The sequence below is a fragment of the Streptomyces uncialis genome (assembly GCF_036250755.1).
Classification (GTDB): Bacteria; Actinomycetota; Actinomycetes; order Streptomycetales; family Streptomycetaceae; genus Streptomyces; species Streptomyces uncialis.
Genome location: NZ_CP109583.1, coordinates 2,180,791 through 2,238,204 on the forward strand (window position 1 = coordinate 2,180,791; position 57,414 = coordinate 2,238,204).

Consider the following 57,414-nt stretch of genomic DNA (forward strand, 5'->3'; position numbering starts at 1 on the left):
GCAGATCGCGGACACCGCCGGGGCGGTGCTGCTGTTCCTCGGGGCGGCGGTGAGTCTGCTGGGCGCCATCGGGATGGTGCGGATGCCCGATGTCCTCTCCCGCAGCCACGCGGCCACCAACCCCCAGGCGCTGGGCATGCTGCTGGTGCTCGCGGGGGTCGCGCTGCGGCTGCGCAGCGGCATCGACCTGGGGACGCTCGGACTGGTCGGCTTCTTCCAGCTGCTGACCGGCCCGGTCTCGGCGCATCTGGTGGCCCGGGTCGCCTACCGCACCGGGTACGCGGGCCGCGAGGGCCTCGTCTTCGACGATCTGGACGCGCAGCTGAGCGCGGTGCCGCAGGACGGGGAGGGGGGCACGGGGCCGGGTGGGGGACGGTGATCCGCCGGGACGGTGGGGCGGCCGGGGTGGGCGGTTCGCCGAGGCCGCCGGTCCCCCGGTGGCACTGCGGCCACAGTGGTGACATGTTCAAGCTATGTTTGGCCGGGTGATTGCGGAAGCTACGGCACAGTCGATCGTGGACGACATCGCCGGCCGCCTCGGGGTCAGCGTGAACATCATGGACGAGCGCGGGGTGATCATCGCCAGCAGCGACCGTTCCCGGGTGGGCGGCGCGCACGGCGGGGCACTGCACGTGCTGTCCACCGGGATGCCGCTGTCGGTGACCGCCAAGGAGGCCCGTTCGCTGGACGGGACCCGGGCGGGCGTCAATCTCCCGCTGTGGCTGAACGGGAACGTCGTCGGGGTCGTCGGGGTGCGGGGCGAACCGCGCGAGGTCGGGGAGATCGCGCGCGCGGTCGCGCGGCTGGCCGAACTGATGGTGATGCAGGAGGCGTTCCTCGGTGAGGCCGGCTGGCGCCACCGGGTGCGTCAGCAGATCATGGAGGACCTGCTCGCGGCCCGGCTGACCGAGGAGGGCTTCCGCCAGCGCCAGCAGCTCGCGGGGTGCCGGGTCGAGGCGCCGTACTCGCTGTTCGCGCTCCGGCACGCGCCCGCCGCCGCGTACACCGAGCCCCGGGACCTGTACCGGCTGCTGGAGGTGGACGAACGCTCCGCGCTGGTCGTGGCGGACGCCGCCGGGGTGGTGTGGACGGTGACCGGCGGCTCCACCTCCGTCGCGCTGCGGTACCGGCTGTCGGGACTGTGCGCGGCGCACCCCGACACGGGCGTCCTGGACGCGGGCCGGGTGGACGACTTCGGGGCGCTGACGGAACTGACCGGGCAGGCCCGCTTCGCGCTGCGCCGCCGACTGGTCGGCGAGGTGCGGCTGGCGGACCTGGAGCTACCGGTGCTGCTGGCGCGGCTCGATCCGGGGGTACGGGTCGAGACCGCGGAACGTGTCCTCGGGGCGCTGTCCGCGGAGCTGCGCAACACCCTGCGGGCGTACTTCGCGCACGACTGCGGTGTGGTGGAGGCCGCCCAGGCCCTGAACGTGCACCGCAACACCCTCGCGTACCGGCTGGGCCGGGTCGCCGAGCTGACCGGCCGCGATCCGCGGGCGTTCCAGGACGCGGTGGTGCTCCAGGTCGCGCTGCACCTCGCCGAGATCGACCAGGACCAGCCGCCCCGCTGAGACGGTGTCCGGCGCCTTGGGCCGGGTCGGATCCGCCGCTTCGTCGAGGGGCCGGGTCCGCCGCCCCGCCGCGCGACCCGCCCCGCCGCGCGACCAGGTTCCGCCGCGCGACCAGGTTCCGCCGCGCGACCAGGTTCCGCCGCCCCGCTGAGACGGCGTCCGGCGCCTTGCCGGGCAGGGCCGCGCGAAGGGCCGCGGGGCGTCCAGCGGAACGGCCGTCACGCTGTGTCGTGCGCTGTTCTCGTGCGCGGTGCACAAATCCAGGGGTGCCCGGGGGCGGAAAATCCGGTCGCCCCGCCGATGCCGCCCCTGCCTTCCCGTACCTAAAGTGCCGACACAGCTCAAGCAGAGCCGCCCCTCCCCGGAGTTCCCCTCCGCCCGGGTGTTCTCCCACGAAAGGCCGTGGACGTGCGTGTCGTCATCGCTCCGGACTCCTTCAAGGGCAGTCTGACCGCCGCCGAGGTCTGTGCGGCCATCGAGAACGGGGTGCTGCGTGCCCTCCCCCACGCGGAAGTGGCCCGGGTGCCGATGGCCGACGGGGGTGAGGGCACCCTCGACTGCGTCGGCGCGGCGACCGGCGGCCGGGAGATCACCCTGACCGTCGGCGGTCCGATGGGCCGTCCCGTCGATGCCCGGTACCTGCTGTCCGCCGACGGGACCTCCGCCGTCGTCGAACTCGCCGCCGCCTCGGGGCTGCCGCTGGTGGAGCCCGGCGAGGTCGACGCGCTGCGCGCCGACACCACCGGCACCGGTGAGCTGATCGCGGACGCCGTGCGCCGGGGCGCCCGTGAGGTGCTGGTGTGCATCGGCGGCAGTGCCAGCACCGACGGCGGCACCGGGCTGATGCGGGCCCTCGGCGCCAGCTTCCTGGACGCCGACGGCGCCGAACTCCCGCCGGGCGGCGGCGCCCTCACCGAACTGGCCCGTATCGACCTGGACGGGCTGGGCGACGAGGTCCGGGGCACCCGGTTCCGGATCGCCTGCGATGTGACCAATCCGCTGGTCGGGCCGGAGGGCGCCGCCGCGGTGTTCGGCCCGCAGAAGGGCGCCACCGCCGACCAGGTCCGGCGGCTGGACGAGGGGCTGACCCGCTTCGCGGACGTCCTCGACCGGCAGTTCGGCGTCCGGGTCCATGATCTGCCGGGCGCGGGCGCGGCGGGCGGCACCTGCGGCGGGATGCTCGCGGTACTGGACGCCGAGGCCGTCAGCGGCTGCGAACTGGTCGCCGACACGGTGGGCCTCGCCCGTCAACTGGACGGCGCGGAGCTGGTGTTCACCGGCGAGGGCCGGGTGGACCGGCAGAGCGCGGGCGGCAAGGTCGTCTCGCTGGTCGCCCGGCTCGCCGCGGAGCGCGGCATCCCCGTCGTCGCGCTCGCCGGTCAGCTCGTCCCCCCGCTCGACGATCTGCACGCGCTGGGTCTCACGGCCGCGTTCAGCATCGCGGACGGTCCGCGCCCCCTCGCGGACATGACCGTCTCGGCCGCGGAGCTGCTGTCCGGCGCGGCCGAACAGATCGTCCGGCTGCGGGTCGGCTGACCCGGCCGGGCAGGCACCCGTACGACCGGTTCCGCCGGGCCCCGACGCCCCCGGGACGCTGCACGGCCCGTACCCCGCCCTGCCCCCGCTCCCCCACACCCGTCACCTCCCCCACATCCACGGCGTCCCCCCGCACCCGGACCGCCCAGGACTTCCCCGGTTCCCCACCCTGGGCGGTCCGGTCCTCCGCGCCAAGGCCCCACCCGCCCCCCACAGCCCAAGGTCCCCACCGCCCCCACAGTCCCTTCCTCTCCGGTCCCTACGAGGAGTTCCATGAGCACCGCCGGCCCCGCCCTGCTCGCAGCTCTGGCGGCGAGCATCGCCCTGATCATCTTTTTGTGCGGCCGCTTCAAGCTGCATCCGTTCCTCGCCATCGTCCTGTCCACCTACGCGTTCGGCATGATGGCGATGGGCATCGGTGCCGCGACGGGCGCCGACGAGCGCTTCGTCGACAATCTCGGCACCACCATCGCCGAGGGCTTCGGGACGATCCTCGCCAGCATCGGTCTGGTGATCCTCTTCGGCACGATCATCGGCAAGGTGCTGGAGCGCACCGGCGCGGCCGTCACCCTGGCCGAGGCCGTGCTGAAGGTGGTCGGCAAGCGGCATCCCGCGCTCGCCATGTCGCTGATCGGCTGGGTCGTCTCGATCCCCGTGTTCTGCGACTCGGGCTATGTGGTGCTGTCCCCGCTCCAGCGCTCGATCGCCCGTAAGACGGGCAAGAACCCGGTGGTGCTCGGTACGGCGCTGGCCACCGGTCTGTACGCGTCGCACACCTTCGTCCCGCCGACGCCCGGCCCGATCGCCGCCGCGGGGAACGTGGGCATCGGCTCCGACGGTCTCATCTGGGTGATCCTCTTCAGCATCCCGGTCTCGCTTGTCGCCGCGCTCGCCGGTCTCGCCTGGGCGCTGCGCCGTACGGGCAACCTGGAGAGCAAGCTGCCCGACGCGCACCAGACGTTCGAGGAGTACAAGGCCCAGTTCGACCGCCTGCCGAGCCTGAGCCGGGCGCTGACCCCGATCCTGCTGCCGATCGTGCTGATGGCCGTCGGTTCGGTCGCGGCGTTCCCCTCGGGTGACGGCACCCTGGTCGACGGGGCGTTCGGCAGTCTGCTCAAGGACCTGGGCAACCCGGTCAACGCGCTGCTGATCGGTGTGCTGCTGGCGCTGGTGCTGCTGCCCAGCAAGCTGGACGCGAAGGCGCTGACCACCTGGGTCGCCGAGGGTCTGGTGGACGCGGCCCCGATCCTGGTGATCACCGGTGCGGGCGGCGCGTTCGGCGCGGTGATCAAGGGCACCCCGATCGCGGACTACATCGCCACGCTGATCGGCGACGGTTCGGCGGTCAGCGGTGTCACCGCGCTGCTGGTGCTGTTCGCGCTCGCCGCGCTGCTGAAGACGGCCCAGGGCAGCAGTACGGCGGCCCTGATCATCACCTCCACCCTGGCGCAGCCGCTGCTGCCCGCGCTGGGGCTGGACGGGAACCTCGGCTCCATACCCATCGGCCAGGTGATGGCCGTGATGGCGATCGGCGCCGGCGCGATGGTCGTCAGCCATGTCAACGACTCGTACTTCTGGGTGGTGTCGCAGTTCTCCGGGATGGACGTGAAGACCGCGTACCGGGCCCAGACGGCGGCCACTCTCGTGCAGGGACTCTCCGCTCTGGTCGTGGTGCTTGTCATGGGTGCCTTGCTGCTGTAGCCATCGGCCGGGGGGTGGCAGGCCCGCCGCCCCCCGGGCCCAGGGAAGTGGAGGAGTCGGTCGTACGGCGGCGGGGCAGGGCGAGCCCCGCCGTTCGCTGTCCCCGGATGATCCGAGATTTCGTCGGTGCGTCACGCACCTGAGGAGGACGACGTGCACGAACTGCTGCCGGTTCTGAGCACCCCGCGCCACGCGGGCGGCCGGTCCGCGCTCACCTGCCGCTACCGCTGCGGTGACGCGTGTTTCCAGGAGGTCCCCAACACCAGCGCCAACGCGTACGCCGGTGACATCATCGCCGGGGCGCTCTCCCGGCGTTCGATGATGCGGGCCGCCGCCGTGGTGACGGTCGCCGCCGCGGCCGGGGCCACCGCCGTCGGTCCGGGCGCGGGGCGGGCCGAGGCCGCTGCCGCCGCCCGGCCGACGAGTTCCCGGCACGGCCGGACGGACGGGGCCCGGGGCCTGCGCTTCACCCCGGTCGCCCCCAACGAGCACGACACGGTGACCGTACCGGCGGGCCATGCGCAGAGCGTGGTGATCCGCTGGGGCGAACCGATCCTGCGCGGTGCGCCGGACTTCGACCCCGAACGCCAGAGCGCACGGGCGCAGTCCGGTCAATTCGGCTACAACAACGACTTCCTGTCCCTGCTGCCGCTGCGGGGCGAGCACGGGCGCCAGGTGATGGTGGCGAACCACGAATACACCACCGAGACGCTGATGTTCCGCAACTACGACCCGGAGAACCCGACGCGCGAGCAGGTGGAGATCTCCTGGGCCGCGCACGGTCTGTCGGTGGTCGTGGTGGAGGAGCGGCGGCGGTCGGGCGCGCTGGCGCCGGTGCCCCGGCACCGGCTCAACCGGCGGATCACCGCGACCACCCCGTTCCGGATCACCGGCCCGGCGGCGGGCGCGCCCCTGCTGCGCACGGGCGCCGATCCGTCGGGGACCCGCGCGCTCGGTACGTTCAACAACTGCGCGGGCGGTACGACGCCGTGGGGCACCACGCTGCACGGCGAGGAGAACATCAACATCTACTTCGCCAACGGCTCCCGCCCCACGGACCAGCGGTACGGCATCGCGCCGGGTGCCACCGAGCGGAAATGGGAGCGGTTCGACCAGCGGTTCGACGTGGCCCGGGAGCCGAACGAGGCGCATCGTTTCGGCTGGGTGGTCGAGCTGGACCCGTTCGACCCGGACTCGGTGCCGCGCAAGCGGACCGCGCTGGGCCGCTTCAAGCACGAGGGGGCGCAGCCCCGGCTGACCGACGACGGCCGTCCGGTGGTGTACATGGGCGACGACGAGCGGTTCGAGTACTTCTACAAGTTCGTGTCGTCGCGGCGGATGATGCGGGGCACCTCGCGGGCGGCGCGGGAGCACAACCTCACGCTGCTGGACGAGGGCACCCTGTACGTGGCGAAGCTGACGGGCGACAGTCCCGGCGAGATCGACGGCAGCGGGCGGCATCCCGCCGACGGCGAGTTCGACGGCGCCGGTGAGTGGATCCCGCTGGCGACGGGTGAGGTCTCGCACGTACCGGGGATGACGGCGGAGGAGGTGTACGTGTTCACCCGGCTGGCGGCCGACCGGGCCGGGGCGACGAAGATGGACCGTCCCGAGGACGTGGAGCCGTCCCCGCGCACCGGGCGGGTGTACGTGGCGCTGACGAACAACACCGAGCGCGGCAAGCCGGGCAAGCCCGGCGCGGACGAGGCCAATCCGCGCGTCCTCAACAAGCACGGGCAGATCCTGGAGCTGGCGGAGGAGCGCGACGACCCGGCGCGGGAACGTTTCGCGTGGCGGCTGTTCCTGGTGGCGGGCGATCCGGCGGACCCGGCGACGTACTTCGCGGGGTTCCCCAAGGAGCGGGTCTCCCCGATCTCGTGCCCGGACAATGTCGCGTTCGACCCGCACGGCAATATGTGGATCTCCACCGACGGCAACAAGCTCGGTTCGAACGACGGGCTGTTCGGGGTGGCGACCCGGGGCGAGCGGCGCGGTGAGCTGAAGCAGTTCCTGACGGTGCCGGTGGGTGCGGAGACCTGCGGTCCCGTCATCCAGGACCGCAGGGTGCTGGTCGCCGTGCAGCACCCCGGGGAGCTGGACGGCGCGTCGGTCGAGAACCCGGCGAGCACCTGGCCCGACGGTCCGGGCCGGATCGTCCGCCCGGCCGTGGTCGCGGTGTGGCGCACCGACGGGCGTGACATCGGCGTCTGAGCCACGCCACGCCCGGTGCCCCGGCTCCCGCCGCCCCGCTGTCCGGGGTGGCGGGAGCCTTCGTGGTCCCCGGACCCTTCGCCGGCGGACCGGCGGGACCCGCGCACCCGGGCCGGTCCGGCCCCGTCCGGACGGCGCGGGGGCGGGCCGGGGCTGGGGTAACGTACCGGGCGCGGGTGCCGGACCCGGGTCATGAGCGGTGGAGGTGGTCGCGTGACGCGTACGAAGCAACTGCCGCCGGACAGTCCCTGGCAGGCACTCCAGGGCATCGGCGCGGCCGGGCAGGACGGGGTCGCGCAGGAGATCGCCGCGCAGGTCCAGCAGCTGATCCTGTCCCGTGAGCTGAGCGACGGCTCGCGTATTCCGTCGGAGCGGGATCTCGCGGTGCTGCTGTCGACCAGCCGCCCCACGGTGAGCCAGGCCATCCGCATCCTGGTCGTCAAGGGTCTGGTGGAGTCGCGGCGCGGATCGGGCGCGTACGTACGGCTGCGGCCCGAGGTCAACCTGGCCGCCTCGATGAGCCTGATGCTGGAGGTGGACCCGGAGTCGGTGGGTTCGCTGGCCGAGCTGCGGCTGTCGCTGGAGTCGACCGGGGTCGTCCGGGCGATCGAGCGGGCGACACCGGAGGAGCTCGCGGAGGCGGAGCGGGCGCTGCGGCGGCTGGCGGGCAGCGCGGGCGACATCGCGAGCTGGATGAGCGCGGACACCTACTTCCACGCGACACTGATCGGCGCCTCGCACAACACGTACCTCGCGGCGATGTTCGACAGCGCGCACACCGCGCTGATCGACTACGAGTACCGCGCGTGGGTCGACAGCGGCACGGTCCCCCGGTGGCTGGAGCCCGACCGGATCGGGGACCTGACGGCGATCCACGAGCCGATCCTGCGGGCGGTGCAGCGCCGGGACGTGGACGCGGCGCTGTACGCGGTGCGCCATCACCATGAGGTGATGAGCCGCCATCTGCGGCTGAGCGCGTGAGCCCCCTGAGACGTGTGAGCCCGAGGCGCGTAGGCCGCTGAGCGCGTGGGCCCCGCGCCCGCCCCGGCCTGTGAGGGCGAGGGTCGGGGGCGGGGCCCATGGTCGCGCCGCACCGCGACGGAAAGGCGCGCCCCGGCCGGGCCGGGGCGCGCGGGAACCGGGCGCGCGGGAACCGGGCGCGCGGGTCCTGGGTGCGCGGGTCAGTCGAAGTTGTTGGGACGGCCCTCACGCACATACGCGACGGTGTCCGCGATGTGCTTCTTGCTGTGGATGGACTTCTGCTTGGCCAGATGACCGAACATCTGGATGCCGAAACCGCCGTCGAGGTCGTCGGTGATCCGGCGGCGCCAGGGCCTGCGGACGATCTGGGTGGTCAGCCGCCGGGTGACCCGGGGCTTGGACATGATGTGGGCGGCGATCGTGCGGGCGCGCTCCAGCAGCTCCGCGCGCGGCAGCAGCTCGTTGACCATGCCCCACTCCAGCGCCTGCTGGGCGCTGATGGCCTCGCCGGTGAGCAGCGCGTACGCGGCGCGCTTGACGCCGAGGAGTTCCTGGAAGCAGCTGTGGATACCGTCACCGGGTACCGAGCTGATGTCGTAGTGCAGATCGAAGACGGTGGCGTCCTCGGCGCACAGGGTGATGTCGCACATCAGGACGATCTCGGAGTGGAACCCCGAGCCGTTGAAGATCCCGATGGTGGGGATCTCCAGGTCGTTGATCAGCGAGCTGACATTGATCCGGCCGTCCTTGTAGGCGTACTCGTACGCCCAGTGCGGCAGGTCCTCCTCCTCCAGCGCGAACCCTTCCGGGTCGGCGTCCATCATGAACTCCTCACCGCTGCCGGTGAGGATCAGGACCTCGTTCTCGGGGTCGGCGCCGATCGTCTTGAGCATCTGGCCGAGGGCCCGGTGGTTCTGGACGCTGAGCTGGATCGGGCCGCCGAGGGTGTGCGCGCGGGCGACGATGACACCGTCGGTCCGTTCGAGGTGGAAGAAGTCCTTGAACGTCTCGCGGTACTCCTCGAAATCCGGGGTGGGAATGAACTCCTGGAGCGACATCGGGTGCCCCCTCCTTGGCTGGCGTGCGGGTGGGTGGTGCTGCTGGGTGGCGCTTCGGGTGCTGCTGGTGGTGCCGGTGACACGCGTGGTGCCCGTGCTTCCGGTGGTGCTCGTGCTTCTGGTGGTGCTGTGGTGCGGCCGACAGCTGGCCGTACGGCAACTTAATTGGCTTAACCACTTACGACCGTAGATCGACAGCAAACCCCCGGTCAAGGCCCTCTTCGCTCACCACTTGCCCTGAAAGGCCCTCGCAGGGCGATTGACGACCCCCGCCACCCTCCCTACATTGGCTAGGCCACTCAGTGCTCCATGTCTTCTGGAGGGATCACCACCGATGCTGATGCCCACCGTGCGGCGCTTCTCCGACCCGGGAAGCCGCTGGACAGTCACCGATCCCGTGGAGCTGGCGCTGCGCGTCCGGCTCAACGCGGTCCGCATGGTCGCCCCGCAGGGCTTCGGCTATCTCGGACAGGCCCTTTCCTCCGCCGAGCAGGTCGCCGCGCTGTTCAGCGCCGCGCGGCCCGGCCGGGACCGGCTGGTCTGCTCACCCGGCCACTACGTCATCGGCCCGTTCGCCGCCGCCGTCGCGCTCGGGCTGCTGGACGAGAGCGCGCTCAGGGACTACGGGAAGAACGGCTCCGGGGTCGAGGCCATCGGCAGCGAGCGCTCCCCGGTCGTCGACCACACCTGCGGCTCGCTCGGGCAGGGGCTGTCCGCCGCCGCCGGCTTCGCCCTGTCGGACCGGATGCGCGGACGGGACGTCCGCACCTTCGCGATGGTCAGCGACGGCGAGCTGGAGGAAGGCCAGGTATGGGAGGCCGCCATGTTCGCCGCGCACCACGGGCTCGCCTCGCTCACGGTGCTGGTGGACGCCAACAACTCGCAGGTCGACGGGCCCGTCGACACCGTCACCACCCTGGAGCCGATCGCCGCGAAGTGGGAGTCCTTCGGCTGGCACACGGCCGATGTCGACGGTCATGACCCGGTGGCCCTGGCCGCCGCGCTGGCGGACGCGGACGCGGAGCCGGACCGCCCGAGCGTGGTCGTGTGCCGGACCTCCACCAGCCATGGACTGGACTGTCTGCCGCCGGACGCCGACGGCCACTTCATCAAACTGTCCCCGGAGCTGGCCTGGCGGGCGATCGACGAGCTGACCCGCGAGCTGGAGGCACTCCATGCGTAGGCCCCCTTACCCCGTACGCACCAAGCCGTACGGCACCGCGTTCCTCGAACTGGCCCGGGAGCGGCCCGAGATCGTGTGCCTCAGCGGGGATCTGACCCGGCAGTGCGAGATCGATCTGTTCCAGGCGGAGTTCCCCGAACGGTTCGTGCACGCGGCGATGGCCGAGGCGAACATGATGGGTGTCGCCGGGGCCCTGGCGCGCTCCGGTCATCTGCCGTTCGTCCACACCTTCGGCGTCTTCGCGACCCGCCGCGCCTACGACCAGATCGCCAACGCCATCGCCTACCCGGCGCTGCCGGTGCGGATCATCGGCTTCATGCCCGGGGTGTCCACCCCCGGCGGACCGAGCCACCAGGCCATCGACGATGTGGCGCTGATGCGGGCCCTGCCCAACATGACGGTCGTCGATGTGGCGGACGCGGTGGAGACGGCGCAGGTGGCACGCGCCGTGGCCGACCTCCCCGGACCGGTGTACGTCCGGCTCAAGCGCGGGGAGATCCCCGTGGTGTTCGACGACGGACACCGGCTGTCGCTCCAGCACGCGGAGGTGCTGGCGCGCGGCATCGACGTCGCGCTGTTCTCCAGCGGGATGATGCTCGCGACCACGCTGGCCGCGGCGCGCACGCTGGAGGAGGCCGGGGTCTCGGTCTCCGTGGTCCACGTCCCCACCCTCAAACCCCTGGACGGCGCGACCGTACGGGAGGTGGCGGGCGGGGTCCGGGCCCTGGTCACGGCGGAGAACCACTCGGTCGTCGGCGGCCTCGGATCGGCGGTCGCGGAGACCCTCGCCGAGGCGGGCATCGGACGGCCGCTGCGCCGGATCGGCATCCAGGACACCTTCGCCGAGGGCTCCTTGACCGCGCCGTACCTCTTCGAACGCTACGGACTGTCGGTACGGCACGTGGTGGACGCCGCGTGGTCCGCCCTCGACCGCCCCGGCCCCGCACCCGAGACACCCGACACCCCGGAGACGACCACGGGGAGCGGGGCGTACTCCCCTGTCTGAGCGGTGTCCGCCGGAGGTTCTCCGGCTTCAGTCCGACGCCACCAGCTGCTTGTGGCCGCCCCGGACGCCCCGGACGAGCAATGTGCCCGTGGTGCGCCGGGAACCCGGGGGCGCGGCGATCACGGAGGCGGACACGTCCACGTACCCGTGCTCCTTGAGGATCAGCGCCCAGACATCCGGTTCGTGGTCCCACCGCTTGACGACGGCGGGGTCCTCGTCGGCCCCGCGAGGGATGTACGACGCCTGGCACCCGTAGCACCCCTCGATCGGAGGGCGCTGGGACATCGCGAACACGCCGCCGGGCCTGAGGTTCGCATGCACGACCGGCAGCAGCAGGCCCGGGGCGGAGAACCAACCCGCGCCGAAGACGCTGTAGATCGCGTCGAAGACCGTGCGGCTCTCTCGCAGGTAGGCGAGCGCGTCGCCCTGGTGCAGCTCCATCCCGTCCACATCGGCCCACCGCTCCCGTGCCTTCGCGAGCTGCTCGGGGGAAAGGTCGATGCCCACAGCCCGCACACCGAGACCAGCGAGGTGGGCGGCGTTCCCGCCCGCACCACAGCCGAGGTCGAGCGCGGTCCCACCCGGTTCCAACGCCAGCACCTCGGCCCCGGGTCCGTGGTCGGCGTACTGGGTCCAGTTGAACCACGTGGTCTCACCACGTGCGTTCGTCGTACGCCGCTGGGGCTTGGTCCGCGCGTACTCGTCCCAGGCAGCACTACGGGTGTCGGTCACTGCGGTTCCGTTCCGTTCTCGTTCATGGGCACAGCCGCCCGGTACGGGTTCCGTCCGAGGCACGAGGCGGGACGGTCGGGTCACCCGCGCCGGGCCGCGCCGTCCGGCCAGATCCGGTCGACGGGGACGCCCGCCGTCCGCGCTTCGAGCACGGTGTCCGCGGTGCCGCCGCCCTTTCCGGTGGGCGGCTCACCGTTCCATACGGCGACCAGGCGATCGGCACGTTCCAGGAGCACGGAGTTCGCCGCCTCGTACGCCTGCCGGTTCGCGGTCTCGTGCGGAAGGACGACGACCTCGTCGGCCGCCTTGACGAGACGGTCGAAGGTCTCGGCGTGATCGGGGCGGACCTTCCGCTCCCGGTAGTCCCGCGACGGGATCACCACGACGAGACGGCCCCCGGCCTCCAGCACGGCCTCGGCGAAGAGGGAGTCCGAGCCCTTGGCGATACAGGACACCCCGACCAGGCCGCCGGTGTGCGGTGCCAGCGTCTCCGCCAGAGCGGCCCGTACGAGCGGCACGCTGGCATCGGTCAGGTCCATGTGTCCCGTGACCGCGATGGTCGTCATGTCTCTCCTTGAGCTCGTCGGTAATTCGTGGGCTGAGGCCCGCACTTCGGAGACCGTACGCGATGCGGAACGAGCCACCATGTACACGCGGCGGAAGGCGAGTTGACGATGAAGCCGTACCGGGGCGCCGACCGCCGGGCCTCCGTCATCAGGCAGGGCCCGATGACGGAGGCCGGGTACCGTTCTGATGTCGACTCGGAATGGAGCTCCCCGTATGACCGAGGCCACGGACCAGCACATCGGTACTCGTGTGCGTATCGCCCGAACAGCTTCAGGACTCACCCAAGTCGAGATGGCAGGGTTCCTGGGCCGCTCCGAGCATTGGGTGCAGGACATCGAGCGCGGGCGGCTGGCCCTCGACCGGTACTCGGTGATCTCGTCGATCGCGGACCTGACCGATGTTGACGTGGTGTGGCTGCTGGGTCAGCCGTACCGGCTGCGGGGCGACGGCGGGTCCCTCGCACACGCTCACATCCCCGCACTCCGCACCGGACTGCGCCGGGCCGGACTCGTCCTGTCCGGCCACCCGGGGCTCACCCCGCAGGGCACCCCCTTGGCCACAAGGGACCTGCACGCACGTGCCGCCGCGGCGAATCGGGCGAGGCAGGCGGCGGACCTTCCCGCCGTCGCGGTCGAACTGCCGCTCCTGATCGAGGACCTGACCACGGCGATCATGACCGAGGGCGGACGGCCGCGCGGCGAGGCGCTGCGACTGATGGCCGACGCGGCACGCACGGCCCGCATGTGTCTCAACAAGCTCGGCTACCCCGATCTCGCGTGGGTGGCCGCCGAGGTCGCGGCGGGCGCCGCCACCGTTCTGGACGATCCGCTGGTGCGGGCCGCTGTCGCGTGGGACCGCTGTGGCGCACTCCTGCACCAGGGCTCCTTGCCGGAGGCCGCGGCAGTGGCCGAGGCGGCTTTGCGGGACCTGGAGCCGCTGGCCGCCGCCCGCACGCCCGAGCCCCAGGCTCTCTCGATGCGCGGAGCCCTGCATCTGCGCGCGGCGGTCGCGTTCGCCCGGGGCGCGGGCACCAGTGGTGACGCGTGGGCACGCATCAACGAGGCGTTGACGGACGCCGACTGGCTCGGCCCCGACTGGCACGACGTGGACCAGCAGACCGTGTTCGGACGCGGCACCGTCGCCGTCCACGCCGCCGAGGTCGGGGTCGAGGTCGAGGAACCGGACACCGGGCTGACCAAAGTGCCCGACGCCGATATCACCAGCGTGCCCAGCAAGGAACGCCGCACCCACTACGAGATCGACCGGGCGCGCGCGTTCGAACGGATGGGGCGACTGTCGGCGGCGGTCGCCACCCTGAAGGGAGCGGCGAGTTCCGCCCCCTATTACGTCTATGCCGACCCCATGTCACGAGCTCTGGTGTCGACGCTCGCGTCGAAGGGCGTTCCCTCACAGGCATCGGCTCTGTCATCGCTGGTCAGGGGGATGGAGCTCGTGCGCTGAGGCGGAGCGGCCCGCCCATTGCGACGCGGAGACGGTCCCGAGCTCCAGGTACCGTTCTGGTGTCGAGTCGGAACGGAGCCCACCATGCCTGCACTTCCGTATGACCACACAGCCGCGCGTATCAAGCGCCTCCGCCTGGAACGCCACCTCACGCAAAAGGCCCTCGCCGATCTGTCCGGGGTCGCCTACTCCACGCTCACCAAGACGGAGCAGGGGGTCATCCCCGCCACTCCCTACGTCCTCGGGTGCCTGGCCCGCGCCCTCCGGATCGATGTCAGCACGCTCAACGGCCAGCCCTACGCGGCGGAACTGCGCGCCGACGAGCTGGACATACTGATCCTGCCGATCCGTGAGGCGCTGGACGTGTACGACCTCGGCGCCGACCCCGACATCACACCCCGCCCGCGTGACCGGATCGCGGCCGACGCCGAGGCACTGTGTGCGGCCGTCCGCCACGGAGACCTCAAGCTCGCCGCCGCATGTGTGTCCGCCCTGATCCCCGAGGCCACCACGGCGGCGCACCTGGACGGCGCCACCGAGGACTGGCTGACGCTCGCCAGCACCTACCGCACCGCCTACGACGTCACCACGAAGCTGGGGTACACCGACCTGGCCACGCTCGCCCTCGCCCGGATGGACTGGGCGGCACAGCGCGGCTCCAGCGCCGTGGTCGGCGGCATCCACCGGTACATGCGGGCCCTGACCTATCTGCGGTCCGGCCACTACAGGACCGGACGGCGCCTGGTGGACCTCGGCCTGGAAGCCCTCGGACAGGCCGACCCGGGGAGGGAACGGGACGTCGCCACCGGCCAGTTGCACCTGGGCGCGGCGGTCGTCGCCGGACGGTCCCAGAACCGTGGCCAGGCGGAGGAACATCTGACGGCGGCCGAACACATCGCACAACGGACGGGCGAGGCAGTCCAGGTGTGGTGGCTCGCGTTCGGACCCACCAACGTCGCCGTGCACCGGGTGAGCGTCCTCGCGGAGATCAACGAGTACGAAGCCGCCGTCACGGCCGGACGCGGCCTGACCCTTCCGGAGGACTGGCCCGCCTCCCGGAAGAGCCACCACCACGCGGAACTGGCCCGCTCCCGCATGTGGACCGGCGACACCGACGGGTCGTACCGCAGCCTCGTCCGCGCCCGGAAGTCCGCCCCGCAGCAAGCTCGTTACTCCCCGACGGTCCGCCAGACCTACCAGGGCCTGGAGACCGCGAAGCGCCGCCTCCCGGGCGACTTCCTGTCCTACGGGACATGGCTGGGCGTCTGACCCGCCAACCCCTCGCGCACGGCCACCCTTTGGCCCCAACTATCAAAAACCACTGATAGTTGGGGCCTTGCGCTGCCCTCATCCTGGTGCATGCGAAGAGCCCCGGCGACCGCGTGAACGGTCCCGGGGCGTGGCCGACCCAAGGAGTCGACATGCAGCACCGTACAACCGTGCCCACCCCAACCGGAACGGCACCCCCATTCGCACCTCCGTCCCTCGGGGAACTCCTCACCGAGTGGGCGCGGTACCGGGCCCCACGCGAGCGGGCCGCCGTCGCCGCACTCGTCGCGGACGAGGAGCTCCTCCACCGCGACGAGATCCGCACCGCCCTGATCACCAAACAGGACGGCCACATGGCCTGCGACTGGGCCCGCCTCACCCGGCGTCACGTACTCGTCCCCGATCTGTCGGCCTCCGACCGGGCCTTCCTCGTCCTGGTCCTCGCCATCGCCCAACGCACCGCCGCACCCCTCGGCCAACTCGACACCCTCGGCGAACACCGGCTCACCCTCGTCCTACGCGCCCTCGCCCACCTCGGCGGATCCGACACCCCCGCCGCAGGAGAACGCGCATGACGACTGAGACACCCCCGGCGGAACACCCGCAACTTCTCACCGACCGCCTCCTCATCTGGGCAGGCGGCCGAACCCCGGGCGAACAAGCCGCCGTCATCGCCCTCATCGACGAAGGCGACCTCCTCACCCGCCGAGAAGTCCAGCAACTCCTCATCAGCGACAACGGCACCACCCTCCACTGCGACTGGCCCCGCTTCGAAACCCGCTACCGCACCGCCCTCACCCTCGACGACGAGGAAGACGCCTTCCTCACCCTCGTCATCGCCACCGCCTTCCCCCGCCTCGTCGCCCTCTGGAAAGTCGAAGCACTCGGCAGACGCCGACTCACCATCATCCTGCGCGCCATCGAACACCTCGCCACAACCAGCACCACCGTCCAGGAGCCGACATGATCTGCTCCCACTGCGACCAACCCATCCAGGACCACGAGGCATACGAGAGACAGTCGTCGCCCTCCGCGTCCGGGCCGGGGACAACGCTCCACCGGCACGCCCTGCCATGCGACGAACGACGCCCCGCACCCCGGCGGGCCATCGCCGTGTGCGCCGCGTGCCTCACGGCCCGGATCTCGGGGCGCGCCGAGGACTCTCACGCATGCCACGGGGTCACCTGGCTGCGGGTGGAGGGGCGGCTCCTCACGATGGGCGCCGTAGCGGACCGGTGTCCCTGCCCCTGCCCCTCGGGCACCGGGCGCCACCGCGTCACCCCGGACAACTCCCCTACACCCAGGGGTTGATGTCCGGGCCACGGGATACCGCCAGGGGACGACGGTTCCCGCCGACGCGGAGGATTCGCCGGATGCCGGGGATCGGGCAGGGTCGGACGTGTTCGTGCGGCGACCCGGAAGGAACCCCTTCGTGCAGGTAAGACGACTCGTGCCCGTGCTCGCGGTGAGTGTGCTGGCGACCCTGATCCCTACGGCGGCCGGCGCGGCCACGGAACGGGCGCGGGCGCCCGTCACCGACCCGCTGCTGCCGTTCACCCAGCAGCGCCCCGACTTCGCCCGCTGCGGGCCCGGCACCCCGGCCGACTTCGAGTGCGCCACCGTCCGGGTGCCGCTGGACTATCGGGCGCCGGGCGGGGACACCCTCGGGATCGCGGTGTCCCGGATCAAGGCGGCCGACCCCGCGGCCCGACGTGGTGTGCTGCTCACCAATCCCGGCGGCCCCGGCGGACCCGGTCTTGAGATACCGCTGGACCTGTCCGAGATGCTTCCCGGGTCCGTGAAGGACCGTTACGACCTCATCGGGTTCGACCCCCGGGGCGTGGGCCGCAGCGCTCCCGTCAGCTGCGGTCTCACCGACGAGGAGAAGCCCTGGCCCCGGCACTCGGACCGGACCACGTTCGATGCGTCGGAGCGCTGGGCGCGGACGGTCGCCGACAAGTGCCGTACCGCCGAGCGGAAGACGCTGCGGCACATCACCACCCGCAACACCGCCCGGGACATGGACATCGTCCGGGCGGCGCTCGGGGAGAAGCGGATCAGCTATCTCGGCTACTCGTACGGCACCTACCTCGGGGCCGTGTACACCCAGATGTTCCCGCGCCGGGCCGACCGGTTCGTCCTGGACAGCGCCGTCGATCCGGCGCAGGTCTGGCGCCAGTTCTTCCGCGGCTGGGCGCCCGAGTCCGAGAAGGCGTTCCACCGGTGGGCGCGCTGGACGGCGCGGCATCACGACCGGTACGCGCTCGGCGGGACGGCCGCCGAGGTCAGCCGTACCTTCCATGATCTGATGCGCCGCGCCGACCGCGAGCCGGTGACCATCGGCGGTGTCCGCTACGACGGTGTCGCGCTCAGGGAGATTCTGCGGGCCCCGTTCTTCACCCCGGTCGTGGCCGCCGACGCGGTGGCGACCGTGCGGGACGCCTCGGCGGGACGCGCGACGAGTTCCGCTCTCCTCGCCCCGGAGTATCCGTCGGACAACGAACTGTCCTCCGTGTGGGCGATCCTGTGCGGCGATGTCGCCTGGGAACGCGACCCCGCCCGCTACCGCGCCGACTCCCTGCGGGACGCCGTCCGCTACCCCGTGTACGGGGACTTCGCCGCCGGGATCACCCCGTGCGCCCACTGGGACCGGCCCGTCGAGCCGGTCACCCGGGTCTCCAACCACGTCAAGGCGCTGATCGTCCAGAACGAGTGGGACTCGCAGACCCCGCTCGCCCTGGGCCAGGGCATGCGCCGGGCCCTGAAGGGTGCCCGGATGGTCACGGTCGACGAGGGCGAGGGGCACGGTGTCTACGGCTACGGCACCAGTGAGTGCGCCGAGCGCGCGGGGACCGCGTACCTCACCACGGGGCGGCTGCCCGCGAAGGATCTGCACTGCGACGTGAACCCGGCCCCCGCCGGGTCGGACCCGGGTGGGCGGTCCGGCCCCAAGAAGGTTCCGGGACCGCTGGGCGTCGGGCCACGCTGAACCCTCTCCGCTGAGGTCGCTCAGGTCGCTCAGGACAGACACGTCCCTGCCGCTCGGTGTTCCCCCGGCGGCAGGGACGTGCGTGTGGGCCGGCGGCTTGCCGGACCACCGTTACCGGGGTTTGGTCAGAACCCACAGGCGGTGGTCCCAGCCCACGTCCCGGCCGTCGGTGACGGCCAGCCCCGCTCGGACCGCCAGCGTGGTCAACTCGCCGGCGGTCCGTACCCCCGATCCGAAGGCGCACTTGAGGCGCAGATGATGCAGGGCCGCGTCGGTGTCCTCGAACGCGTCGGGACCCTCCGGGCGGACCTGCTCGACCATGAGAAGCGTGCCGCCCTCGGGCAGTCCGGCGGCGGCGTCGGACAGCGCCTGCACCGCGTCCTCGTCGGGCAGCCAGTCGAGGAGCCGGGAGACGAGGACGGCGTCGCCGCCGGTCGGCACCGGGCCGCTCTGGGCGATCAGCTCGACCCGGGGCAGGGCGTCCGTGTCCAGGATCCGCTCGCGCAGCACCCGCAGCGCGGAGGGCAGCGCGGCGATCCGTATCCGCAGCTCCGGCACCGCCTTGACCAGCGCGTTCGCCAGGGCGCCGACCCCGTGACCGGCCGCCGTGAGGGTGCCCACCGACGTCCAGTCGTAGGCGCCGACCACACCGGGGGCGAACCACAGCGCGTCCTCCTCGATGAGGACGCGGGCGGAACCGCCGAGGCGTTCGTCGTCGCGCATCGCCACCCCGAGCGGGACACCGGACGGGCCGCGCCGGCCCGCCGCTCCGGTGCGGACGGTGTCGAGCAGGCCCGCCAGCGACAGGTCCAGGGCGGCCTGGGCGCCGTCGAGTCGGTACTCGTCAAAGGAGTGGTCGTCCTCGACGAGTTCCTCGGAGACCGGGGTCAGCCGGATGCCGTCGGTGTCGGCGTCGAGCAGGCCGATGCCGGTCAGATAGGACAGCAGCGCGCCGAACGTGTCCGGATGGGCGGCGCAGCGGCGGGCCAGCTCGGTCTCGTCGCGCACCCCTTGCCGTACGAGTTCGAAGAGGCCGAGGGTCACGGCCGTGCGGATCGCGAAGCCGGGGGCCAGATCGGTCAGCTCATGCAGCCGCTCATGGGCCTCGTCCTCGTCGTCGTCCGGTTCGGGGGCCGGGGCCAGCTCGCCGGACGGGGTGTCCGGGCCCGGTACGGGCGCGGTGGCCGCGCGCCGCCAGTAGCCGGTGATGTCGGTCAGCTCGCGGGGGACCTCGCGGTCGACGCGCAGATGACGGCGGATGGCCTTGAGGGTGACGCTCTCCCCGGCGGCCCAGACGAAGGCCGTGCCGGGCAGCCACTCCAGGTCGCGCAGTGCGCGTTCCAGCAGATCGGTGGTGCCGGCCGGGGCACCGTCGCGGGACAGCCAGACGATCTCGGCGTCCGCGCGGGTCGGCAGTTCCTGGCGGTGGCTGTCCTCGCCGACCTCGATCAGGACGCGGGCCCGGGTGCCCCCGGGCATCTCCGCAAGCCAGCGGCCGATCGCGGGCAGGGCGGTCTCGTCACCGATCGCCAGCAGCCAGTCGGCGCCCTCGGGGTGACCGGCGGACATCTTCGGGCCCGCGATCCAGGTCACGGACCCCGGCTCGACGGACTCGGCCCACGAGGAGGCGATCCCGCCTTCGTGCCGGACGAAGTCGAAGTCGATCTCCCCGGCCTCCGGGTCGAACCGGACGGGCGTGTAGTCCTTGGCGACGGGGCGCTCGTCCTCGGGCCAGTCGAGGCTGCCGAACTTCTGGCGGGGCAGCACCGGCGGGGCGTCGCCCTCGGCGAAGAAGAACTTGACGTGGTCGTCGAAGCCGTCGGTGCGCAGCGCGGGCAGATCGAGACCGTCCCGGTGGAACGCCCCCAGTTGCGCGCCGCCCAGCGTCACCCGGCGCATCCCGGGGGTGACGTCCGCGACGCGCAGCACCGTGAGCTCCCTCAGCACGATGGGGAAGGTCGCGACAGGACGGGGACTGCGGGCCGGCATACGTGACTCCTCAGGGACGGGCGGTACGGGTCAGGTTACGTACAGCGGAGAGTCCGCGATCCAACCGGCGGGTCATTGTCGTGGCACCACGAGCACGGCCGCGCCGGGGTCCGCCGGTGGACGGGACGGGACCCCCGCCGGCTGCCCGGTGGACGGCCGCCCGCTTCGACGGGTCCGCGCTGTCCCTTGGACCGCGCGCCGCGTACCGCTCCTAGCGTGGCCGGAGATCGTGCCTTCGCCCTGCTCGTGACAAGGACCGCCCCGTGAAACGCCGCCGTGCCGCGCCCGCCCCCCGACTGCTCAGGCAGTGTCTCGCCGAGGTCAGGGGGGAGTTCGCGCGGTCGGTCGGCTGGGCCGCGCTGCGTCAGTGCGCGTTTCTCGCGCTGCCCTGGCTGCTGGGCCGTGCGGTGGACGCGGGGGTGGCGCGGTCCTCGCCGGGGGTCGCCGCCGGGTGGGCGCTGGCGTTCGTCGCGGTGGCCGCCGTGGAGTACGCGGGGATGCGGGGCTGGCAGCTGTGGTCCAACCTCGCGGAGGCGCGGGCGGGGACGTGGCTGCGGGGGCGGCTGCTGAAGGCGGTCCTCACCACCGGCACGGAGACCCTGCGCGGGCGGACCGACGGCTCCGGGGACCTCACCACCCGGGCGACCCGCGATGTGGACACCGTGCTGACCTGGGTGCACGGGCTGACGACCTGGGTGGTCATCGGGCTCACCGGGCTCGTCCTGGTGCCCGCGATCGGCGGTCTCGACCCGCTGCTGCTGCTGGTGGCCGCGCTGACGGTGCCGGTGCTGATGGTGCTGAACCGGGTGTTCCCGCCGGTGTTCGCGCGGCGCGCGGAGGAGCTCTCCGAGGCGCACGGGCGGCGGGCGTCCGTCACGGGGGAGCTGCTGGCGGCGCTGCTGCCGCTGCGCGGGGTCGGCGCGGAGGGGCGGATGGTGGAGCGTCATCATCTGCGCAGCGCGGAGGTCACCCGGCGGACCCGGCGGCTGGCGTCGGTGAGTTCGGTGTGGGAGGCGGCGGCGGCCGTGGTGCCGCTGCTGGCGGTGGCGGCGGGGCTGCTGGCCGGTGGGCACGCCGTCGTGGACGGCCGTATCACGGTGGGCGCGCTGACGACGTTCGTGCTGTGGATGGGCACGGTGTCGCTGGCGGTCACGGTGATGATCGCGCGGCTCGGCGACCGCGGCGAGGCCCTGGTCGCGGCGGGGCGGATCTCCGCCGTCCTGGCGCCGGTGCCCGTGCCCGGCGCGGGGGTGGCACTGCCGGGCGCGGGTGCGCTGCGGGTGCGGGGGCTCACGGTCCGGCGCCCGGGACGGCCGCCGGTCGGTCCGCTGGACCTCGACGCGGTACCCGGTGAGTGGATCGCGCTGACCGGGCCGACGGGCTGCGGCAAGTCCACGCTGCTGCGGGCGCTGGCCCGGCTCGTCCCGTACGAGGGTGAGGCGGGGTTCGGGGGTGTGCCGCTGGCGGACGCCGGCGGCGACGAGCTGTACGACACGGTGGGGCTCGTCCCGGACGGGCCGCTGCTGCTGCACGGCACCGTCCGGGAGAACCTGCTGCTGACCGGTGACCACGACGACGCGGTGCTCGACGCGGTGGCGCGCGTCGCGGGGCTGGACCTGGCGCTCGCGCCGCTGTCCGAGGGCTGGGACACCCAGGTCGGGGAGCGCGGCCGGGCCCTGTCGGGGGGCCAGCGGCATCTGGTGGCGCTGGCGCGGGCCCTGCTGCGGGACGGTCCGGTGCTGCTGCTGGACGACGTGACCGCCGCGCTGGACGCGCGGACCGAGGCCGTGGTGCTGGCCCGGCTGCGGGAGGCGACCGCCGGCCGGATCGTCGTCCTCGCGACCCACTCCCCCGCCGTCCGGGCGCTCGCCGACCGGGAGATCGTCCTGCCCCACGCCGTACCGCCGGACGGCGCCGCCGATGTCCCGGCGCCCCGCCGTGCGGGCCCCGCCCCGTCCGATCAGGAAGCGTGCCATGGCTGACCAGCCCGTTCTCGGTGAACTGCCCGACCAGCGCGCGGTGTTCCGGCGCGCCGCCCCCTGGCTGCGGGGGCATCGCGTGGCGCTCGCGGCGGCCGTCCTGCTCAATCTGGCGGGCGCGGCGCTCGCCGTCGGGGTGACGGCCGCGATCGGCCGGGTGGTCGACGCGGCGGACGACGGCGACCGGGAGGCGCTGGTCGGGCGGGTCCTGCTGCTGCTCGTGGCTGTGGCGGCGACGGGGGTGCTGACCTGGGCGTCGCGGTACTGGCTGATCCGGGTCGGGGAGCGGGTGCTCGCGGGGCTGCGGGAGCACGCGACGGCCGCGGTGGGCGGTGCGCCGCTGCGGTTCGTGGAGGCGCACCGCGGGGGTGAGCTGCTGCGGCGGCTGACCGGGGAGCTGGACGGGCTGGCGCGGTTCGCCGGGGGCACCCTGCCCGATCTGGTGGCGGCGGCGCTGGTGCTGGTGTTCACGGTGGTGATGCTGGCGCTGTACTCCTGGCCGCTGACGCTGGCGCTGCTGATCGGGTTCCTGCCGCCCGCCGTGCTGATCGTCCGGCGTTTCCAGCGCCGGGCGGGCGACGCGTACGCGGGGGTGGCCGCGGCGGAGACGGCGGTCGCGGCCCGGTTCGCGGAGTCGCTGCCCGCGCGGGAGCAGTTGCGGATCTCCGGTGCGGTGCCGCGCTGGCTGAAGCGTTTCCGCGCCGACAACGACCGGTTGCGGGCGGCCCGGGAGCGGGAGGTCGTCACGGAGCTGACCCTGAATCTGCTGACGCTGCTCCAGGCGGGGTGTGTCGCGGGGCTGCTGGTGCTGAGCGCGCTGTTCGTGGGGTACGGGCGGCTGAGTGTGGGGGTGGCGGTGGTGTTCGTCCTCGCGACCCGGGACATCCTGGGCCGGTTCGAGGATCTGGCGGCGTCGCTCGGTGAGGCGCGCTCCGCGCACGTACGCCTGGCCCGGCTGCTGGACCTGGTGCGGGCCACGGGCGCCTCCCCGGCAGGTGGGGTGGCCGGCGGTGTCGATCCGGTGGGGCTGCCCGCGCGGGGGCGGCTGGTGCTGACGGGGGTCGGGTTCACGTACGGTCCGGGGGCCCCGGTGGTGGACGGGCTGTCGCTGACGGTGGCGCCCGGGGAGCGGCTGGTGGTCGTCGGCCCGACCGGCGCGGGCAAGTCCACGGTCGGGAAGCTGCTGGCGGGGCTGTATCCGCCGGACCGGGGCACGGTCACGTACGGGGGACATGAGCTGACGGCGCTCACCGCCCGGTCGCTGCGGTCGCGGATCGTGCTGGTGCCGCAGGAGGTGACGCTGGTCGCGGGGACCCTGGGCGAGAACCTGGCGATGGTGGCCGGGCGGCCCGGTCCCGACCGGGTCGCGGCGGTGCTGGACACGCTGGGGCTGTCCGGGTGGGTGGCGTCGCTGCCCGGGGGGCTCGGTACCCCGCTGGAGGCGGACTCGCTGTCGACCGGGGAGCGGCAGCTGGTCGCGATCGCGCGGGCGGTGCTGGCCGATCCGGCGGTGCTGGTGCTGGACGAGGCGACCGCCGGGGTGGACCGGGAGACGGCCGCGCGGATCGAGGACGCGCTGTCGGCGGCGGCCGGGGACCGGGCGCTGGTGGTGATCGCCCATCGCGCGGAGACCGTCGCGCGGGGGCACCGGGTGCTGACCATGCCGGAGGGGACGGTCGGCGGCGTCCGCCGCTGACCGTCCCCTCGTTGCCCGCTGCCGCGCCGTGTTCCCGGCCGCCCGCCCCCCGCGCGGGCGGCCGGGTCCTCGGCTACTCGCCGCGGGCGGCCTTCGCCAGGATCGGCGTCAGCTCCTCGACGACCCAGGACGCGCTGAGGGCGTCGGGGTAGGCGATGGAGGAGGACAGGGTGTTCTCCGCGGGGATGACGGCGAAGTGGCCCTTCTGCACGGCGTTCAGGGAGCGGAAGAGCTTGTTGCCCTCCAGTTCGGCGGAGCTGAGCAGCCCTTCGTCACCGAACGGGTAGGTGACCAGCAGGACGTCCGCCTCCAACTGGTCCAGGTTCTCCAGGCTGACGCCGTTCTTGGTGGCGGAGTAGTCCTTCGCGTTGGCCGTCTTGCGCAGGCCCAGGTCCTCGAAGACACCGGGGTCCTGGTCGCCGTACGACATGAAGGTGACCTGCTCGGGGTGGACGACGGTGTACGTGTACGTCTTGCCCTTGAGGATCGGGTTGGCGGTGGCCGCGTCGCGGACCGCCTTGCTGTTGGCGGCGATCACCTTGGCGGCCCGGTCCTCCAGGCCGAGGGCCTTCGCGGCGGTGGTGAGCCGGTCCTGCCAGGTGAGGGTGTCGGCGTGCTTCTTGTCCTTGAAGGTGACGACGGGCGCGATGGGCGTCAGCTTGGCGTAGTCGGCGTCCATCTCCCAGGTGTTCATCCCGAGGATGAGGTCCGGGTCCTCGGCGGCGATCGCCTCGTAGTCGGTGCCGTCGGTGTCGTCGTACGTCTTCAGCTTGCCGACGCCGAGGTCGTCGAGGGCGCGCTGCTTGTACTCGGCGGTCCTGTCGCCGTCCTCGACATCGGGGGTGATCACCGGGACCAGGCCGAGGGCCAGGGCGATGGACGTGTCCCCGTCGGAGACGGTGGCGACGCGCACCGGCTTCTCACCGACCTTGGTGGTGCCCCACGCGTTGGTGAGGCTCACGGGGAAGCCCTTGGCGGACCCCGGCGCGGAGTCCTTGGAGTCGCCGCCGGAGCCGCCGTCGTCCTGCGCGCCGCAGCCGGTGACCAGGGCGAGGGTGGTGGCGGAGGCCAGCAGCAGCCGGACCGCGCCACGGCGGCGGATCGGGGTGTTCGGGCGGTTCATCGTGTCTCCTGGATGGATGGAACGGGTGGTGCGGTGGTGGTCGCGGGGGTCCGGCCGCCCATATGGCGGCCGAGGGGGAAGATCTGCGGCCGGTCGGCGCGGGGGTGGGGGACGACGACGCAGTCGAGGCCGAACACCTCCGCGACGGTCTCCTCGGTGAGGACCTCCTCGGGCGTGCCCTGGCGGACGATCCGGCCGTCGCGCATCGCGACGATGACGGAGGCGTACAGGGCGGCCTGGTTGAGGTCGTGGGAGACGAGGACGATCGTCTTGCCGGTGCGGTCGTTGAGGTCGGCCAGCAGATCCATGACCTCGATCTGATGGGCGACGTCGAGATACGTGGTGGGTTCGTCGAGCAGCAGGGTCGGGGTGTCCTGGGCGAGCGCGAGGGCGATCCACACCCGCTGGCGCTGGCCGCCGGACAGTTCCTCGACCGGGCGGTCGATGAGTTCGGCGGTGCCGGTGGCGGTCAGCGCCCGGGCGATGACGGTCTCGTCGGCGGCGGTCCTGCGGTGGCCGAACCGCTGGTGCGGGTGGCGGCCCCGCCACACGAGGTCCCCGACGGTGATGGACTCGGGGGCGATCGGTGACTGCGGGAGGATGCCGAGTCCGCGGGCGACCTCACGGGTGGGCATCCGGTGGATGTCGGCGCCGTCGAGGAGGACCGATCCGGCGGCCAGCGGCAGCAGCCGGGCGATCGACTTCAGCAGTGTCGACTTGCCGCAGGCGTTGGGGCCGACGAGCGCGGTGATCCGTCCGTCGGCGATACCGAGGGACAGTTCCTCGATGATCAGGGACGTGCCGTATCCGGCGCTGACGCCGCGGGCTTCGAGCCGGGAGTCCTTGGGCTGTTCGGTTCTCACGTGGTGGCTTTCTGTCCGCGCCGCAGGAGCAGCCGGACGAAGTAGGGCGCGCCGAGCAGCGCGGTGAGGACGCCGGTGGGGACCGGGCTGATGAGGGGCGCGTTGCGGGCGAGGACGTCGGCGGCGAGGACGACGACCGCGCCGACGAGGGCGGAGAGCGCGACCGAGCGGTCGGCGCCGACGAGCCGGGCGGCGATCGGTCCGCTGATGAGGGAGACGAAGCCGATGGGTCCGACGATGCTGGTGGCGAGCGCCGCGGCGGCGGCGCCGAGCAGCAGACAGCCGACCCGGGCCCAGGAGACCCGGGCGCCGAGCCCGGTGGCGAGCGAGTCGCCGAGGGTCATGGCCCGCAGCGACGGGGACAGCAGCGCGGCACACACCCCGCAGCCGGCGACGGCGACGGCGAGGGTGGTGACGCCCTCCCAGGTGACGTCGTTGACGCTGCCGACCAGCCAGCGCAGCGCGACGGCGATGCTGTGCTGGTCGGCGACGGTGAACAGGTAGTTGGTGTACGCGACGCAGATCCCGCTGAGTCCGATACCGACGAGGACCAGCCGGTAGGTGTCGACCCCGCCGCGCCAGCTCAGCAGATGGACGAGCCCGACGAGGGCGAACGAGCCGACGATCGCGGCGATCGGCGCCCCGTACGGCAGGGCGGGCGCGAACAGCAGCACGGTGACGGCACCGGCTCCGGCGCCCGCCGAGATCCCGACGATGTCGGGGGTGGCGAGCGGATTGCGGATCAGCCGCTGGTAGAGGGCTCCGGAGAGACCGAACAGGGCGCCGGACAGCAGGGCGGCGAGGGCGCGGGGCATCCGGGTCTGGAAGATCATGTAGTCGGCGAGCCCGGTCCGCAGCCCGAAGGCGGCGGGCAGGATGTCGGCGGTGGCGACCCGTCCGACCCCGCCGAGCAGGACCGAGGCGGCGAACAGGGCCACCAGCAGGGCGACGAGGACGGCCGACACGACGGTCAGCCGCCGGTTGCGCCGCCGGTGACCGGCGCGCAGGGCCGCGACCGTCACGGCGACCTGGTCGGGGGCGCGGGTCGCGGCGGGGCGGGTGTCCGGCTCGGTGGTGCGGGACGCGGTCATGGCGCTCACACCCTGACCAGGTCGCGGCGGCGGGCGAGCCAGATGAAGAACGGGGTGCCGACGACCGCGGTCATCACCGCGACCTGCACCTCGCCGTGGTCGATGACGAGGCGTCCGGCGGTGTCGGCGGCCAGCAGCAGGATCGCCCCCACGGTCATGGACAGCGGCAGCGACCAGCGGTGGTCGGCGCCGACGAGGAGCCGGGCGCAGTGCGCGGCGACCAGTCCGACGAACGCGACGGGCCCGACGGCGGCGGTGGCGGCCGCGCACAGCAGTACGGCGACGGCCGCGACACCGAGCCGCGCCCGTCCGACCTTGACGCCGAGGCCGCGGGCCGCGTCGTCGCCCATGCCGAGGATGTTGAGGGTGCGGCCCAGCGGCAGGGCGAGCAGCAGTCCGGCGACGGCGAACGGCAGGATCTCGTCGATGACCTTGGCCCGGCCGGTGAGCTGGCCCATGGACCAGAACCGCAGACTCGCGAAGACGGCCTCGTCCCGGACCACCAGCAGGGTGATCAGCGAGGACATCACGGCCGCGACGGCGACGCCCGCGAGCACGAGTCCGACGGTGGAACTGCCCGCGTTGGTACGGGTGCCGATGAGGTAGACCAGGGCCGAGGTGACCGCGGCGCCGACGAGGGCCAGCCAGAAGTAGCCGGTGGGTCCGCTGACATCGAGGAACAGGATGCCGAGGACGACGGTCATGGCCGCGCCCTGCTCGATCCCGAGGACGCCGGGGTCGGCGAGCGGGTTCAGGGTGACGGCCTGGAGCAGGAGTCCGGAGGCGCCGAGCGCGGCGCCGACCATCAGTCCGAGGAAGGTGCGCGGGACGCGTTCGGTCCACAGGACATGGGAGTTGTACGCGCCACCGTCAGGATCGAGGAGGATACGGACCACCTCGGCCGGCGAGATGTCACGGGCGCCGAGCCCGATACTGGCGACGAGCACCGCGGCCAGGACGAGGACGGAGCCGGTCACCATCGCCGTACCGCGCGAGGACCGGGTCCTCGTCGGTGGCGGTGGTGTCGACACCGTCGGGGACGTGTCAATCATGGGTGTTCCTCGGACTCCTCACCTGGACAAGCGACGAGTTAGGCTACCCTTACCTGGCCGGGGACCGATCCAAGGCCGGGGGCGGAACGCTCACAATCAGGGGTCGGACCGGGCCCGAGTGATGGGGAGAAGAAGTGGCCGGAGAAGTGGCCGGAACCATACGCCCGACCGCGGTCGGCACGATCGGCGGCGAGCCTTCACCGCCGGACGACCGCTTCGCGGACGACGACTTCACCGCGGCGGCGGGGCACCCGACGCACGCCCACGACTACCACCAGTTCCTGTACGTGCCGGTGGGCCGCATCGTGATCAGCGCGGAGGGCCGTGACCACGAACTGTCCCCGTCGGTCGCCTTGTGGGTGCCCGCCGGGCTGCCGCACAGCGCCCGCTTCGACAGCGAGTCGCTGATCGTATCGGAGACGTTCGATCCGGACCAGCACCATCTGCCCTACACGGACGCCGTCCCCGTGAACGTCACCGACGAGCAGCGCCGGCTGCTGCTGGGGCGGATGCGCTCCTCGGAGGCGCAGGAGGACGACCCGGTGGTGTTCGCCGCGCTGTCGTCGGGCCACGAGGACTGTCTGCCGCTGCCGCAGCCCACCGGGCACGCGGCCAGGAGCGTGGCGGTCGCGCTCGGGCGCGACCCGGGCGACCCCCGGACGGCCACCGAGTGGGCGGACGAGTTCTACACCAGCTCCACCAGTCTGCGGCGGGCGTTCCGCGCGGAGACCGGGCTCGCGTTCTCCGAGTGGCGCACCCGGCTGCGGCTCAACCACTCGCTGGATCTGCTGGCGCAGGGGCATCTGGTCAGCGCGGTCGCCGCCCGGGTCGGCTTCGTCAGCACGAACGGCTACATCCTGGCCTTCCGCCGCTACTTCGGGCAGACGCCCGGCGCCTATGTGAAGAAGGCGGCGGCGCACCAGGCGCCGGCCGCGTAGGCCGTTCGCCGGTGCGCCGCCGCCGGGGCGTCACTTGGTGAGCGCGGCCTCCAGCTCGTCCAGGATCTTCGCGGCGCCGGTGTAGCCGATGGCCTGGATCCACACCTCGTCCTTGACGGGGTGGACATCGCCGCGCTTCACCGCGTCGAGGTTCTTCCACAGCGGGCTGCCGAGGACCTGGGTGGCCTTGGCCTTCTCCGGGTCACCGATGGTGGAGTGGAAGATGACATCGGCCTCGGCCATGTCGATCTTCTCGGGGCTCACATTCAGCATGAAGCCCTCCTCCGCCTTGTCCGTGACGGCCGGACGGCCGAGACCGACGTCCTTGAAGATGGTGCCGACGTAGTTCTCCTTGCCGTAGATGCGGATGTCCGCACCCTCGACGAAGCGGACCAGGTTGACCTCGATCCCCGCGGCCTTGTCCTTGCCGCCGAGCGCGGTGGTGACCTCGGCGGTACGCGCGGAGTACTCGGTGACGGCCTTCGCTGCCTCGTCCTTCTTGCCGAGGGCGTCGGCGTGCACCAGGAAGTTCTCCTTCCAGGGCAGCCCGGTGGACTCCGTCATGACCGTCGGGGCTATCGCCTTCAGCTCGTCGTACTTGTCGCCGTGGCGCAGCTTGCTGGTCAGGATCAGATCCGGGTCGAGGGCGGCGATGGCCTCCATGTTGGGCGCCGCCATCTCACCGACGAGCTTCACGCCCGCGACCTGGTCCGCCGGGAGATGCGCGGGGAAACCGGACGGCGAGTCCGTGCGGGTCGCGCCGACCGGCTTCACCCCGAGGGTGATCAGCGAGTCGAGCTCGGCGGTGTCGAGGGCGACGACCCGCTTCGGTTCGACGGGCACCTTGACGTCACCCATGACCGTCTTGACCGTACGGTCGCCCTTCGCCGCGGCCGACTTGTCGCCGCTCGCGCTCTTGTCGCCGTCCGAGCCCGATCCGCAGGCGGTCAGGGCGAGGGCACCGGCGAGAACGGCCGCGAGGGCGGCACCCGAGCGGCGCGCTGTGGTCTTCGGCGTCATGGTCTTCTTTCTCTGCTTCCTACGGGGGCCGTTGGGGGCCCTGGGGTGGGGAACGGGCGGCACGCTCCACCCCCGGCACACGGCCAGGTTTGGTTAGCCTTGGCTAAGTCTAGAACGACCGGCGCCCGACCCCCGCCCGATTAAGCCGATATGCACCTGTACACCACGAATACACGTGCCACTCACATCAGTTGATCTCCTGGTGACGCCCCGAAGAAAATGGCTCGCCGGGCCCCGAACCGCACTGTTAGCGTGCACGCGTGCCCCGACGGCGGGCACCCCGGTGCGGCTCATGCCGTCCCGGACGATTCCCGGGCTCCCGAGCCCTAGAAAGCAGTGATGTATGCCCCGGCCCGTGCCGAGCGAGCCTCGGAAGACCGAGCGCCTTTCCGGCTGCTGATCCCCGTCACGCCCCGGTGAACCCGTGGGCCGCTCCCCGCGACCCTTCCGTTCACCGTGTCCGTACGCGGTCCCGCACGCCGTGCGCCCCGGTCCGCCGGTCCGTCCGCCCCACCCGCATCCCCCGCCGGTGCCCTTCGCACCGCGCCCGCGCATGCCCTGGGGCGTTCCTCCCGCTGCTTTCCCCGAGTACCGCTCGGCCGACTCCTGCTGCCTTCACCACCTCACCCAGCCAGGAGAACGCCCGGTGTCACACCACCACCGCCCGGCCCACGAACCGTCCGGCACCCCGTCCCATGAACCGAGTCCCGTCCTGCGGACCAGCACCTTCCCCTGTGTCCGCTGCGGACTGACCGTCGGCACGCTCGACCCCGACGGCGCCGTCCGCAACCACTGCCCCAGCTGTCTGCACTCACGGCATCTGCACGACCACGCCGACGACGGCCCCTCGGACTGCCGCTCACGGATGACCCCCATCTCCATCGCCGTCCTGCGCACCGGCGCCTGGACGGTCATCCACCGCTGCACCCGCTGCGACGAGCTGACCTCCAGCCCGCTGAGCCCCGACGACAACCAGCTGATCCTGATGCGGATGGCCGTCCGGCCGCTCGCCCAGCCCCCGTTCCCGCTCGAAGCGTTCGCCGGACTGTGAGGAGAGGACGTCATGCCACGACGAGCGAGCACCACCAAGGGGGGCCGGCGCGGGGGCGGCCGGCCGCAGCGGCGCAAGGATGTCCTGCACGGCAGGGGCGGCGAGCGCGGTGACGCGTTCCGCTGTGTCGGCTGCCGTCTCGACGTGCCGCTGATCGCGCCCGGTACCGCCCATCGCAACCACTGTCCGCACTGTCTGGCCAGCCTGCATGTGGACGGCCGGACCCCGGGTGACCGGGCCTCCCGGTGCCGGGGGCGGATGGACCCGCTGAGTCTGTCCGTCCGGGCGGACGGGGAATGGCTGGTCATCCATCAGTGCGGGGCCTGCGGTGAGCTGAGCGCCAACCGGATCGCCGGGGACGACAACCCCCTCCCCCTGCTCCGCCTGGCAACCCGCCCCCTGACCGCCCCACCCACACCACTCCGAGCCCTCCTGTCCCTGTAGAACGCGGGCCGCCTTCGCTCGCGCCCCTGGGCTACCTGTGCTGAACGCACTTGTTCCCGCACAGGTCACTCGTGCCCCGCGCCCCTGGGTTACCTGTGCTGGGCGTACGTCGTTCCTGCACAGGTACTCGTCGTTTTCGCGCAGTTCCCCGCGCCCCTTTTGGGGCGCCCCTTGCGGTAGCTGTTCGGGTGCGGGTCGCCCTTGGTTGCTCGCGCAGTTCCCCGCAGGTCGCCTTCGCTCGCGCCCCCGAGGTTTCCTGTGCTGGGCGTACGTCGTTCCTGCACAGGTACTCGTCGTTTTCGCGCAGTTCCCCGCGCCCCTTTGGGGCGCCCCTTGCGGTAGCTGTTCGGGTGCGGGTCGCCCTTGGTCGCTCGCGCAGTTCCCCGCGCCCCTGAAGGGGCGCCCACCTGGGGCTGTCCTGAGTCTGCTGGGACGGGGTTGAACCATCCTCCTCGTGCAGGCGCTTGGCTGCGGGAGGGGGTGGGCGGGAATCTCTGCCCGCAGACTCCGATGCTCTTCAGTAGAGCAACTGGACGTCGTACCGAGCGCGTTGGAGCGAGGACGGAGAATCCCGACCGGCCCCGCCCCGAAGAACAAACAGGACGCGCCCCAAAGGGGCGCGGGGAACTGCGCAAAAACGAGAACAGGCCCGCACCCGAAAAGCGACAGCAAGGGGGCAGCATCCAGGGGCGCGGGGAACTGCGCAAAACCACCGAGCGACAGCACAGGAACAAGCGCGTCCACCCGGACAGACCTAGGAAGCGCAAGCAAAGGCGACCCGCGGGGAACCGCGAAACCACCGAGCGACGGCACAGCAAGGAAGGACGCCCAGCACAGGGCGACCTCGGAAGCGCAAGCGAAGGCGACCCGCGCCCGCCACCGTCGCCACGACCCCGTGACCGGTGTCCGCGCCCCCGCACAGAGGGCACGACCACCATCGCCGGGCGCGGCCCGACTGCCATACCCGGTTGATGTTGGCCCAGGCTTGGGCGATACTCCACATCTTCCGCCTTCTTTTGCTATGCCCTGATCAGCTTTTTAGATCGCTTTTGGTGATCCCCGTCCCCTGGGAGACAACTGCCCGATGGGCGCCACCCTGCGTGCCGCGCGAGCCCTGCTGCTGCTCGTCGGCTTCCACCTCCTCGGGTTCGCCCTCCTGGCGATCCTCGCGGGGGCCAACGCCGTACTGCTCCTGTGGGAGCCCACGGTCGTCACCCTCCTGCTGCACGCGGTCACCGTCGTGCTCGCCGTACCCGTGCTGCGGGGCGTGTTCCTGCTGCGGCTGCCCCGGCGGGACGAGCCGGGGGGACTGCGGGTCACCGCCGAGGACGAGCCGCGGCTGTGGCGCGTGGTCGGGGAGCTGGCGGAGCGGCTGGACACGGGCGCGCCCTCGGAGATCGTGCTGACCGGCGAGGTCGCCGCGACCGTACGGGAGCGTTCCCGGCTGCTCGGGCTGCTGCCGGGCAAGCGGCGGCTGGAGCTCGGGCTGCCGCTCGTCCAGGGCCTCGGGGAGGCCCAGTTGCGGGCCGTCCTCGCCCATGAGCTGGGGCATTTCGCGGAGCACGGCACCCGGTTCGCCCCGGCCACGGTCCGCACCCGGACCCGGTTGCTGCGTACGGTCGCGCACTTCGGTACCCGGGAACGCGCGAAGCGGGAACGCGACCGCGAGCGGGCGACACGCAAGGCCGCGGAAGCCGCGGCCCAGGGCAACGAGGACGGACGGCTGCGCCAGGAGCGCAAGGCGGAGCGGGCGGAGCGCGGCTCCCGCAGGACGTACCGGGTGATGACGCGGATGTACACGCTGTACGCGCGGCTGGGCCTGCGGGCAACCCTGGCCGCGGCCCGCCGCCATGAGCTCGCCGCGGACCTGGCCGCCGCGCGGATCGCCGGCCGGGACGCGAGCGTGTCGGCGCTGCGGGAGATCCCCGTGCTGGAGGCGGCGTACGAGCATTACACCGGCCGCTATCTGTCGCTGGGCGTGGACTCGGAGCTGCTGCCCCCGCGCGGTGAGGTGTTCGGCGGTTTCGGTGCGCTGCTGTCGGCCCGCACCCTGGATCTGCTGCGGATGCGCGACGGGCTCGGGACACCCGCCCCGGCACGCCACGACGCCCATCCGCCGCTCGCGGAGCGGGTGCGCCGGATCGGGGAGCTGCCCGCCGACGGCAGGACCGACGAGGGCGCGGGCGCCGCGCTGGACCTGCTGGCCGACCCGGGCCGCACCCTCGCGGAGCTGGAGGACGCGGCGCTGACGCCGGAACTGCTGGCGCTGCCGCGCACGGACAGCTGGCAGGACCTCCTGGAGCGGTCCATGGAGCGCGAGATGCGCGAGTTCGACTCCCCGCTGCACCACGCCCTGGCCCGCTACACCGGCCGTCCGCCGACCCTGTCCGCGCTGCTCGGGGTGATCGACGAGGGCAGGCTGTGGCGGGTCGCGCAGCGGCTGCCGCTGTCGGACGAGGCGACGGCCGCGCGCGGCCGGGCCTTCCGGGAGTTCGTCCGGCCCTCGCTGCGGGACGCGATGAGCGGGATGGCGCTGGCGGAGCTGGCCGCGCACGGGCTGCTGCGCTGGGAGTTCTCCTGGGAGACGGCACCCCGGGTGCTGGTGCCCGGCGACGGCCCCGATCTGGACGCGGCCGTCGAGGCGGCCCTCGCCGATGTCCCGGACACCGGCCCGCTGCGGGCCCTGCTGCCGCACGCGGGCACCGCGGACCCCCTGCACTGACCACGCCCCACCGCGCACTCCCCGCACCGCCCGCGTCACCCGCCGCCCACCCCCGCGCTGAACCCGCGTCACCACCGCGCACGACCGCCCCACTCACCCCGCCTCGCCCCGTCCCCACCCCGCCGCGCCCCCGAACGCCGTACCCCCGCTCTCACGAAAGCGATCCACCCTTGTCAACTCTCACCTGGGTTCTGCTCATCGTCCTGGTCCCCGTCGCGCTCGTGGTGGTCGGATTCGGGCTGTACATGCTGAAGGCCGTCGTCCAGGGCGCCCTCGAAGGCTGGCGCTCCGGGAAGGAGGACGACGACGACGCGTACGAGTCCCCCGACGAGGTGCTGGCGCAGGGTTTCCTGCCCATGGAGCGGCAGAACACCGACCGGCGCGAGGCCGACTCCCCCGAGCGGTCCCGGGCGCTCGCCGCCGTGAAGGGCGGCGACTGGAAGGCCGCCGCCGCGCTGATGGACGCGGCCGGCCGTGACTGGCAGGCCCGCACCGACCTCACGTACCAGCTGGGCGATCTCGCGGCGGACGACGACAGCTGGCTGCTGGCCTGGGAGAACGAGCGGCCCGACGACCCGACGGCCGCGCTGCTGCGGGCCAGGAGCACGGTGGGGCTCGCCTGGAACATCCGGGGCAGCAGACGCGCCAAGTACACGACCGGTGAGCAGTTCGAGGGCTTCCACCGCACGCTGGCCCGCTCCCGGGAGGAGCACGCGCGGGCGGCCGAGCTGGCGCCCGACGACCCGACGCCGTACATCAGCGAGTTGGACACGGCGAAGGGGCTCGGCTATCCGAACGCCGAGGTGGACCGGCTCTGGGACGAGATCGCGGCCCGGGCCCCGCACCACTTCATGGCGCACTACTCGGCGCTCCAGTACTGGTGCAAGAAGTGGGGCGGTTCGGAGACCCTGGCGCGGGACTTCGCGGCGCGGGCGGCCGAGAGCGCCCCGCTGGGCAGTCTGCTGACGGCGCTGCCGCTGTTCGCGCACTTCGAGCACGACGAGTCGGAGGACACCGAGGCGGACCGCACCCCCCGGATGCGGGCGCTGGTCGACGCGGCCCTCGCGGACGCGGCGGCGGCCGACCCGGCGCATCCCCAGCTGTCCGGGGTGCGGCACATCCTGGCGTTCTATCTCTCGATCCAGGACCGGGACAAGGCGGCGGCGGAGCTGTTCCGGCTGGTGGACGGGCATGTCGGGGTCGTCCCGTGGAGCTACCGGGGCGACCCGGCGCTGGCGTACGTGAAGCTGCGGGACGCCACGGTGCTCGCGGCGGCGGAGGACTGAGCCGGGGAGAGGTCCGCCGACGGCCGTCCGGTACGGGTTCCCACCGCGGGGGCCCGTACCGGACGGCCGTCGTCGTCAGGCGCCCGTCAGTTCGTTGGGGATGTGCGGGAGCCGTACCGGGGTGCCGCGTTCGGCGGATTCGAGGTCGACGGTGTGCAGCCGCTTGCCCGCCGGGTCGGTGATGTACGCGGTGTGGTCGCGGACGAACAGGGACGGGCGGGGACGCTGCCAGTCGAGGGGCTCGCGCCACGGGTCGAGGACCGGGACGCGCCGGGTGACCTTGCCGGTGCCGGGGTCGATGATGTGCAGCGCGCCGTCGGTGCCGAGGACCAGCGCCTCACCGTGCGGTCCCCGGCCCAGCGAGCGGAAGGTGTAGCTGGTGCCGAGGTCGACGAGGGTGAGACGGCCGGTGGCGGTGTCGATGAGGGACACCTTCTCGGGGCGTTCGAGTTCGGCGTCGGGGTCCTGCTTGTAGTCGCCGAGGACGACCGCGGAGTGCTCGCTCCCGGCCTGGTTGCCGATCCTGCCGTACGGGGTGGGGCTGTCGACCTTGGTGATCCGGCCGTCACGCACGACGAGCGCGCCGTCCTCGCAGCCGACGACGACGGCTCCGCCCCGGGCGGTGGCCTCGCCGTGCACCCCGGGGCACTTGTCGCTGCGGGCGATCACCGCACGGTCCTTGTCGAGGAGTTCGATCCCGGTGCGTTCCTCCTCGGTGCCGAGGGTGCTGACGAGTTCCCCGCCGGGGAGGGTGACGGCCACCCCGTGGTGCGGCCGGGCGGCGCGGTAGGTGTCGGTGGGGGGCTTCTTCTCCCCGGCGGGCAGATCGCGCAGCGCGGCGGGGTCGAACAGGGTGACCTCGCCGGAGCCGTCCGCGAACAGGGCGGTGCGGCCCGCGTGATGGACGACATGGCCCGGGTCGGCGGCCGGGAAGCGGATACCGGTGAGCGCGGGCGCGGCGGCGTCGAGGGCGCGGAAGCCGTCGGCCTCGGAGACGAGGACATGGCGGCCGTCACCGGCCGGGTTGACCCGCAGGAACCCGGGCAGCGGCAGATCGGCGGCGACCTTCAGGGTGTCGCCGCGCAGGACGAGGAGGCCGCCGTCGTAGCTGGCGACGAGCGGGTCGGGCACGGTCGCGGCGGGTGCCTTGGCGGCGGGCCGCTGAGCGCGGGAGCCGCCGTCCTGTTCGCCGCAGGCGGTCAGGGTGAGGGAGAGGGCGAGCAGCGCGGAGAGTCCGGCGGCCGTCCGGGGGGTCGTTGGATGACGCATGGTCGGGTGTTTCCTTTCGGGCCGCCCGGCGGGCGGCGAGGGGTCAGCGGGAGGTCAGGGCGGCGGTGATCGCGCGGGTGTTGGCGCGCATCATGGCCAGGTAGGTGGGGGCGCCGCCGTCGGGTCCGGTGAGGGACTCGGTGTACAGCGGGACCACGGAGACGCCGAGTCCGGTCTCGTCGCGCAGCACCCGGGCGAGCCGGTCGGGCTGCGCGGCGCCGGTGAAGACGGCGGGTACGTCCGCCGCGCGGATCGCGTCGGCGAGGGACTTCAGGTCGGACGCGCTGGGTGAGGCGAGGGTGCTGCCGCCGGGGATGACGGCGCCGACGACGGTGAAGCCGAAGCGCTGGGCGAGATAGCCGAAGACATGGTGGTCGGTGACGAGCCGGCGGCGTTCGGCGGGCAGCGCGCCGAAGGCGGTACGCATCTCGGAGCCGAGCTGGTCGATGTCCCGTCCGTAGCGTGCCGCGTTGTCCCGTACCCGGCCGGGGTCGACGCCTTCGACATCGGCGGCGATCCGGTCGGCGATGAGCGTCACGGCGGTGCGGACCCGCTGGGGGTCGGTCCAGAAGTGCGGGTCGGGCTGTCCGGCCCCGTCACCGCCCCGGTGGTCGATGGGGTCGACGGCGGGGGCGACGGCGAGCACGGGGACGCCGTCGTCCTGGGCGGCGCGGACATGGTGCTGGACGTTCTCCTCCAGGCCGAGTCCGTTGTGGACGACGAGGTCGGCCTGTTCGAGGCGGGCGGCCTGCGGGGCGGACACCCCGAACGAGTGGGGGTCGGTGCCGGTCGGCATCAGGACGGTGACCTCGGCCTCGTCACCGGCGATCTCCCGGGTGATGTCCCCGAGGATGTCGGTGGTGACCACGACGCCGGGCCGGTCCTGCCGTTCGGTGGCGCAGGAGGTGAGCGTGGCGGCGGTGACCGCGCACAGCAGCGCGGCGAGGGCGGTACGGCGGCCGGGGAGGCGGGGGCGGGTCATCGTCCGGTCTCCACGAGGTGGGTGGGGCTGAAGCCGAGCCGCAGGACGCGGGCGACCCGCAGTCCGTCACTGAAGTCGATCTCGTGGACGCGGTCGCCCCCGGGGTCGTTGACGTAGGCGCGGTCGGAGTCGACGGCGACGACGGCGGTGGCCCCCGCGCCGGAGGGGTCCTTCAGCAGCGCGCGGGACGCCGTGCGGCGGCCGGTCGCGGGGTCGTACGCCCGCAGCACGCCGTCCGTGCCGAGCGCGAGCACCGGGGTGCCCTCGCCCGCCGTGTTGACGGCGGCGACGGGTCCGGTGCGGATCAGGGTCCACCGGCGGGCCGTCACATCGAGGACCCACACCGCGTCCTCGCCGGAGCGTGCGGTGAGGGTGGTGGCGCCGGGCCGGTGGTCGAAGCGGGTCGCGCGCTCGCCGGGCGCGACGGGCCGTCCGTACGGGACGCGTTGGGCGGTGAGGTCGCCGTCCTCGCCGCTGACGATCAGCGCGCCGTCGGCGCAGCCGAGGACCGCGCCGCGGCGGGTGACGGTGGCCGCGCGCGGTGCGCGGCAGCGCTCGTCGAGGACGGTGACGGTCTTCCCGGTGCGGTCGCGTACCTCGACGGTGTCCCGGCCGGGGCCCGTGCCGGGTACGAGGAGGTGACCTTGGTAGGGCACGACGGGGGCCGCCGTACCGAGCCGCAGCGCGCGCTCCCCGCCGGGGGCGGCGGAGGTCGGCGCGGGGCGGGTGAGGAGTCGGGTGGTGCCGTCCGCGCCGGTGACGGCGGTGACCGTGGCGTCGGTGTGGATCCGGTGCGGGGGCCGGACGGGTACGGGGTCCAGGGCGCGGGGCGTGGCCCGGTAGTGATGGACGTGGTCGCCGTGGTCGACGGTCCAGCCGCCGCTGTCGACGACCGTGAGGCCCTTCGGGGTGCTCAGATACGCGTAGCGGCCGTCGCCGGTCATCGCGCGCACCCCGGGCGCGCGGCCGGTCGCGGTGACCTCGCCGGTGACGAGGTCCAGGACATGGACGGCGCCGCTGCCGCCGTCGGCGAGCACCAGCCGGGACTGGGCCTCGCCGGTCTCCTCGGCCCCTTCGACGTGGCCGTGCGGCCGGGCTCCGGCGGATTCGGTGCGGTCGGTGCCGGGCGGGGTGGGGGTGGTCCCGCAGGCGGTGAGGGCGGTCAGGGTGGTCAGGGCGAGGCCGAGCGCGAGGGTGCGTGCGCGGGGACCCGCCGTACGTATCCGGTGCGTGGTGGTCATCGGTCGGTACCGGTGTTCCTTCCCGGGAGCCGTGACGGTCCCGTTCGTACGTGTTCCTGAGCGGGTCGCTCGGGCGGTCGCGCGGTTTCCCGGTCCTCCGGTCCGCGCTCCTGGACGTGGCTGTCGGGTGCGGGTCGCTGGTGGGTGCGCGGTTCCTCGGGGCCCTGGGTCGTCGGCGCCCGGCCCGCCCGTTCCGGCGAAGCGCGCGGGAACACGTACGTCCGCACGCGCGGCGCCGCGGACCCGACGCCCGGACGGCCGCGTACCGCGAGGACCGCGGTCGACACCAGGAACTGGAGCACCGCGACCGCCGCGACACTCGCCCCCGCGGCGGTGCCGAGGTGCCACGACAGCAGCAGTCCGAGAAACGTCGCGCTCGCCCCGAGGCACGCCGCCGTCGCCATCACGGCCGGGATGCGCCGCGCCCAGGGCAGCGCGGTCGCGGGCGGTGCGATGAGCAGCCCGAGCACCAGCAGGGTTCCGACGACATGGAACGAGGCCACGATGGCGACGGTCAGCAGCCCGAGCAGGGCGGCGTGGGCGGCCCGGGGCCGCAGTCCGAGGGTGCGGGCCTTGCGTTCGTCGAAGGCGAGGGCGACGAAGGCCCGGTGCCCCAGCGCGGTGACCGTCAGGGCGAGGACCGCCGCGAGGGCGAGCCGGACGAGGTCGGCGTCCCGGACGGCGAGCACGTCACCGAAGAGGAAGCCGGTCAGATCGACGGCGAAGGACGGCGAGCGGGACACCACGATGACCCCGAGGGAGAGCATCCCGACGAACAGCAGACCGATGCTGGTGTCCTGGGAGAGCCGGGGCACCCGTCCGACGGCGGTGACCCCGAGCGCCATGACCACCGCGCTGACGGCGGCCCCGGCGGCCGGCGGGCCGCCGAGCAGCGCGGCGACGGCGACACCGGGCAGCAGCCCGTGGGCCATCGCGTCCCCGAGGAACGCCATGCCCCGCAGCACGACCCAGGTGCCCGCCAGGGCGCAGATCAGTGACACGAGGATGCCGCCCCACAGGGCGCGTTGCACGAAGGCCACCTCGAAGGGCGCCGTGAGCCAGTCCATGAACCGGGACCCTATAATGAAAATGATTATCACTTCAACATAGCTTCGTCATGACTTCGTCCGACTTCGGCATGACAGGGCACGGCTTCGACATGGAGGTGCGGCGGATGCGCCGACGGAACACGGCCACGGACCGGACGACGACGGGAACGACGGGAGCGCCGACGGACGCGCGGACGAACGCGGCCGGGCCGGTGGCACCGAAGGAGCCCGGCGGCGACGGCACCTGGCGGATCGGTCTCGACGAGGTGGCGGCGGGCTATCCCGGACATCCTGTGCTGTCGAGGCTCACCGCACGGCTCCCGGCGGCGGCGAACACGGTCCTGGTCGGCCCGAACGGCTCGGGCAAGTCGACGCTGCTCGCCGTCTTGGCGGGGGTGCGTCCCGTGACCTCGGGCACGGTCACCCATCACGCGGGCGGGCGGCCCGCGTTCGTCGCACAGCGGGCCGCGGTGCCGGACGCGCTGCCGCTCACCGTCCGGGACACCGTCGCGATGGGCCGCTGGGACCGGCTCGGCCCCTGGCGGCGGATGTCCGCGCGCGACCGTTCGGTGGTGGACGCGTGCATGGCACGGCTCGGGATCACCGGCCTCGCCGACCGCCGGCTGGGGGATCTGTCGGGCGGTCAGCGGCAGCGGGCGCTGGTGGCCCAGGGCCTCGCCCAGGAGTCCGGCCTGCTGCTCCTGGACGAGCCGACGACGGGCCTGGACGCGGCGGCCCGGCGGATCATCACGGAGGTCCTGGCGGACGCGGTGGCCGACGGGGTGACGGTGGTCCAGGCGACCCACGACATGACGGCGGCCCGCCGCGCGGACCACTGCCTGCTCCTCGACCAGGGCCGGCTCGCGGCCACCGGCCCCCCGGCCACGGTCCTGTCGGACGCGGCGCTGGTACGGGTCTGGGGGCTGGACGGCGACCGATGAGCCGACCGCGCGACGGTGTTCATCCGGTGCCCGCACCGGTGTTCATCCAGCGCCCGCCACCGTGTCCAGGAGGATTCCCGCCGGTCCCATGTCTCCTGTCTCATGGAGCGGCGGGGTGCTCCGGGGCCGGTCCGGGGCGGGCGGCGGCCTTGAGGGACAGCACCATGGTGAGGCCGCCGCCGGGGGTGTCCTCGGCGGCGAGGGTACCGCCGACTGCCTCGGTGAACCCCCGGGCGACGGCGAGCCCGAGTCCGACCCCGGCACCGCGCGGGGCGTCACCGTAGCGCTGGAAGGGCTCGAAGATACGGTCCTTGACCGGGTCGGGCACCCCGGGCCCCCGGTCCACCACCCGGATCTCGACCCGGTCGGCCATCGCGCTGGCCGACACCAGGACGAGCTCGCCGTCCGGGCTGTACTTGACGGCGTTCTCCACGACGTTGGCGACGGCGCGTTCCAGCAGACCCTTGTCGACGGACACCATCGGCAGCCGCTCCGGTATGTCGAGCAGCACGCTCCGCTCCGGGTCCGGCAGCCCGCCGAGGGCCATCGGGACGACCTCCTCCAGGTCGATGTCCCGGATCAGCGGCTGGACGGTGCCGGTCTGGAGGCGGGACATGTCGAGGAGGTTGCCCACGAGGTGGTCGAGCCGGTCGGCGCCCTCCTCGATCGCGGCGAGGAGTTCCGCCTGGTCGGCGGCCGACCACTCGACGTCGTCCGAACGCAGGCTGGACACCGACGCCTTGATCCCGGCGAGCGGAGTGCGCAGATCATGGCTGACGGCGGCGAGCAGCGCGGTACGGATGCGGTTGCCCTCGTCCAGGGTGCGGGCGCGTCCGGCCTCCTGTTCCAGTCGCTGGCGGTCGAGGAGCACGACGGACTGCGCGGCGAACGCGGCGAGGACCCGGCGGTCCTCGGCGGGCAGGACCCGTCCGGAGAGCGCGAGCGCCATATGGTCGCCGACCGGCATGTCGACGTCGGCGTCCTCGGGCCGTTCCACCGGGGCGGGGCCGACGCTGCCCGCGCAGGTCCATGGCTCGCCGTCCCCGGCGCGTTCCAGCAGGGCCACCGACTCCATCGCGAACGTCTCGCGCACCCGCTGGAGCAGTGCGTCGAGGGTGGTCTCGCCGCGCAGCACACTGCCCGCGAGGAAGGACAGGATCTCCGACTCGGCGCGCAGCCGGGCCGCCTGATGGGTGCGCCGCGCCGCGAGATCCACCACGGACGCCACCGCCACCGCGACCCCTATGAAGATCACGATGGCGACGATGTTCTCGGGATCCGCGATGGTGAGGGCGCTCAGGGGCGGGGTGAAGAACCAGTTGAGCAGCAGCGAGCCGAGGACGGCGGAGGTGAGCGCGGGCCACAGCCCGCCGAGCAGGGCCGCGCCGACCGTCAGCGACAGATACAGCAGCATGTCGTTGGCGAGGCCGACCTCGGGGGCCGCGCTGTGGAGGAGCAGCGTCAGCAGCGCGGGTCCGAGGACCCCGACGAGCCAGCCCTGGACGACCCGTCGGCGTCCGAGGCGGGCGCCCCGGGCGCCGGGCAGTCCGCGGCCCTTGCCCATCGCGGCATGGGTGACGAGGTGGACGTCGAGGTCGGGGCCCGAGTCCCGGGCGACGGTGGCGCTGACCCCGGGGCCGAACATGTACTGCCAAGGTCTGCGCCGGGACACCCCGAGGACGATCTGGGTGGCGTTGACCCCGCGCGCGAAGGCGAGGATGGCGGTGGACACGTCGTCCCCGACGACCTGGTGGTAGGTGCCGCCCATGTCCTCCACGAGGGCGCGCTGGTCCGCGAGTTCCTTCGGGGAGGCGGCGGTGAGGCCGTCGCTGCGGGAGATGTAGACGGCGAGCACCTCACCGCCCGCGCCCTTCTCCGCGAGCCGCGCGGCACGCCGTATCAACGTCCGCCCCTCCGGACCGCCCGTGATACCGACCACGATCCGCTCCCGGGAGCCCCATATCTTGGAGACCCGGTGGGCGCTGCGGTACTCCTGGAGGTATTCGTCGACCCGGTCGGCGACCCACAGCAGCGCCAGCTCACGCAGCGCCGTCAGGTTCCCCGGCCGGAAATAGTTCGACAACGCCGCGTCGACCTTGTCCGACTTGTAGATGTTCCCGTGCGCCATCCGACGCCGCAACGCCTGCGGCGACATGTCCACCAACTCGATCTGATCCGCCCGCCGCACCACCTCATCAGGCACCGTCTCCCGCTGCCGCACCCCCGTGATCGACTCCACCACATCACCCAACGACTCCAGATGCTGGATGTTCACCGTCGACACCACATCAATACCCGCGCCCAGCAACTCCGCCACGTCCTGCCACCGCTTGCCGTTCCGCGAACCCGGCACATTCGAATGCGCCAACTCGTCCACCAGCACCACCGCAGGACCCCGCGCCAGCACCGCGTCCACATCCATCTCCGTGAACACCGCACCCCGATACGAAAGCTCCCGACGCCCCACCTCCTCCAGGCCGTGCAGCATCACCTCCGTACGCGGGCGGCCGTGATGCTCCACAAAACCCACCACACAGTCCGTACCCCGCTCCACCCGACGATGCGCCTCCGACAACATCGCGTACGTCTTGCCCACACCCGGCGCCGCACCGAGATAGATCCGAAGCTTGCCGCGTCCCATGTTCCGCTGGCCCTCAATTCTCGAAGCGGTAGCCCATGCCGGGTTCGGTGATCAGATAGCGGGGGTGCGAGGGGTCGGGTTCCAGTTTGCGCCGGAGCTGGGCCAGATAGACCCGGAGGTAGTGCGACTTCCCGCTGTGTGAGGGACCCCAGACCTCGCGCAGCAGTTCCCGTTGGGCGACGAGACGGCCGGGATTGGTCACCAGGATCTCCAGCAGATGCCATTCGGTGGGGGTGAGACGGATGTCGCGGCCGTCGCGTGCCGCCTTCTTCGCGACCAGGTCGACGGTGAAGTCGGGGGTCGTGACGACCGGGACGGGCCCCGGGGGCGCGGCGCGGGTGCGGCGGACGGCGGCCCGTAAGCGGGCGAGGAGTTCGTCCATGCTGAACGGTTTGGTGATGTAGTCGTCAGCGCCCGCGTCCAGGGCGGCGACCTTCTCCTCGGGGGCCCGGCGCGCCGACACCACGAGCACCGGGGCCGGGCTCCGGCCGCGCAGGGCGCGCAGTACGGCGACCCCGCTCATGTCGGGCAGTCCGAGATCGAGGAGGACGGCGTCCGGGGGGCGCGCCGCGGCGCGCCGGATCGCGGTGGCGCCGTCCGGTGCGGCGTCGGTGTCGTAGCCGCGGGCTCTCAGGGTGATGACCAGCGCCCGCACGAGTTGGGGATCGTCCTCCACCACCAGCACCCGGGTCATCGGTGTGCGGCCTCCTCCGTGCGTGTTCGTGTGGGGGGTGTGCGCGGCCCGGGGAACCGTGGGGTTCCCCGGGCGTACGCGGTCAGCGCCGGGTCAGTTCCCGTAGCGCGATGTTCAGTTCGAGGACGTTCACGGTGGGTTCGCCCATGAAGCCGAGAATGCGGCCGTCCGTGTGGTCGTCCACGAGCCGCCGTACCTGGTCGACGGGCAGCTTGTTGCGTTCGGCGACCCGGTGGACCTGGAGGTCCGCGTACCGGGGGGAGATCGCCGGGTCGAGGCCGGAGCCGGAGGAGGTGACCGCTTCGGCGGGCACGTCGGAGGGCCGCACCCGGTGGGTGGCCGTGGAGTTGTCCGCGACGACGGCGGCCCGCGCTTCCTTGACCTGCTTGATCAGCTCGGGGTTGTCGCCGGCGAGGTTGGTCGCGCCGGACAGCAGCAGCGAGTACTGGGTGTTGACGGAGTTGGTGCCGAGGCCGTTCTGGGGGCGGCCCTGGAACCAGCGGAGGTCGGCGGCCGGGGTCTCCTCGCCCTTCTTCAGCGGCAGGTTGTACGCCTGGCCGATGAGCGAGGAGCCGACGACCTTGCCCTCGGAGGTGAGCTCGGAGCCGTTCGCCTTGTCGCGGAACAGGCCCTGGGCCACCCCGGTGACGGCGAGCGGGTAGAGGACGCCGGTGATCACGGTCAGCACCAGCAGGGCGCGCAGTCCGGCGCCGAGCAGCCGTGCGGTGTTCGAGACGGATTTGTTCATGACGGTCAGCCGATCCCGGGGATGGTCGAGATGATCATGTCGATGACCTTGATGCCGATGAAGGGGGCGATCAGTCCGCCGAGTCCGTAGATCCCGAGGTTGCGCCGCAGCAGCTTGTCCGCGCTGACCGGCCGGTAGCGGACGCCCTTGAGGGCGAGCGGGACCAGCGCGATGATGACGACCGCGTTGAAGACGACGGCGGACAGGATCGCCGAGTCGGGTGACGACAGCCGCATGATGTTCAGGGTGTCGAGGCCCGGGTACACCGCCGCGAACAGTGCCGGGATGATCGCGAAGTACTTCGCGACGTCGTTGGCGATGGAGAAGGTGGTGAGCGCGCCCCGGGTGATGAGGAGCTGTTTGCCGATCTCCACGATCTCGATGAGCTTGGTGGGGTTGGAGTCCAGGTCCACCATGTTCCCGGCCTCCTTGGCGGCCGAGGTCCCGGTGTTCATCGCGACGCCCACGTCGGCCTGGGCCAGGGCGGGCGCGTCGTTGGTGCCGTCCCCGGTCATCGCGACGAGTTTGCCGCCGGCCTGCTCGCGTTTGATGAGGGCCATCTTGTCCTCGGGGGTGGCCTCCGCGAGGAAGTCGTCCACCCCGGCCTCGTCCGCGATGGCCTTGGCGGTCAGCGGGTTGTCGCCGGTGATCATGACGGTTCTGATGCCCATACGGCGCAGTTCGGCGAACCGTTCGCGCATACCGTCCTTGACGACGTCCTTGAGGTGGATGACCCCCAGGACCCGGGCCCCTTCGGCGTCCTCGACGGCGACCAGCAGGGGGGTGCCGCCCGCCTCGGAGATCCGCCGGGCGGCGGCGTCGGCGTCGGGCTGGGCGGTGCCGCCCTGCTCCTGGACCCAGGCGAGTACGGAGCCGGTGGCGCCCTTGCGGATCCTGCGGCCGTCGGTGTCGACGCCGGACATCCGGGTCTGGGCGGTGAACGCGACCCAGTCGGCGCCGGTCAGCTCGCCCTGATGGCGTTCACGCAGACCGTACTTCTCCTTGGCGAGGACGACGATCGAGCGGCCCTCGGGGGTCTCGTCGGCGAGCGAGGAGAGCTGTGCCGCGTCCGCGACCTCGGCCTCGGTGGTCCCGGCGACGGGCACGAACTCGGCGGCCTGACGGTTGCCGAGGGTGATGGTGCCGGTCTTGTCGAGGAGCAGCGTCGACACATCGCCCGCGGCCTCGACCGCGCGGCCGGACATGGCGAGGACGTTGCGCTGCACCAGCCGGTCCATGCCCGCGATACCGATCGCGGACAGCAGCGCCCCGATGGTGGTGGGGATCAGACAGACGAGCAGTGCCACGAGGACGACCATGGAGAGGTCGGCGCCGGCGTGGGCGGCGAACGGCTGGAGGGTCGCGACGGCGAGCAGGAAGACGATGGTGAGCGAGGCGAGCAGGATGTTCAGCGCGATCTCGTTCGGGGTCTTCTGCCGGGCCGCGCCCTCGACCAGGGCGATCATCCGGTCGATGAAGGTCTCGCCGGGCTTGGTCGTGATCTTGATGACGATCCGGTCGGAGAGGACCTTGGTGCCGCCGGTGACGGCCGAGCGGTCGCCGCCGGACTCCCGGATGACGGGCGCGGACTCGCCGGTGATGGCGGACTCGTCGACCGAGGCGACCCCTTCGACGACGTCCCCGTCGCCGGGGATGATGTCGCCGGCCTCGCACACCACCAGGTCACCGACGCGCAGGTCGGTGCCGGGCACCCGCTCCTCGTAGCGGCCCTCCGCGCCGAGGCGGCGGGCGACGGTGTCGGTCTTCGCCTTGCGCAGCGTGTCGGCCTGGGCCTTGCCGCGCCCCTCGGCGACGGCTTCGGCGAGGTTGGCGAAGACGACGGTGAGCCACAGCCAGGCGGAGATGGCCCAGCCGAACCAGTCGCCGGGGTCCGCCAGGGAGAACCCGGTGGTCAGCACCGAGCCGACGAGGACCACGAACATCACGGGCGACTTGACCATCACCCGGGGGTCGAGCTTGCGGAAGGCGTCGGGCAGCGACTTCAGGACCTGGCGCGGGTCGAACAGACCCGCGCCGACGCGCCCCGCGTCCTTGTGTCCGGTGGTGACGTCCTGGTGGGGCGCCCGGGTCGGGGATGCGCCGGGGGGCGCGGGAGCTGTCATGGGGTCACCTGGGAGGTCATCGGTACGGGTGTTCATCACGCCAGCCCTTCGGCCAGCGGGCCGAGGGCCAGCGCCGGGAAGTAGGTCAGACCGGTGATGATGAGGACGGTTCCGGCGAGCAGCCCGGTGAACAGCGGCTTCTCGGTGCGGAGGGTGCCGGCCGTGGCCGGTACGGGCTGCTGCTCGGCGAGCGATCCGGCGAGCGCGAGGACGAACACCATGGGGAGGAAGCGGCCGAGCAGCATCGCGAGGCCGATCGTGGTGTTGTACCAGGGGGTGTCGGCGCCGAGTCCGGCGAACGCGGAGCCGTTGTTGTTGGCGCCGGAGGTGTACGCGTAGAGGACCTCGGAGAAGCCGTGCGCGCCGGGGTTGAGCATCGAGTCGGCCGGGGTCGGCAGGGCCATCGCGGCGGCGGTGAAGCCGAGGACGAGTGCCGGGGTGACGAGGATGTACAGGGCCGCGAACTTGATCTGGCGGGTGCCGATCTTCTTGCCCAGGTACTCGGGGGTGCGGCCGACCATCAGTCCGGCGATGAACACGGCGATGATCGCCATGATGAGCATCCCGTACAGCCCGGAGCCGACCCCGCCGGGCGCGATCTCGCCGAGCATCATGCCGAGCATGGTGATGCCGCCGCCGAGCCCGGTGTACGAGGAGTGGAAGGAGTCGACCGCGCCGGTGGAGGTGAGGGTCGTGGACACCGCGAAGATCGCGGAGGCGCCGATCCCGAACCGGGTCTCCTTGCCCTCCATCGCGCCGCCCGCGATCTCGTAGGCGGGCGAGCGGTGGGCGAACTCGGTCCACCACATCAGGGCGATGAAGGCGACCCAGATGGTGACCATCGTGCCGAGGATCGCGTAGCCCTGGCGCACCGAGCCGACCATGGTGCCGAAGGTGCGGGTGATCGAGAAGGGGATCACCAGGATCAGGAAGATCTCGAAGAGGTTCGAGAACGCGTCGGGGTTCTCGAAGGGATGCGCGGAGTTGGCGTTGAAGTAGCCGCCGCCGTTGGTGCCGAGTTCCTTGATCGCTTCCTGCGAGGCGACGGCACCGCCGTTCCACTGCTGGCTGCCGCCGGTGAACTGGCCCACCTCGTGGATACCGGCGAAGTTCTGGAGGGCGCCGCAGGCCACGAGCACGATCGCGCCGACCGCGGCGAGCGGCAGCAGGATACGGACCACGCCGCGCACCAGGTCGGCCCAGAAGTTGCCGAGTTCACCGGTGCGGGAGCGGGCGAAGCCGCGTACCAGGGCGACCGCGACGGCCATGCCGACGGCGGCGGACACGAAGTTCTGCACGGCGAGGCCGCCGGTCTGCACGACATGGCCCATGGCCTGTTCGCCGTAGTACGACTGCCAGTTGGTGTTGGAGACGAACGAGGCGGCCGTGTTGAACGCCTGGTCCGGGTCGATCGAGGCGAAGCCGAGGGAGCCGGGCAGGCTGCCCTGGACGCGTTGCAGCAGATAGAGGAAGAGGACGCCCACGGCCGAGAAGGCGAGGACCCCGCGCAGATAGGCGGGCCAGCGCATCTCGGCGCTCGGGTTGGCGCCGATGCCTTTGTAGATCCACTTCTCGACGCGCAGATGTCTGCCGGAGGAGTAGACCCGGGCCATGTGGTCGCCCAGGGGGCGGTGGACCAGTGCGAGCGCGGCCATCAGCGCCAGCAACTGGAGCACTCCGGCGAGTTCGGAGCTCATATCCGTCTCAGAACCTCTCCGGGTAGATGAGGGCGAGGACGAGATAGCCCAGCAGGGCGGCGGCCACGAGCAGGCCGACGATGTTCTCGGCGGTCACAGCTTCGCCACCCCCTTGGCGACGAGTGCCACCAGTGCGAAGACAGCGATCGTGGTGACGACGAAGGCCACGTCGGCCATCGTGAACTCCTGAGTGAGAGACAAATGCGTCAGCCGGATGAGCGGACTTTCCGAGGAAACCGCCTTCCCGGGCGTCGGCGGTCCGCGTTGACGCGCCTCTTACGGCGCTGTGCACCGTATTGACGGCTCCCATACGGGTCGCCTTCGCTCGCGCTTGTGAGGTCCGTCCGGCTGGACGCACTCGTCCCTGTGCCGTCGCTTCCTCGGTCCGTCCGGCTGGACGCGCTTGCGCCTGTGCCGTCGCTTCCTAGGTCTGTCCGGGTGGACGGACTTCGTTCCTGTGCCGTCGCTCGGTGGGTTCGCGCAGTTCCCCGCGCCCCTTTTGGGGCGCCTCCTGTCGGTTCTTCGGGTCGGTGCCGGTCGGGATTCTCCGTCCTCGATCCGACACGCTCGGTAACACGTCCAGTGGTCCGACTGAAGAGCATCGGAGTCTGCGAGCAGAGATTCCCGCCCACCCCCTCCCGCAGCAGGGCGAGTCCGCGAGGAGGGTGGTTCAACCCCACCCGGGGCTGATGCCGGCCACCCGCAGCCTGAGAACAGCCCCAGGCGGGCGCCCCCAAAGGGGCGCGGGGAACTGCGCGAAGACGAGGGCGGACCCGCACCCGAAGAGCGACCGCAAGGGGGCACCACCCAGGGGCGCGAGGAACTGCGCACCCACGAACGGCCCGCACGGGAACAGGTACGTCCAGGTGGGGAACCCCAGGGGCGCGGGGAACTGCGCACCCACCGAGCGACGGCACAGGAACGAAGTGCGTCCACCCGGACGGACCTCAGAAGCGCAAGCGAAGGCGACCCGCGGGGAACTGCGCACCCCACGCACGACCCGGGCCCGCAAGATCGTCCCGGGTGGTGCCGAGCGGTGCTCTCGAATCCCGTATCCGCTGATCAGAGGCTTGCGGCCTTGATCAGCGTGACCTCTGGTCCACCCCGTGCACCTCCGTCCGCTCACGCACGGCTCACGCACGCTGGACGCGTCAGCGCGGACGCCGCACGCGACGCGGCTTCCTTCGCCCTCTACGTCGACAGTTACAGCACGGGAGCGCGCGCTGCCTGATGCGGATCGAGATCAAGCATGTCAGTGAGATCAAGTGGGCAGGCAAGAAGGATCTCGCATTTCTCCCCGATGCTGCCAGAAAGGGTTTCGCGACCTTCCTGACCAGAGACGCCCGACAGCTGGAGGATCTCCGTCGGAGACGGAAGCCATCGAGAAGTTGACCCAGTGCGACTGGCGACCAGCCTTTCCGGGCAGGTAGAAGGCTATGAAGGAGGCGATGGTCGACTGGGCCAGGCAGATCGCGGAAGCTGAACTTGGTGATGTGCTCTCTCGACGGTGGGCGCATAGCCAGGGAGTCGCAGGCCGAGCGGGCAGAGTCGGGCGAGTCTTGGGAAAGGATTCCGATCTGTTGGCGGCAGCTGCTGTGCTCCATGACGTCGGGTACGCACCCCGGCTCGCGGTGACCGGCTTCCACCCGCTCGACGGCGCCCGGTTCCTCCGTGACGAGCACGGTGCTGACGAGCGGCTGGTCCGGTTGGTGGCGAACCACTCCTTCGCGCTGCTGGAGGCCGAAGAACGCGGACTGCGGAAGACACTGGAGGCGGAGTTCCCCTTGCTGGAGGAGCCCCTGCTGGTGGATGCGCTGGTGTACTGCGACATGACGACCACACCCGACGGGGAACAGACCACCGCCCGGGAGCGGGTAGCGGAGATCTTGGGCCGCTACGGGACGGACAGTCTCGTCGTGCGGTTCATTCGTCGGGCGGCACCTGAGATCTTCTCTGCCGTGGAGCGGGTGGAAGCAGCCCTGGCGAGTCAGCCGAGATAGGGGTACGTGCCGGCCAGGTAGTCGCCGAGCTGCTGGCGCATGCTCGGGTGGATGTCGTACGCGTCGAGATCGTCCGGCTGGATGAAGCGGACTCCATCGGCCTCGTCGTTGATCGTGGGCTCGCCGCCGACCTGGCGGCCGATGTAGGTGTTCTCGTACTGCTGGCGGATCTCGCCGTCGGTGTAGGCGACGATGTGGTTCGGGTTGGTGTAGACACCGAGGAAGCCGGTGACCTCGGCGACGATGCCGGTCTCCTCCAGGCATTCCCGTACCGCGCACTGTGCCGCCGTCTCGCCGATGTCCTGGGCTCCGCCGGGCAGGGCCCACTGGCCGGTGTCGCGGCGGCGCTGGAGCAGGATGGCGCCCTGGTCGTCGACGACCAAGAGGTTGCTGGCCGGGATGAGGGTGTTCGCCTTCGGGGCGGTGGGTTCGTTGTAGTACTCAGTTCTGCCCATGTGTGACGGTCCCCTCCTGATCGGGTGTCCAGGGCCGCGCGGCGGCCCAGACGGCGTCGAAACTCTGAGCGTAGTTGTCGAACCACCCAGTGGCGTCAGCCCTTCTGAGGTGGAGAAGCGGGTTGGCGCTCGCCGGCTGGCCCCAGACGTGCGGGTTGATCAGCAGGTCGTCGTCATAGCGGAACATGGAGGTGTAGAGCGTCGTGTCGTGCAGCCGCACCTCGCACCCTGTCTCGGAGAGCAGAGAGCGGTAGTAGGTAAGGGAGGCGCGGATCTTGGCGGACAGGGTGTCGCCGATGCCTTCCTCACGGCCCCGGATGGCGACCGCCGTGCCGGTGGGATCGCCGAAGCACAGCCGTACCCGGACCCCTTCGGCCGCCCTCTCGGCGAGCATCTTCGCCACGTGTGGGTTGGACTGGGCGAAGAAGGTGCCGGAGAAGACAAGGACCCCGATCTGCTGCCGGGACTCCCGGAGCAGCGAGAGCCAGGTGTCCCGGGGAACGCTGGCCCGGTTCTGATAGGTACCGACGAGCTCGGGACCGAGTCCGGTGCCGGGTCGGCTGACGCGCGGGTGAGAGGCGGGCCAGAGGAAGGTCTCCTCCACCCGCAGGTGCTGCGCGACGCTGAATCGGTGCCGAGGGTGGGGCAGGCGCCCGCCGAGCCAGCGGCCGACGGTCTTGGGATCCACCTCGCAGAGTTCCGCGAGCGACTCGGGGGAGACGCCACGCTGGGCGAGTACGGAGTGCAGTCGCTCGTTCACGGGTCTCATCGAAGGCGAGACGGCCAAGATCGGACAAGGACGTTTTGGGACGTTCTTTGGAACCGAGGCAGAGACGGATCCCTACCCTGGCGGCATGCAGCTCATCGTTCTGTGGGACATCGACCACACGCTCATCGACAACGCCGGGGTGAGCAAGGAGATCTACGCGGCGGCTTTCTCGGCATTGGCGGGGCGTGTACCGGCCGGGCCTGCACGGACAGAGGGACGTACGGATCGTCTGATCATGCGGGAGATGTTCATCCGGCACAGCTTGCCCGAACCGAGCTGGCCCGCCCTTGAGGCCGCCCTCGCTCAGGCCGGAGAGGAGCGTCTTGCCGAGCTCCGCAAGCGGGGTACCGCCCTGCCCGGAGTGCGTGACGCCCTCAAAGCGGCCTCGACGCGCGATGGCTGGGTGTCCTCGGTCCTGACGGGGAACATCACGGCCAACGCCGACGTGAAACTGTCCGCCTTCGGTCTCGATTCCCTGCTGGACCTGGCTGTTGGCGCCTTCGGCGCCGACGCCGAACAGCGTCCCGATCTTGTGGGTGTCGCCCGGGAGCGGGCCCAGCGCCTTCGCGGTGTGAAGGGTGACGTGCCCGTGGTGCTTGTCGGGGACACCCCGCGCGACGTTGAGGCCGCCCTGGCCACGGGTTCCGGAATCGTCGCGGTCGCCTCGGGCATCCACAGCTCCGAAGAACTTGCTGCCGCTGGGGCGACCACCGTACTCGCCGACCTCTCCGACACATCGAGCCTCGTCCGGATCCTGGAGTCCTTCTCGGCACGCTGAAAACGTCCCAGGACGTCCCAGCGCCGTCCGTATACGCGGTGATGCTGTCCCCGCCCGCTCGGCCACCATCAGGTCTCCAGTCAAGCGACCGGCCAAGGAGGCTCATGTGAGCGGGGAAGTCACCGGAATTCGCAGGATCCGGATGCTGTACCTGCAGTTGCTGTATCGCTGCAACTTCGAGTGCCTGCACTGCTTCCACGGCAAGCGTCTCCAGCATGCCGACGCCTTCACCACCGACGAGGCGATCAACCTGCTCACACTCATGCGCGACCAGTACGGCACCGAGTCGGTCACCCTCCTCGGCGGTGAGCCGTTCGTCTACAAGGACCTGCCTCGGGTCGTCCGGTACGCCAAACAGCAGCTGGGTCTGCGGGTCGAGATCTGCACCAACGGGTACCGGATCGAACCCGGCTCGCCACGATCGCCCCGTACCTGGATCTGCTGAGGGTCTCACTGGAGGGCGTCGGCTCGACCAACGATCACATCCGCAGGTCCGGCAGCTACCAGAGCGTGCTGAACGCCCTCGGTCTTGCCCGCGAACTCGGTGTCCCCACCGGCGCGACCATGACCGTCACCTCGCGGAACATCACCGAGGTACTCCACCTCGCCGGCATCCTGGGGAACATCGGGGTGCGTCAGCTGAAACTGCACTGTCTGCGGCCGGTCGGCAACTCCGCCTCCCACCCCGAGCTCCTGATCACCGACTCCGCCGCGTACGCCGATCTGCGTGAGCGGCTCCAGGCGGCCGAACTCGCCATCGAAGTGATCGCCGACGAAGACCTGTCCGAGTACGTCGCCCCGGAGATCTGCGCCCCCGCAGCTGGCCCGTCGGAGATCGACCGGATCGAGGCCGACCCGCGCGGCGCGCTCACCATGTCCTGCAAAGCGGTCGGCAGGGACTCGCACGCCTTCTGGTACGACAAGCCCACCGACCGCATCGTCCACCGGCCCAGCCCCACCGACGAACTCACCTTCGCGGTTCCCGACGTGGTGTACGCGTGTGTCTGACCAGCCGCTGTTCGAAAGCCTCGAAGGGATTCGCGGTACCGGCAAGGAGCCGGGCGGACTGTTCGGGGCGGAGTTCATGATGCTGGTGAATCAACGTCATCATCCGGTCGAGCACTACACGTCTCCGGAAAGGCTCGGACGTCACTTCATCGGCGACTGGGACGTCCTGCTCACACTGCGCACGAACGAATTCAGCGAGCGGTCCCACATCGGTCGACTTGAGGATCACACCCACCGGATGGGCCTGCTCCTCGCGGCCCGTGCGTCCGCCGCCCGCAGCTACGAGAAGAAGGAATCATGAAGCACGAGTACGAGGCGAAATTCCTGTCCGTCGATGTCACCGACCTTCAAACGAAGCTGGCCGAGCTCAGCGCCGTCCAGGAGCTCCCGCGCACCCTCATCAACCGCAAGATCTTCGAGAACGACTCTCTCGAAAGGGGAGCCTGGATCCGGCTCCGAGACTAGGGCACCCGCTCGACGAGGAGTGGTGCCTGGGAGAGGTCGCCTTCGACTTCGACACCTGGCCGGACCTGCCCACTTTCATCGAGATCGAAGGACCTGACGAGCCCTCGGTCCGCCAGGCCGCCGCTCTTCTCGAACTGGACTACTCCGAGGCCAGGTTCGGCAGCGTGGACGAAATCTACAAGAGCGAAACAGGGCGCGACATTCTCACCGAGCCCAGTCTCCTCTTCGCCGACGCCAAGAAGAGCGGGTCGGCACCGGTCATCGCCCAGCGCGACCGACCTTGAGGGCTGATCCGTGCTGCTGGAACTGGCCATGCCATCTCATGTAATACCCGGGATCGCCGAGTTCGCCCGCGCCGGCCTGCCCGAGCCGGCGATGACCGACGACGGCAACAGATGGGTCGACGGCTTCTGCTGGCTGTACTGCGGCCGGCGATGGACCCGCGTCCTGTGGATCGGACCGGTGAGTGTGGCCGGTGTACGAGCACCGATGTACGCCTGCGGACTTGCATCCAGAAGCTTCAGGAACCGGTCCGGCAGTCCATCCTCCTCGACGATGAGCCTGCGTCGCCGCCCCATGCCGACACCGCGGCCGAGGCGTCCGGCGGACGCCGAAGAGGGAAGCACCGAGCCCAGCGGGGCAACTCGCACCGCAGGTGGGCGCCACGCGATACCCCGCTCTGACTCCGCGTCTTGCGCAGGCCCCACGACCGGCAGCGGCTAAGGCTCCCTGAATTCAGCACATCCGTACGTCACAAGCGTCCCGTCGGATCGGCGGGAGATCGGTAAAGAGGAAGGAGCACCAAGTGGGAGACATGACGCCCTCGGTCGAGGAGGGCCTTCTGGTCGCCGTGGAAGTCCTCGCGAGCGTCCACGACCGGCACGACAGCAACGCCTCCGACCCGGGACAGGGCGGCTCCGGTGACGGCCCCTGGCCGGGCGGGGACGGACTGAACCACGCGGCGTAGCCGCCGGCTCTCCGGCGGAGGGGCCGCGGCGCGGCCCCTCCGCCTCCAACACCTCGTCCGACACAGGGAAAGGAACAGCTCATGGAGCACCGTTTGGTCCGAGCAGTCGAGGAGGCACTGGGGTGGGGCGGCCCGGGTCTGCTCGGCAAGGAGTTCGCCCGGGGAAACATCAGCGACCCCGAGGTCGTGGAGAGGCTGCTCACGCCTCCCCGTCTGCTCGATATGGTGATGCGCCGCAGTCTCGCCAATCCGCAGTTCCGGTTCTTCAAAGGCGGTGCGGAGCTGCACCCCGACGCCTATCTCGACCGGCAGGTCACGCCCCGGGGCCAAGCGATCCCCATGGTGGACATACGCCGGGTGGGCGGCCTGCTGCGTGAGGGCGCGACGCTGGTGCTGGATCAGTCGAACGTCTTCGACGCCACGATGGAAGCGGCCTGCCGGGCGATGCAGTGGTGGTCCCGCGAACACGTACAGGCGAACGTGTACCTGACCACGAACGATGCTTCCGGTTTCGACCTGCACTGGGACGACCACGACGTTCTCATCGTTCAACTGGCCGGCGAGAAGCAATGGGAGGTACGCACGGCCTCCCGGCCCGTGCCCATGTTCCGGGACGCGGAGCGGAACGACACACCCGGCGAAAACATCGTGTGGACCGGCACGATGAAGACCGGCGATGTGATGCACATCCCCCGCGGCTACTGGCATGCAGCAACACGGGTGGGCCATGGCGACGGCCACAGCACTCATGTGACCTTCGGGTTCGCCAAGCGCACGGCCGTGAGCTGGCTGACTTGGCTCGCTGACTGGTCCCGCCAGGAGGAGGTGTTCCGCCATGACCTCGACCGCTGGAGCGAGCCGGAGGAGCGGGAAGCCCAGCAGCGGCTGCTGGCCACCGAAGCCACGCACCTCATCGATGCCCGAGCCCCGGAGGAATTCCTCCGCCTCCGCGAGCAGGAAGCCCCTCCCGGTCGACACGTCCCCTTTCTGGACATCTTCGGCCCGTTGCAGAGCGTGGTGTGCGTCAGCGAGTTCCCGCCGCTGGTCGAGGAAGAAGACGAGACGGTCGTCGTACGGGCTTCGGGCAAGAAGCTCACCTTCGCGTCCAAGGCCCTGCCAGGGCTCCGTGTGCTCCTCAGCGGCCACCCCGTACAGCTGGACGAGGCTGCCCGCCTGGTGGGCACGGAGATAGAGGCCCTGGCAAAGATCCTGGTGAAGGAGGAACTGTGCGCGAGTCTGACCCCCGAATTGTCCTCGGGCTACACCGGTCTCGTTACGAGCGCCGGATCCTGACAAGCGCACTGGACCTCGGTATCGACGCGATCGACACCAGCTTCAACTATCACGGCTTCTCAGCCCATGCTGCCCTGGCGGAGGCCGGACGAGATCTCCTTCCCCACTTCAAGGTGTCCACCAAAGTCGGCTTTTTCCAGGTGGTCGACCAAGCCGAGCACTCTCTCGACCCCGGTCGGCTCCGGAGGGCCATGGAGCAGACCATCCGGGATCTCGGCCGCGCTCCCGACCTGGTGTTCCTGCATAATCCGGAACGTTCCCTGCGCGATGTCTCGGCCAGAGCGCGGGATGCGCTGGGCACGGCGTGTGCGGCACTGGAGAAGGCTGTGGCAGAGGGCCTGTGCGGGGCCTGGGGCATCGCCTCCTGGGACCCGCGTCCGCTGCCCGATCTAGTGGATGACTCGACGCCGAAACCCGACGTGCTCATGGTCCGCGCGGGGCTTCTTACCGGAACGGCCGTCCTGGATGCCGCGGAAGCGCTGGCGGCCCACTGGGATCTCGGTACTGACCGACTGTGGGGCATGAGCCCGTTCGGCGGCAGGGCCGGGGACCCGCTGTGGAGCAGGCTCGACGCCCGGTTGTTCATCCAGGCTGCCGGCGCTGAGCTCTCCGGCCTCCAGGCCGCCTTCCGCACCGCGTACTGGCTGCCTCGGGTGGGAGCGGTCGCCGTCGGTACGGATGCCCCCTCCCACCTGCGGGAACTGATCGCCACACTGCGGTACGACGCTGACGGCACAAGCGTTCGCGCGTACCGCAGGTTCCTCCGCGAGCGGGC

General features: G+C 71.7%; 49 protein-coding genes and 2 pseudogenes (2 of these 51 cut by a window edge). 30 read left to right on the top strand and 21 right to left on the bottom strand.

The features are described 5' to 3' along the window. From mnhG to OG711_RS08920, 6 genes are all read left to right on the top strand, one after another. Positions 1-379, top strand: partial view of a monovalent cation/H(+) antiporter subunit G gene (gene mnhG / locus OG711_RS08895; RefSeq protein ID WP_329559001.1) — the 3' portion only. The gene continues 14 nt to the left of window position 1, outside the view; 379 of the gene's 393 nt are visible here — the last part of the coding sequence; the start codon falls outside the window, past its left edge; it ends in the stop codon at positions 377-379. Positions 380-485: 106 nt separating this feature from the next. Then, the gene (locus OG711_RS08900; RefSeq protein ID WP_329559002.1) at positions 486-1,571 is read left to right on the top strand and encodes a CdaR family transcriptional regulator; all 1,086 of its coding nucleotides are present in this window, start codon (positions 486-488) and stop codon (positions 1,569-1,571) included. Positions 1,572-1,973: 402 nt separating this feature from the next. Beyond that, positions 1,974-3,107, top strand: coding sequence for a glycerate kinase (locus OG711_RS08905; RefSeq protein WP_329559003.1), 1,134 nt, complete (start codon positions 1,974-1,976; stop codon positions 3,105-3,107). A 273-nt stretch (positions 3,108-3,380) separates the two neighbouring features. Further along, entirely contained in the window at positions 3,381-4,808 is a 1,428-nt protein-coding gene (locus OG711_RS08910; protein WP_329559004.1) for a GntP family permease, read from the top strand. A gap of 153 nt (positions 4,809-4,961) precedes the next feature. Then, positions 4,962-7,019: a PhoX family protein gene (locus OG711_RS08915; protein WP_329563699.1), complete on the top strand. Its 2,058-nt coding sequence runs from the start codon at positions 4,962-4,964 to the stop codon at positions 7,017-7,019. 213 nt (positions 7,020-7,232) lie between these two features. Then, on the top strand, positions 7,233-8,000 hold the full coding sequence (locus OG711_RS08920; RefSeq protein WP_202535702.1) for a FadR/GntR family transcriptional regulator: 768 nt from the start codon (positions 7,233-7,235) through the stop codon (positions 7,998-8,000). A 200-nt stretch (positions 8,001-8,200) separates the two neighbouring features. Here the strand turns inward: OG711_RS08920 and OG711_RS08925 are convergent, their stop codons facing one another. Next, positions 8,201-9,058 (bottom strand): enoyl-CoA hydratase/isomerase family protein, encoded by an 858-nt coding sequence (locus OG711_RS08925; RefSeq protein WP_266507153.1) that lies wholly within the window; start codon positions 9,056-9,058, stop codon positions 8,201-8,203. 334 nt (positions 9,059-9,392) lie between these two features. Here OG711_RS08925 and OG711_RS08930 point away from each other — a divergent pair, with 334 nt between their 5' ends. Together OG711_RS08930 and OG711_RS08935 are read left to right on the top strand one after the other, a co-directional pair. Then, positions 9,393-10,241: a 1-deoxy-D-xylulose-5-phosphate synthase N-terminal domain-containing protein gene (locus tag OG711_RS08930; protein ID WP_218623273.1), complete on the top strand. Its 849-nt coding sequence runs from the start codon at positions 9,393-9,395 to the stop codon at positions 10,239-10,241. Further along, positions 10,234-11,247, top strand: a complete 1,014-nt coding sequence (locus tag OG711_RS08935) for a transketolase family protein (RefSeq protein WP_329559005.1) — start codon at positions 10,234-10,236, stop codon at positions 11,245-11,247. Before OG711_RS08930 ends, OG711_RS08935 begins: the two co-directional genes overlap by 8 nt. A 27-nt stretch (positions 11,248-11,274) precedes the next feature. Here OG711_RS08935 and OG711_RS08940 read toward each other — a convergent pair whose 3' ends face one another. After that, entirely contained in the window at positions 11,275-11,979 is a 705-nt protein-coding gene (locus OG711_RS08940; protein ID WP_329559006.1) for an SAM-dependent methyltransferase, read from the bottom strand. Between the two features lie 80 nt (positions 11,980-12,059). After that, positions 12,060-12,545: a hypothetical protein gene (locus OG711_RS08945; RefSeq protein ID WP_073789870.1), complete on the bottom strand. Its 486-nt coding sequence runs from the start codon at positions 12,543-12,545 to the stop codon at positions 12,060-12,062. 214 nt (positions 12,546-12,759) lie between these two features. On the opposite strand from OG711_RS08945, the gene OG711_RS08950 reads away from it, so the two are divergent. The 5 genes from OG711_RS08950 to OG711_RS08970 all read left to right on the top strand — a co-directional run bounded on the left by OG711_RS08950 (position 12,760) and on the right by OG711_RS08970 (position 18,265). Beyond that, the gene (locus tag OG711_RS08950; protein ID WP_329559007.1) at positions 12,760-14,007 is read left to right on the top strand and encodes a helix-turn-helix domain-containing protein; all 1,248 of its coding nucleotides are present in this window, start codon (positions 12,760-12,762) and stop codon (positions 14,005-14,007) included. Between the two features lie 84 nt (positions 14,008-14,091). Beyond that, on the top strand, positions 14,092-15,276 hold the full coding sequence (locus OG711_RS08955) for a helix-turn-helix domain-containing protein (protein WP_329559008.1): 1,185 nt from the start codon (positions 14,092-14,094) through the stop codon (positions 15,274-15,276). A 152-nt stretch (positions 15,277-15,428) separates the two neighbouring features. Then, positions 15,429-15,851, top strand: coding sequence for a hypothetical protein (locus OG711_RS08960; RefSeq protein WP_329559009.1), 423 nt, complete (start codon positions 15,429-15,431; stop codon positions 15,849-15,851). After that, on the top strand, positions 15,848-16,243 hold the full coding sequence (locus OG711_RS08965) for a hypothetical protein (RefSeq protein ID WP_329558996.1): 396 nt from the start codon (positions 15,848-15,850) through the stop codon (positions 16,241-16,243). The genes OG711_RS08960 and OG711_RS08965 overlap by 4 nt, the downstream gene beginning before the upstream one ends. A 465-nt stretch (positions 16,244-16,708) precedes the next feature. Continuing rightward, entirely contained in the window at positions 16,709-18,265 is a 1,557-nt protein-coding gene (locus OG711_RS08970; RefSeq protein WP_329559010.1) for an alpha/beta hydrolase, read from the top strand. 111 nt (positions 18,266-18,376) lie between these two features. On the opposite strand, the gene OG711_RS08975 is transcribed toward OG711_RS08970, so the two are convergent. Then, entirely contained in the window at positions 18,377-20,254 is a 1,878-nt protein-coding gene (locus tag OG711_RS08975; protein WP_329559011.1) for a siderophore-interacting protein, read from the bottom strand. Positions 20,255-20,517: 263 nt separating this feature from the next. On the opposite strand from OG711_RS08975, the gene OG711_RS08980 reads away from it, so the two are divergent. Both OG711_RS08980 and OG711_RS08985 read left to right on the top strand, forming a co-directional pair. Next, complete coding sequence (locus tag OG711_RS08980) at positions 20,518-22,236, top strand: ABC transporter ATP-binding protein (protein ID WP_329559012.1); 1,719 nt, start codon at positions 20,518-20,520, stop codon at positions 22,234-22,236. Next, positions 22,229-23,929, top strand: a complete 1,701-nt coding sequence (locus OG711_RS08985; RefSeq protein WP_329559013.1) for an ABC transporter ATP-binding protein — start codon at positions 22,229-22,231, stop codon at positions 23,927-23,929. The genes OG711_RS08980 and OG711_RS08985 overlap by 8 nt, the downstream gene beginning before the upstream one ends. 73 nt (positions 23,930-24,002) lie before the next feature. Here the strand turns inward: OG711_RS08985 and OG711_RS08990 are convergent, their stop codons facing one another. From OG711_RS08990 to OG711_RS09005, 4 genes are read right to left on the bottom strand one after another with little or no spacing between them, the layout of a single operon-like run. Then, the gene (locus tag OG711_RS08990) at positions 24,003-25,052 is read right to left on the bottom strand and encodes an ABC transporter substrate-binding protein (protein WP_329559014.1); all 1,050 of its coding nucleotides are present in this window, start codon (positions 25,050-25,052) and stop codon (positions 24,003-24,005) included. Beyond that, positions 25,049-25,915 (bottom strand): ABC transporter ATP-binding protein, encoded by an 867-nt coding sequence (locus OG711_RS08995; protein WP_329559015.1) that lies wholly within the window; start codon positions 25,913-25,915, stop codon positions 25,049-25,051. Before OG711_RS08995 ends, OG711_RS08990 begins: the two co-directional genes overlap by 4 nt. After that, positions 25,912-27,006 (bottom strand): FecCD family ABC transporter permease, encoded by a 1,095-nt coding sequence (locus OG711_RS09000; RefSeq protein WP_329559016.1) that lies wholly within the window; start codon positions 27,004-27,006, stop codon positions 25,912-25,914. Before OG711_RS09000 ends, OG711_RS08995 begins: the two co-directional genes overlap by 4 nt. 5 nt (positions 27,007-27,011) lie before the next feature. Beyond that, positions 27,012-28,058, bottom strand: coding sequence for a FecCD family ABC transporter permease (locus OG711_RS09005; protein ID WP_073789848.1), 1,047 nt, complete (start codon positions 28,056-28,058; stop codon positions 27,012-27,014). Positions 28,059-28,204: 146 nt separating this feature from the next. Between OG711_RS09005 and OG711_RS09010 the strand changes: the two genes are divergently transcribed. Continuing rightward, complete coding sequence (locus tag OG711_RS09010) at positions 28,205-28,996, top strand: helix-turn-helix transcriptional regulator (protein WP_241561900.1); 792 nt, start codon at positions 28,205-28,207, stop codon at positions 28,994-28,996. A gap of 30 nt (positions 28,997-29,026) precedes the next feature. Here OG711_RS09010 and OG711_RS09015 read toward each other — a convergent pair whose 3' ends face one another. Beyond that, on the bottom strand, positions 29,027-30,016 hold the full coding sequence (locus OG711_RS09015) for an ABC transporter substrate-binding protein (RefSeq protein WP_073789843.1): 990 nt from the start codon (positions 30,014-30,016) through the stop codon (positions 29,027-29,029). A gap of 646 nt (positions 30,017-30,662) precedes the next feature. Here OG711_RS09015 and OG711_RS09020 point away from each other — a divergent pair. From OG711_RS09020 to OG711_RS09035, 4 genes are all read left to right on the top strand, one after another. Then, the gene (locus tag OG711_RS09020) at positions 30,663-31,067 is read left to right on the top strand and encodes an RNHCP domain-containing protein (RefSeq protein ID WP_405673031.1); all 405 of its coding nucleotides are present in this window, start codon (positions 30,663-30,665) and stop codon (positions 31,065-31,067) included. Between the two features lie 12 nt (positions 31,068-31,079). Next, positions 31,080-31,511, top strand: a complete 432-nt coding sequence (locus OG711_RS09025) for an RNHCP domain-containing protein (protein WP_073789841.1) — start codon at positions 31,080-31,082, stop codon at positions 31,509-31,511. A 1,084-nt stretch (positions 31,512-32,595) separates the two neighbouring features. Then, positions 32,596-34,233, top strand: a complete 1,638-nt coding sequence (locus OG711_RS09030) for a M48 family metallopeptidase (RefSeq protein WP_329559017.1) — start codon at positions 32,596-32,598, stop codon at positions 34,231-34,233. 170 nt (positions 34,234-34,403) lie between these two features. Beyond that, entirely contained in the window at positions 34,404-35,519 is a 1,116-nt protein-coding gene (locus OG711_RS09035; RefSeq protein ID WP_329559018.1) for a hypothetical protein, read from the top strand. Between the two features lie 75 nt (positions 35,520-35,594). Here OG711_RS09035 and aztD read toward each other — a convergent pair whose 3' ends face one another. The 4 genes and pseudogenes from aztD to aztB form a co-directional block, all read right to left on the bottom strand. Beyond that, positions 35,595-36,788, bottom strand: a complete 1,194-nt coding sequence (aztD, locus tag OG711_RS09040; protein WP_329559019.1) for a zinc metallochaperone AztD — start codon at positions 36,786-36,788, stop codon at positions 35,595-35,597. A 43-nt stretch (positions 36,789-36,831) separates the two neighbouring features. Continuing rightward, positions 36,832-37,770: a zinc ABC transporter substrate-binding protein AztC gene (gene aztC / locus OG711_RS09045; protein WP_266507192.1), complete on the bottom strand. Its 939-nt coding sequence runs from the start codon at positions 37,768-37,770 to the stop codon at positions 36,832-36,834. Next, entirely contained in the window at positions 37,767-39,011 is a 1,245-nt protein-coding gene (locus OG711_RS09050; protein ID WP_329559020.1) for a hypothetical protein, read from the bottom strand. Before OG711_RS09050 ends, aztC begins: the two co-directional genes overlap by 4 nt. 254 nt (positions 39,012-39,265) lie before the next feature. Continuing rightward, positions 39,266-40,078 (bottom strand): annotated as a pseudogene (aztB, locus tag OG711_RS09055) (zinc ABC transporter permease AztB); the annotation flags it as partial. Between the two features lie 50 nt (positions 40,079-40,128). Here aztB and aztA point away from each other — a divergent pair. Further along, positions 40,129-41,001 (top strand): zinc ABC transporter ATP-binding protein AztA, encoded by an 873-nt coding sequence (gene aztA, locus OG711_RS09060; RefSeq protein ID WP_329559021.1) that lies wholly within the window; start codon positions 40,129-40,131, stop codon positions 40,999-41,001. A 100-nt stretch (positions 41,002-41,101) separates the two neighbouring features. Here the strand turns inward: aztA and OG711_RS09065 are convergent, their stop codons facing one another. From OG711_RS09065 to kdpF, 6 genes are all read right to left on the bottom strand, one after another. Further along, positions 41,102-43,642: a sensor histidine kinase KdpD gene (locus OG711_RS09065; protein WP_329559022.1), complete on the bottom strand. Its 2,541-nt coding sequence runs from the start codon at positions 43,640-43,642 to the stop codon at positions 41,102-41,104. A gap of 13 nt (positions 43,643-43,655) precedes the next feature. Beyond that, a complete protein-coding gene (locus OG711_RS09070; RefSeq protein WP_266507200.1) occupies positions 43,656-44,336 on the bottom strand; it encodes a response regulator in 681 nt (226 codons plus the stop codon). A gap of 82 nt (positions 44,337-44,418) precedes the next feature. Continuing rightward, positions 44,419-45,084 carry a potassium-transporting ATPase subunit C gene (locus tag OG711_RS09075; RefSeq protein WP_073789821.1) on the bottom strand — a complete coding sequence of 222 codons (666 nt, stop codon included), beginning with the start codon at positions 45,082-45,084 and terminating at the stop codon, positions 44,419-44,421. 5 nt (positions 45,085-45,089) lie between these two features. Continuing rightward, positions 45,090-47,207 carry a potassium-transporting ATPase subunit KdpB gene (gene kdpB, locus OG711_RS09080; protein WP_266507204.1) on the bottom strand — a complete coding sequence of 706 codons (2,118 nt, stop codon included), beginning with the start codon at positions 47,205-47,207 and terminating at the stop codon, positions 45,090-45,092. Positions 47,208-47,242: 35 nt separating this feature from the next. Further along, on the bottom strand, positions 47,243-48,904 hold the full coding sequence (gene kdpA / locus OG711_RS09085; protein WP_073789817.1) for a potassium-transporting ATPase subunit KdpA: 1,662 nt from the start codon (positions 48,902-48,904) through the stop codon (positions 47,243-47,245). 7 nt (positions 48,905-48,911) lie between these two features. Further along, positions 48,912-49,001 carry a K(+)-transporting ATPase subunit F gene (gene kdpF, locus OG711_RS09090; protein WP_073789815.1) on the bottom strand — a complete coding sequence of 30 codons (90 nt, stop codon included), beginning with the start codon at positions 48,999-49,001 and terminating at the stop codon, positions 48,912-48,914. Positions 49,002-50,340: 1,339 nt separating this feature from the next. On the opposite strand from kdpF, the gene OG711_RS09095 reads away from it, so the two are divergent. Then, entirely contained in the window at positions 50,341-50,904 is a 564-nt protein-coding gene (locus OG711_RS09095; RefSeq protein WP_266507208.1) for an HD domain-containing protein, read from the top strand. Here the strand turns inward: OG711_RS09095 and OG711_RS09100 are convergent. Both OG711_RS09100 and OG711_RS09105 read right to left on the bottom strand, forming a co-directional pair. Then, on the bottom strand, positions 50,892-51,359 hold the full coding sequence (locus tag OG711_RS09100) for an NUDIX hydrolase (RefSeq protein WP_329559023.1): 468 nt from the start codon (positions 51,357-51,359) through the stop codon (positions 50,892-50,894). The genes OG711_RS09095 and OG711_RS09100 overlap by 13 nt on opposite strands. Continuing rightward, positions 51,346-52,119, bottom strand: coding sequence for an XRE family transcriptional regulator (locus tag OG711_RS09105; protein ID WP_329559024.1), 774 nt, complete (start codon positions 52,117-52,119; stop codon positions 51,346-51,348). Before OG711_RS09105 ends, OG711_RS09100 begins: the two co-directional genes overlap by 14 nt. 94 nt (positions 52,120-52,213) lie before the next feature. On the opposite strand from OG711_RS09105, the gene OG711_RS09110 reads away from it, so the two are divergent. From OG711_RS09110 to OG711_RS09145, 8 genes and pseudogenes are all read left to right on the top strand, one after another. Beyond that, positions 52,214-52,906 (top strand): HAD family hydrolase, encoded by a 693-nt coding sequence (locus OG711_RS09110; RefSeq protein WP_266507214.1) that lies wholly within the window; start codon positions 52,214-52,216, stop codon positions 52,904-52,906. A gap of 106 nt (positions 52,907-53,012) precedes the next feature. Beyond that, positions 53,013-53,351 carry a radical SAM protein gene (locus OG711_RS09115; protein ID WP_266507216.1) on the top strand — a complete coding sequence of 113 codons (339 nt, stop codon included), beginning with the start codon at positions 53,013-53,015 and terminating at the stop codon, positions 53,349-53,351. Between the two features lie 65 nt (positions 53,352-53,416). Further along, a complete protein-coding gene (locus OG711_RS09120; protein ID WP_329559025.1) occupies positions 53,417-53,914 on the top strand; it encodes a hypothetical protein in 498 nt (165 codons plus the stop codon). Further along, positions 53,907-54,215, top strand: coding sequence for a hypothetical protein (locus tag OG711_RS09125; RefSeq protein WP_266507220.1), 309 nt, complete (start codon positions 53,907-53,909; stop codon positions 54,213-54,215). Before OG711_RS09120 ends, OG711_RS09125 begins: the two co-directional genes overlap by 8 nt. After that, positions 54,212-54,373: pseudogene (locus OG711_RS39090) on the top strand (adenylyl cyclase); the annotation flags it as partial. The gene OG711_RS09125 and the pseudogene OG711_RS39090, both read left to right, overlap by 4 nt. An 811-nt stretch (positions 54,374-55,184) precedes the next feature. After that, positions 55,185-55,346 carry a hypothetical protein gene (locus OG711_RS09135; RefSeq protein ID WP_266510570.1) on the top strand — a complete coding sequence of 54 codons (162 nt, stop codon included), beginning with the start codon at positions 55,185-55,187 and terminating at the stop codon, positions 55,344-55,346. Positions 55,347-55,427: 81 nt separating this feature from the next. Further along, on the top strand, positions 55,428-56,639 hold the full coding sequence (locus tag OG711_RS09140; RefSeq protein ID WP_329559026.1) for a JmjC domain-containing protein: 1,212 nt from the start codon (positions 55,428-55,430) through the stop codon (positions 56,637-56,639). Continuing rightward, on the top strand, positions 56,573-57,414 hold the 5' portion of the coding sequence (locus OG711_RS09145) for an aldo/keto reductase (protein WP_329559027.1). The gene runs 19 nt beyond the window's last position; the window shows 842 of its 861 coding nt (coding positions 1-842); it begins with the start codon at positions 56,573-56,575; its stop codon lies beyond the right edge, outside the window. The genes OG711_RS09140 and OG711_RS09145 overlap by 67 nt, the downstream gene beginning before the upstream one ends.

Bases quoted from the DNA above. Each gene is read 5' to 3' on its own strand.
- OG711_RS08910 (WP_329559004.1), top strand. From the start codon at position 3,381: ATGAGCACCGCCGGCCCCGCCCTGCTCGCAGCTCTGGCGGCGAGCATC.
- OG711_RS08925 (WP_266507153.1), bottom strand. From the start codon at position 9,058: ATGTCGCTCCAGGAGTTCATTCCCACCCCGGATTTCGAGGAGTACCGC.
- OG711_RS08930 (WP_218623273.1), top strand. From the start codon at position 9,393: ATGCTGATGCCCACCGTGCGGCGCTTCTCCGACCCGGGAAGCCGCTGG.
- OG711_RS08935 (WP_329559005.1), top strand. From the start codon at position 10,234: ATGCGTAGGCCCCCTTACCCCGTACGCACCAAGCCGTACGGCACCGCG.
- OG711_RS08945 (WP_073789870.1), bottom strand. From the start codon at position 12,545: ATGACGACCATCGCGGTCACGGGACACATGGACCTGACCGATGCCAGC.
- OG711_RS08950 (WP_329559007.1), top strand. From the start codon at position 12,760: ATGACCGAGGCCACGGACCAGCACATCGGTACTCGTGTGCGTATCGCC.
- OG711_RS08955 (WP_329559008.1), top strand. From the start codon at position 14,092: ATGCCTGCACTTCCGTATGACCACACAGCCGCGCGTATCAAGCGCCTC.
- OG711_RS08960 (WP_329559009.1), top strand. From the start codon at position 15,429: ATGCAGCACCGTACAACCGTGCCCACCCCAACCGGAACGGCACCCCCA.
- OG711_RS08965 (WP_329558996.1), top strand. From the start codon at position 15,848: ATGACGACTGAGACACCCCCGGCGGAACACCCGCAACTTCTCACCGAC.
- OG711_RS08975 (WP_329559011.1), bottom strand. From the start codon at position 20,254: ATGCCGGCCCGCAGTCCCCGTCCTGTCGCGACCTTCCCCATCGTGCTG.
- OG711_RS08985 (WP_329559013.1), top strand. From the start codon at position 22,229: ATGGCTGACCAGCCCGTTCTCGGTGAACTGCCCGACCAGCGCGCGGTG.
- OG711_RS08990 (WP_329559014.1), bottom strand. From the start codon at position 25,052: ATGAACCGCCCGAACACCCCGATCCGCCGCCGTGGCGCGGTCCGGCTG.
- OG711_RS09000 (WP_329559016.1), bottom strand. From the start codon at position 27,006: ATGACCGCGTCCCGCACCACCGAGCCGGACACCCGCCCCGCCGCGACC.
- OG711_RS09005 (WP_073789848.1), bottom strand. From the start codon at position 28,058: ATGATTGACACGTCCCCGACGGTGTCGACACCACCGCCACCGACGAGG.
- OG711_RS09015 (WP_073789843.1), bottom strand. From the start codon at position 30,016: ATGACGCCGAAGACCACAGCGCGCCGCTCGGGTGCCGCCCTCGCGGCC.
- OG711_RS09025 (WP_073789841.1), top strand. From the start codon at position 31,080: ATGCCACGACGAGCGAGCACCACCAAGGGGGGCCGGCGCGGGGGCGGC.
- OG711_RS09030 (WP_329559017.1), top strand. From the start codon at position 32,596: ATGGGCGCCACCCTGCGTGCCGCGCGAGCCCTGCTGCTGCTCGTCGGC.
- aztD (WP_329559019.1), bottom strand. From the start codon at position 36,788: ATGCGTCATCCAACGACCCCCCGGACGGCCGCCGGACTCTCCGCGCTG.
- aztC (WP_266507192.1), bottom strand. From the start codon at position 37,770: ATGACCCGCCCCCGCCTCCCCGGCCGCCGTACCGCCCTCGCCGCGCTG.
- OG711_RS09050 (WP_329559020.1), bottom strand. From the start codon at position 39,011: ATGACCACCACGCACCGGATACGTACGGCGGGTCCCCGCGCACGCACC.
- aztA (WP_329559021.1), top strand. From the start codon at position 40,129: ATGACTTCGTCCGACTTCGGCATGACAGGGCACGGCTTCGACATGGAG.
- OG711_RS09065 (WP_329559022.1), bottom strand. From the start codon at position 43,642: ATGGGACGCGGCAAGCTTCGGATCTATCTCGGTGCGGCGCCGGGTGTG.
- OG711_RS09070 (WP_266507200.1), bottom strand. From the start codon at position 44,336: ATGACCCGGGTGCTGGTGGTGGAGGACGATCCCCAACTCGTGCGGGCG.
- OG711_RS09075 (WP_073789821.1), bottom strand. From the start codon at position 45,084: ATGAACAAATCCGTCTCGAACACCGCACGGCTGCTCGGCGCCGGACTG.
- kdpB (WP_266507204.1), bottom strand. From the start codon at position 47,207: ATGACAGCTCCCGCGCCCCCCGGCGCATCCCCGACCCGGGCGCCCCAC.
- kdpA (WP_073789817.1), bottom strand. From the start codon at position 48,904: ATGAGCTCCGAACTCGCCGGAGTGCTCCAGTTGCTGGCGCTGATGGCC.
- OG711_RS09095 (WP_266507208.1), top strand. From the start codon at position 50,341: ATGAAGGAGGCGATGGTCGACTGGGCCAGGCAGATCGCGGAAGCTGAA.
- OG711_RS09100 (WP_329559023.1), bottom strand. From the start codon at position 51,359: ATGGGCAGAACTGAGTACTACAACGAACCCACCGCCCCGAAGGCGAAC.
- OG711_RS09110 (WP_266507214.1), top strand. From the start codon at position 52,214: ATGCAGCTCATCGTTCTGTGGGACATCGACCACACGCTCATCGACAAC.
- OG711_RS09140 (WP_329559026.1), top strand. From the start codon at position 55,428: ATGGAGCACCGTTTGGTCCGAGCAGTCGAGGAGGCACTGGGGTGGGGC.